Here is a 57,671-nt window from a genome sequence, read left to right on the forward strand (position 1 = left end):
CCCGTCATACTTCAAGCTGCATATGCGTTGGCTGCTTTCGTTCACCCCAGTCACTTACTTGTGTAAGCTCTTGGGAATTCACTCAGTTGCCGCCTTCCTGTAACTCGAATTATTTAGGGTATTCGATTACAGATATTTAAATAAGTCATTATGAGATAATTTATTTAAATATCCTGGGGAAAGCACTACTCGATAATAATAAGTAAATTCCGTGAGTTAGTCATTAAGAATCATCTGAATAAAATTGGTTTAATATATATTTATAATAAAAGTGATTTCACATTGTTATTAATAACGACTTTATTTAATCACTAATACGAACGGTTGTTTCGAATATAATTTTGGATATTAAAAAGTATATTATTTATTTCCAATAGCGGATATTGCTGGATAATAGGGGTTACGCAGCATAACCCCTATTATATTTCAAAGCTCTTCTAAATGTTTGGCGACTTCGGTAATGCTCTCTTCGGGTTCCGGTGCTTCATTGACCCAAGCGGAGGTCAATCGATAGGAGATAGCCAGCACCACTGGGCCGATAAACAAACCAATCATACCGAATGACAGCAAGCCACCAATAACGCCGGACAGAATTAATATCATCGGCATATCCGCTTCCATACGGATCAGGTAAGGCCGCAGCACGTTATCCATTGTCCCGACGATACAACTCCACACCAGCAATATCGTGCCCCAGGTTGAATCCCCCGTCCAGTACAGCCAGATGACCGCGGGTATCAGTATGAGCAACGGCCCGAGTTGCGCGACACAACAAATAAACATTAAGACGGTAAACAATGTCGCGTATTGAATTCCGGCAATAGCGAGGCCAATTCCGCCTAACACAGCTTGCACCAGTGCGGTAACGACTACCCCCAACGCCACTGCTCGAATGGCTTTTGCTGCCAGTACCACCACCGCATCCCCGCGTTTATCGGCAGCACGCACCGCAAAATGGCGAATACCCAAACCCACTTGCTCGCCATGGAAATAGAGCAAAATACTAAACAACACCATTAGCGCCAAATGAATCAAGAAGTAGCCGATATGCGCTGCTTGTGCGACTAACCAGGTAGCAGCGGCACCGACATAGGGCTGAATTTTGGCGATCAGTACATTACCGCCACCGGCAATCAGCGAATGCCAGCCGCTGTAGAGTTTGTTACCCACCATGGGGATTGATTTTAGCCAGGTGACATCCGGCATTTTTAAATTAGATGGGCTGGATGCCCACTGGATAAGCGGGCCGCTATTTTCAACCAGACTACTGACTAACAATGCAATCGGGATAACGAACAGTAAAACCAGCAGGATGGTCATAATAATCGCGGCCAACCAGCGTTTGCCCCAAAGGATATTTTGTAGCCTAATCAGTAACGGCCAGGTAGCAATCACCACCATGCCAGCCCAGGCAAATCCCATGATAAAGGGTTGTACCACCCAAAAACTGGCGACAATCATTATCATAATGAATATCACCCCAAACATCAGTTTGGGTAAATCGAAACGACGTAGCTGCGGGTAATTCATCAGTGGGTTCTCACTTCACAAAGCATGGCAAGGTGGCCATCGCACTGTTTTATTTGTGCTCATTAGATAGTGTACTAATGAGGTATTTACACCAATCTCATTCAGTCTCAGGTGTAATCATGGTGTATTTCAGCGGTTTTTAACAGATAGACTTGAGTTTTACTGCTGCATTTTTGTCAAAAAAGAGTGAGGTACTTGGTTTAATATAATTCTGATTGTAATAAAAGTGATGCAACAGCACTTTTAAATCGTGTTTTGATTGTTATTTGAGCAATATAAAATTTTGATACTTAATAGTTTATTACTGTATTTAACCTTAGTCGCCAGTCATCTCTTTCCCATCGTTCTGAATTGGTATAAATCGTTCGACAAAGGTGATTGGTAACGGATAGTCTTTCAGTGGAATAGTCCTTAAAACAAACCCACATATAGATAGGGTCACACTAATGATCCCACAGATTTCTCAAGCGCCAGGTGTTATTCAGTTGGTGCTGGATTTTTTGGATGCTTTGAAGCAAAACGGATTCACCGGCGATACCGCCACCAATTATGCTGATCGCCTGACCATGGCGACGGACAACAGTATTTATCAACTGCTGCCTGATGCGGTTATCTTTCCGCGCTCGACGGCGGATGTCGCACTGATTGGTCGTCTGGCCGGGCAGGAAAATTTTAAATCGTTGGTCTTCACGCCACGTGGTGGCGGAACCGGAACCAATGGTCAGGCATTGAATACCGGTATTGTGGTGGATATGTCGCGCCATATGAACCGCATTCTGGATATCAATGTAGAGCAAGGCTGGGTGCGGGTTGAAGCGGGAGTGATTAAAGATCAACTTAATCAATATCTGCGTCCATTTGGCTATTTCTTCTCGCCGGAATTATCCACCAGTAATCGCGCCACATTGGGCGGTATGATTAATACTGATGCCTCCGGTCAGGGCTCATTGGTTTATGGCAAGACCTCTGACCATGTTCTGGGGTTGCGCGCTATTTTGCTGGGTGGCGAGATGCTGGATACTCGCGCTATGCCGACGTCACTGGCGGAAACGATTGCGCAGGAAGATTCCGTCACCGGGCGTATTTACCATACCGTGCTTAACCGCTGTCGGGATCAACGGGCGCTGATTCTGGAAAAATTCCCTAAATTAAACCGCTTCCTGACTGGCTATGATTTGCGCCATGTGTTCAGTGACGACCTACAAACTTTTGATCTGACACGTATTTTAACCGGTGCAGAAGGGACGTTGGCCTTTATTACCGAAGCCACACTGGACATTACGCCACTGCCAAAAGTTCGCCGTTTGGTGAATGTGAAGTATGACTCTTTCGATTCGGCACTGCGCAACGCGCCTTTTATGGTGGAAGCCAAAGCGCTGTCAGTGGAAACTGTGGACTCAAAAGTCCTCAATCTGGCGAAAGAGGATATTGTCTGGCACTCGGTCAAAGAACTCATTACTGATGTTCCGGATAAAGAGATGCTGGGGCTGAATATTGTCGAGTTCGCCGGTGATGATAAAGCGCTGATTGACAGCCAAATGGAATCACTTTGCCAACGTTTGGATGATTTGATGGCGGCCCACGAAGGCGGGGTGATTGGTTATCAGATTTGCAGTGATTTAGCCGGAATTGAGCGTATCTATGGTATGCGCAAAAAAGCGGTTGGTTTGCTGGGTAACAGTAAAGGGCAGGCCAAACCTATCCCCTTTGCGGAAGATACTTGTGTGCCGCCGCACCATTTAGCTGATTATATTGTGGAATTCCGCCAGTTGCTGGATAGCCATAATCTGACCTATGGCATGTTTGGCCATGTGGATGCGGGTGTATTGCATGTTCGTCCGGCACTGGATATGTGCGATCCGCAACAAGAAATGCTGATGAAGCAGATCTCCGATCAAGTGGTTCAACTGACGGCGCGCTATGGCGGCTTATTGTGGGGGGAGCACGGTAAAGGCTTTCGCGCGGAATATAGCCCCGAGTTCTTCGGTGAGGTGCTTTATCATGAGTTACGCCAGATAAAATCCGCATTTGACCCCGATAATCGACTGAATCCCGGTAAAATTTGCTCCCCATTGGGGAGCGATGCCCCGATGATGAAAGTTGATACATCTGACAAACGCGGTACCTTGGACAGACGCATTCCGCTCTCCGTCAGGACATCATTCCGTGGCGCGATGGAGTGCAATGGCAACGGATTATGTTTTAACTTTGATGCTCGCAGCCCCATGTGCCCGTCGATGAAAATAACCGGTGACCGAATCCATTCGCCAAAAGGGCGGGCCACCTTGGTGCGGGAATGGCTACGGCTGTTATCCGAACAAGGCGTTGACCCCGTATCACTGGAAAAGGGGCTGGCAACCCGGCGATCCAGCTTGCGTGGGCTGATTGAAAAGACGCGCAACACCTGGCATGCCAGTCAGGGAGATTATGATTTCTCGCATGAAGTAAAAGAAGCGATGTCGGGTTGTCTGGCGTGTAAAGCCTGCTCGACACAATGCCCGATAAAGATTGATGTGCCGGGTTTCCGCTCACGTTTCCTGCAGTTGTATCACACCCGCTATCATCGGCCACTGCGTGATTATGTGGTCGCTGGTGTAGAAGACTATGCACCGCTGATGGCGAAAGCGCCTAAAGTGTTTAACTTCTTCCTCAAGCAACCTTGGGTTGGTGCGTTAAGCCGCAAAAGCATCGGTATGGTGGATTTACCACAGCTTTCCAGCCCAACCTTGAAGCAGTCATTGTCCGGTCACTATGCCAGCACCATGACACTGGAACAGTTGGAGAAGTTGCCGGCCGCAGAGCGCTGTCAGCATGTTTTGATAGTGCAAGACCCTTTCACCAGTTACTACGATGCACAGGTTGTCGCCGATTTTGTCCGGCTGGTGGAGAAGCTCGGTTTCAATCCGGTGTTGCTGCCATTCTCGCCGAATGGTAAAGCACAGCATATCAAAGGGTTCCTGCAACGTTTTGCTAAAACGGCAAGGAAAACCGCTGATTTTCTTAATCGCATTGCCTTATTGGGGATGCCAATGGTCGGGGTTGATCCGGCTCTGGTGCTCTGTTATCGCGATGAATATAAAGAAATTTTGGGTGATTCTCGTGGTGACTTCAATGTACAACTGGTACATGAGTGGTTGCACGAGGCTTTGGCTGAACAACAAGAGCAACAAATGACCGGTGAATCCTGGTATCTGTTTGGCCATTGCACTGAAACCACCGCACTGCCCGCCAGTAGTCAGCATTGGGCTGCGATATTCTCCCGTTATGGAGCCAGGCTGGAAAACGTCAGTGTCGGGTGTTGTGGCATGGCTGGAACTTACGGTCATGAAGCGAAAAACCTCGATAACTCGTTAGGTATTTATGCATTATCCTGGCAACAGGCATTGCAAAAACTACCTGCTAAACGTTGTTTAGCGACCGGCTATTCTTGCCGCAGTCAGGTTAAGCGTATTGAAGGCAACGGCATACGACATCCATTGCAAGCGCTACTTGAATTGGTTTAAGATTTGCCAGCTATTAACATTTCTGCAACCTGGAGTGGGAAGGGACCCCAATCTACTTGAGGTTGCAGGTAGGCAGCAAAAGAGCTAATCCCGATGAGCTGACACCAGTCAGTGATTCGGGTTAGTGAGAGCAGCTAACACTGCTGCAACCTCAAGTAGGAAGGGGAAAAAAGGATGCTTTGGAAACGCACGGCAACACTGGAACAGCTAAACAAACAGAGCCAGGACTGCATGGTCGGGCATCTGGGCATTGAATTTACTCGCCTGGACGATGACGAGCTGGAAGCTACGATGCCGGTAGACCACCGGACAACTCAACCCTTTGGTCTGCTACATGGCGGGGCGTCAGTGGTGTTGGCGGAGTCACTGGGCTCAATGGCTGGCTATTTATGTACCATTGAGGGGCAGAATATCGTGGGGTTGGAAATCAATGCCAACCATCTAAAAGCGGTAAAGTCCGGCAAAGTACGCGGCTGTTGTCGTGCTATTCATGTTGGTCGCAGCCATCAGGTTTGGCAAATTGAGATTTTTGATGAACAAAACCGTCTGTGCTGCACCTCTCGTTTGACCACTGCGGTATTATCCCCAGCAAAATAACCAACCTAAATATAAGTATATCTATTGCTCAGGGCCAATTGTCGGCCTTGAGCAATATCATTTATTACCGCATCTTCCTTGTACCGATCTCCTGACAACTTTGTTTATCCGATAAATGCGGCGAATCTCTCTGATAGGTTCCCCCTAAGGGGGTTTTCAGCTAAAGTTAATAGAGAAATAGGTATTTTTTATGAATGTTTAAAAATACCGAGGTTAACCGCAATTAGCCTCTGATATAGCAAGGGATTCGAGCATCGCTGTCGTAATTATTGTTTTATTTCATGGCGATAAAAGTGTGTTTGTTTACCCAGACTTCTCCGGCCATCGCAGCATGCTTCTTTCGTTGCCGCCTCATTTGAGGTCTAAACGGCACTTTTCTTAATATCCCTGCAAAACAAACGGTTGAAGTGATAATTATTATCACTACCATTGTGAACAATCTGTGTTGATTTACTCATAATCAGCCAGCTAATTATTAAGTAATAGAGATAGAAGGTGGGGCATATGCAACAGGAATCCGTCGGGACATTTTCACTCGATGATAATGTTTGGCAGGGCGTTACGATCACCGACAGCGCCGCGGCGCAAATTACACGGCTCATGCAGCAAGATCCTGAAATAAAAGGATTGCAGCTGGGGGTTAAACAATCAGGCTGTGCCGGTTTTGCTTACGTGATGGACATGGCAAAGGAACCTGCCAGCGACGCTCTGGTTTTCGAGCATGGCAGTGCCAAACTTTACGTGCCACTGAAAGCGATGCCGTTTATTGATGGCACCGTGGTGGATTATGTCCGTGAAGGGCTAAATCAGATTTTTAAATTTAATAATCCTAAAGCTCAGCACTCCTGCGGGTGTGGCGAGAGCTTTGGCGTTTGAGCGATGTAAACGAAATGACACGAAGCAATGTAGAAGTTCCAGATGATGTGCAGGCTTGGGTCAGCGATGGTCGCTATAAAGAAGGTTTCTTTACACAGCTTGCAACTGATGAGTTAGCGAAGGGCATCAACGAGGATGTTATTCGTGCTATTTCTGCCAAGCGTAACGAACCGGAATGGATGTTAGAGTTTCGCCTCGGGGCTTATCGCAGTTGGTTAGAAATGGAAGAACCGCATTGGCTGAAAGCGCATTATAAAAGTCTGGATTATCAGGATTACAGCTATTACTCAGCGCCATCTTGCGGTAGCTGTGATGATAACTGCGGTTCGCAATCCGGCGCACTGCAACAGTCATCCGCTGAAGATTCAGCCGCGCACACCATGAATGAGTACCTCACCGCTGAGGTTGAATCTGCCTTTGCTCAGCTTGGGGTGCCAGTGCGGGAAGGGGCTGAAGTGGCAGTTGATGCCATTTTTGACTCGGTTTCTGTGGCGACCACCTATCGCGGTAAATTGGCCGAGCAAGGTATTATTTTCTGCTCATTCGGTGAAGCCATTCAGGAATACCCCGATTTAGTGCGTAAGTATTTGGGATCAGTGGTTCCTGCCAAAGATAACTTTTTTGCCGCGTTGAATGCGGCGGTCGCCTCTGACGGTACTTTTGTCTATGTACCTAAAGGGGTGCGCTGCCCAATGGAGCTATCCACTTACTTTCGTATCAATGCCGCCAAAACCGGTCAGTTTGAGCGCACTATCCTGATTGCCGATGAAGACAGTTATGTGAGTTATATCGAAGGGTGCTCTGCACCGGTTCGTGATAGCTATCAGCTACATGCTGCAGTGGTCGAGGTCATTTTGCACAAAAATGCAGAAGTGAAATACTCGACAGTTCAGAACTGGTTTGCCGGGGCTGACAGTACCGGCGGTATTCTCAACTTTGTGACCAAACGGGCGCTGTGTGAAGGTGATGGCTCCAAAATGTCATGGACCCAATCTGAGACCGGCTCGGCCATTACCTGGAAATACCCAAGTGTCATTTTGCAGGGCGATAACTCTATCGGCGAGTTCTTCTCGGTCGCATTAACCAACGGCCATCAGCAAGCTGATACCGGCACCAAGATGATCCATATTGGCAAAAACACCAAATCAACCATTATCGCCAAAGGGATCTCTGCGGGGCATAGCCAAAATACCTATCGTGGCCTGGTTAAAATTTTGCCCGGTGCGGATAACGCCCGTAACTTCACGCAATGCGACTCGATGCTGATTGGCCCGGATTCCGGTGCACATACCTTCCCTTATGTGGAAGTGCGTAATAACACCGCACAGCTAGAGCATGAGGCGACAACCTCAAAAATTGGCGATGACCAACTGTTTTATTGCCTGCAACGTGGCATCAGCGAAGATGATGCCATCTCAATGATTGTTAACGGCTTCTGTAAGGATGTGTTCTCCGAGTTGCCACTGGAGTTCGCCGTGGAAGCGCAGAAATTGTTAGCCATCAGCCTGGAACACAGTGTTGGTTGAGTCTCAGTTGAATAAGCATTCGCAGAGTTTTGCGCGCCTGCGCACCAAGGAAACTTATGTTAAGCATTAAGAATTTAAAAGTCAGTGTGGAAGGTAACGAAATCCTCAAAGGTTTGGATTTGGAGATCAAACCCGGCGAAGTGCATGCCATTATGGGGCCAAACGGATCAGGGAAAAGTACCTTGTCTGCGGCGCTGGCCGGACGGGAAGAATATGAAGTCACTGAGGGCAGTGTGACCTTCAAAGGTAAAGACTTGCTGGAACTCGACCCAGAAGATCGGGCTGGCGAGGGCGTGTTTTTGGCTTTCCAATATCCGGTAGAAATTCCAGGTGTCAGCAACCATTTCTTCCTACAAACTGCCGTCAATGCGGTACGTAAATATCGTCAACAGGAACCGCTGGATCGTTTTGATTTCGCAGATTTTATCGAAGAGAAAATTGAGTTACTCAAAATGCCGGCAGATTTACTGACACGTTCAGTGAATGTGGGCTTCTCGGGCGGTGAGAAGAAGCGCAACGATATCTTGCAGATGGCAGCACTGGAGCCTTCTTTATGCATTCTGGATGAAACCGATTCTGGTTTGGATATTGATGCACTGAAAATTGTCGCCAACGGGGTAAACTCACTGCGCAATCAAGATCGCGCCTTTATTATCGTGACTCACTATCAGCGCATCCTCGATTACGTCAAACCTGACTTTGTGCATGTGTTGTATCAGGGGCGAATCATTAAATCTGGTGATTTCACGCTGGTGAAACAGTTGGAGGAGCAAGGCTATGGCTGGCTTACCGACCAACAGTAACATGCTGGAACAGCAACGTATTCTTGAAAAACAGCGCGCTGATGCGTTGCTACATTTTGGTCAATTGTTTAAACAGAATCAAACGTTTAAACAGCATCAAGGTGGCCAGAAAGCCGAGGTGACGGCACACTGGCAACAAGTGCTGCAATTGGGTTTTCCCGGCATCAAACATGAAGACTGGAAGTACACGCCACTGGAGCGTTTACTGGCGCACAATTTCAGTTTTGCGCCCGCAGCGGAAGTTACGGCGACTCAGCGTGATGATCTCTTATTGATCAAAGATGCGCACCGTGTGGTTTTCATTGATGGCAGATATTCCCCTGAGTTGAGCGACCGCGATTGTGGCCCGTATCAACTGACACACACGACAGAAAACACCTCATTCCCTGCGGCTATCCAGTCGGAAATATTTTTGCATCTGACAGAGAGTCTGGCTCAGGAAAGTCTGCATATTCGCCTGCCTGTCGGAAAACACAGCGACAAACCGCTTTATCTGCTGCATATCAGCTCAGGTAAGGGTTCTGAGGTGGTGAATACCAGCCATTATCGCCATCATCTGGCGATTGAGGCGAGTGCACAGGCTGAGGTCATTGAGCATTTTGTTAGCCTCAATGAACAGCCGCATTTTACTGGCGCGCGGCTGACTATTTCAGTGGGTGATAATGCTGAGTTGAGTCATTGCAAACTGGCATTTGAAACACCGCAAAGCTATCACTTTGCCCATAACGATTTAGTGTTAAGCCGCGATGCACGGGCCAAGAGTTACAGTTTCTTGCTCGGGGCGGGGCTGACTCGCCACAATACCAGCGCCCAGTTAAATGGCGAGGGTGCCACTTTATCCATCAATAGTCTGCTGCTGCCAATTGGGCGCGAAATCTGTGATACCCGCACCTATCTGGAGCATAACAAGGGCTATTGTGAAAGCCGCCAGTTGCACAAAACTATTGTGAGGGAGCGGGGTAAAGCAGTCTTTAATGGCATGATAAAAGTCGCTCAGCATGCACTGAAAACTGACGGGCAGATGACCAACAATAACTTGTTGCTCAGCAAGTTAGCCGAAGTTGATACCAAACCACAGTTGGAAATTTATGCCGATGACGTGAAGTGCAGCCACGGGGCTACCGTTGGGCGTATTGATGCAGAACAGCTGTTTTATCTGCAATCACGCGGTATCAATCAGGCAGATGCGCAGCAAATGATTATTTTTGCTTTTGCCGCCGAATTGACCGAAGCCATTCATCACGAATCTATCCGCAAAGTAGTGTTGGCGCGTATTGCAGAGCGGCTGGCTGGGGAGTCGCTATGAGTATCTCTATCGGGCAGATCAGTATCGAACAGATCAGAGCTGATTTTCCACTGCTTAGCCGTGAGGTTAACGGTCAGCCGTTGGCGTATCTGGACAGTGCTGCCAGTGCGCAGAAACCACAAATAGTGATTGATAGAGAGCTTAACTTCTATCGTGAAGGTTATGCGGCGGTTCATCGCGGCATTCATACCTTGAGCGCAGAAGCGACTGGGCAGATGGAAGCGGTGCGCAGCCAGGTTGCTGGCTTTATTAACGCAGCCTCTGCCGAAGAGATTGTTTTTGTCAAAGGCACCACCGAAGCCATTAATCTGGTGGCTAACAGCTATGGCCGCCATGCTCTCAAAGCCGGTGATAGCATTATCATTACCGAAATGGAGCATCACGCCAATATTGTGCCGTGGCAGATGCTGGCAAAAGAGATTGGTATCGAAATTCGTGTTTGGCCACTGACGGCAACCGGAGAGTTGGAGCCTGGTGCGTTGGCAGGGCTGATGGATAACACCACCAAACTGCTGGCGATAGCTCAGGTGTCCAATGTACTGGGGACGGTAAACCCGATTAAAGAGATCGTGGCGCAAGCCAAAGCTGCGGGCTTAGTGGTGCTGGTGGATGGCGCTCAGGCTGTCATGCATCAAACCGTCGATATACAGGATCTGGGCTGTGATTTCTATGTTTTCTCCGGTCACAAACTGTATGGGCCATCGGGCATTGGTATCTTGTATGGCAAGAGTGAATTGCTACAGCAAATGCCGCCTTGGGAAGGGGGCGGTGCGATGATTAAAACCGTCAGCTTGACACAAGGCACGACCTTTGCTGATGCGCCGTGGCGTTTTGAAGCAGGTTCGCCCAATACAGCCGGGATTATGGGGCTGGGTGCAGCAATCAGTTATGTGAATGGCCTGGGCCTGGATAATATCCACGCATATGAACAATCGCTGATGCAGTATGCATTGGAGCAACTGAGCCAGATAAAAAGTCTGACACTTTATGGCCCAGCAGAGCGGGCAGGGGTGATAGCGTTTAATCTGGGGCAACACCATGCCTATGATGTGGGCAGCTTCCTGGATCAATATGGCATTGCTATTCGTACCGGACATCACTGCGCCATGCCGCTGATGGCGTTCTATCAAGTCCCGAGTATGTGTCGTGCGTCACTGGCACTGTATAATACCCGCGAGGAAGTGGATCGCCTGGTGGCCGGATTACTGCGCATCGAAAAACTACTGGGTTAGCGCGGACAGTTCGCGACAATGCACCCTAAAGCCGACTATCATTTTAAACAGTCGGCTTTTATTTTTACTTTAGGACGAGTGTTATGGCTGGTTTGCCAGATAAAGATAAATTGATTCGTAACTTTTCCCGTTGTTTGAATTGGGAAGAAAAGTATCTGTATGTCATTGAGTTGGGTGCACAGCTACCACCGTTAACTGAGCAGCAGCGCCAGCCTGAGAACCTTATTTCGGGCTGCCAAAGTCAGGTGTGGATTGCTATGAGCACCTCAACGGAAGGTAAGGTGGTTTTTGCCGGTGATAGTGATGCCGCCATCGTCAAAGGCCTGGTTGCAGTCGTGTTTATTCTGTATCAGGGTTTGACTCCGCAACAGATAATTGATCTTGATGTTCGACCATTCTTTGCCGATTTAGCCCTTAGTCAGCATCTAACCCCTTCGCGTTCCCAAGGCCTTGAAGCTATGATCCGTGCCATTCGTGCCAAAGCAGCGGTACTACAAGCGGGCTGATTCGCGTCAACATTTTGTGCTTTATTCTCCCGTGACTGAGCATTTTTGCGTCATGGGTCACAGTCTTAAAATGGTGAAATTTCAGCAGCTTAAATCGCCCTCCAGGTTGGAAAAAGCATAATAAATTACATTGTAACACCTTGATTTCTAGAGATATAAATTGCCTTTATAATAATGACTGTTACTATATGGTGGCCTTATTATTGGCTGCTAAAATTAACGTAGATAGCCGAATCGAATTTTAAGAAGTGATGTAGGAACTAAGCATGAAACGTGCATTAACTTTGATTGGTATGTTATTCGCAACTTGTCTGGCGGGAAGTATCACCGCTGCCAATGCGACCGAGTATCCTCTGCCGCCAGCCAATAGTCGTCTGATTGGTGAAAATACTACCTATACTGTTCCAAATGATGGCCGTCCGCTGGAGGCTATTGCTGCCGACTATAAAATCGGTTTGTTGGGGATGCTGGAAGCAAACCCAGGCGCTGACCCGTATTTGCCGTTACCCGGTTCAGTGTTAACTATCCCGACTCAGATGTTGCTGCCTGATACCCCGCGTGAAGGTATCGTCATCAACCTGGCTGAACTGCGTCTTTATTATTACCCTAAAGGCCAGAATAAAGTCATCGTATACCCAATCGGTATCGGCCAGTTGGGGCGTAATACTCCAACGATGACGACCTCTGTCAGTCAGAAGATCCCGAACCCAACCTGGACACCAACGGCCAACATCCGTAAGCACTATGCGGCTGAAGGTGTGACTTTGCCAGCAGTGGTGCCAGCCGGTCCAGAAAACCCAATGGGTCTGTTTGCCATGCGTTTGGCTGCCGGTGGCGGTGAGTATCTGATTCACGGAACCAATGCTAACTTTGGCATTGGTATGCGAGTCAGCTCCGGCTGCATTCGTCTACGTCCAGATGATATTGAAGCGCTGTTCAAAGCCGTACCGAAAGGCACCCGCGTTCAGATCATCAACGAGCCGGTTAAATATTCCGTTGAGCCAGATGGCAAGCGTTATGTAGAAGTTCATCAACCGTTGTCTCGTGTAGACAGTGATGATCCGCAAACAATGCCAATTGCTATCAGTAGTGGCTTGCAGAAATTCATCAACGACAGCCAGACTGATGCACAAGTGGTTCAGGAAGCGATTGTACGCCGTGCTGGCATGCCGGTTATTGTGACTGTAGGTGAGACTGCCCCTGCACAAGCTCCGGCTGCTGTAGCCCCTCAGAGCGAGCAAGAAGCACAACCACAGAGCGAAGGTCAGCAACCCACTGAACAAGAAATTCCTAAGTTGGTTCAGCCAGGTCCGGTTTACTCAGCCGCGAACTAAGGCTTAACACATCTAAGACTTAACGTATCTTAGCCACGGCAGTTACCATTTTGCCGTGGCTAATTTTTTGCGTATCGGCGTGGCGAATGAATAAGTTGATGATGGGATAGATGGTCAGGGAAGGGTATAGCAGGGAAAGTGACCGTCAGAGACGGGTTTCTGTGAGGTAAAAAAAATGGCGCACAATGTGCGCCATTTTTCATTCAGGAAGTAATATTACTTCTTGTAAGCGTGAGCTTGGTTGTCAAGACGTTGGTTAGCACGTGCTGCATCGTCTTTAGCTGCTTGAACGTCAGAACGGATTGCGTTCACGTCGTTGCTCAGTTGGTCAACTTTAGCGTTCAGAGTTTGAACGTCAGAAGACAGTTGATCGATTTTAGCATTGCTTGAACAACCAGCCAGCATAGTAGAAGCCAGAATTACCGCGCCCAGTACAAGTTTAGTACGATTCATTATTAACACCCTCTAGATTAAGTTAATCTCCATGTAGCGTTACAAGTATTACACAAAGTTTTTTCGAAAGAGAATAAATTTTTAGTATTAGAGGGGTTTATTTTGATCGTTCGCTCAAAGAAGCATCTTGTTTTAAAAAAAAGTTAAAAAAACGAGGTAAAACAGCCGGATTCTTTCGGATAAGTCCTACTCAGAAAAACGGGTTTGGGGGGCATAAGATAAAATGGTTTTTTCGGAAAGTTTATTTGGCCGTGTTCAAAAAGAAAAACGCCGCTATTGAAAGCGGCGTTTTTAATTAGCGTTTAATCGTGCGTCGAGATTATAAGACGTGCACGGAAGAAGTGTTGGTGGTGCCACTTGGCACTAATGCACCAGAAACCATCACGACAACGTCACCTTTCTGTGCCAGACCGCTAGCCAGAGCCGCTTCTTTACCGATACGGTAGAAGTCATCTGTTGAAGCAATCTCGTTGACCAGTTGAGTTATCACGCCTTTGGTCAGGATTAACTGACGCGCAGTAGTCTCATTGGTGGTCAGTGCCAGGATAGTGGCCGTCGGGAAGTATTTGCGCACTGACTTGGCAGATTTACCGCCGCCAGTTGCTACCACGATCACTTTTGCTTCCAGTTTTTCTGCGGTTTCTACCGCACCACGGCAAACTGCTTCAGTGATACGCATTTTGCGGTTGTCGTTCAGCGTTTCGATGCGGCTAGGCATGATACGGTCTGTACGTTCACAGATGGTCGCCATGATGGTAACAGACTCTAATGGGTACTTACCCTTAGCACTTTCACCAGACAGCATCACGGCATCTGTACCGTCCAGAATGGCGTTAGCAACGTCGCCAGCTTCTGCACGGGTAGGGCGTGGGTTTTTGATCATGGAATCGAGCATCTGAGTTGCAGTAATAACAACTTTACGTGCGCGGTTACATTTCTCAATCATCATCTTCTGCGCGAAGATAACTTCTTCAACCGGGATTTCAACACCCAGGTCACCACGAGCAACCATGATACCGTCGGATGCTTCCAGGATTTCGTCGAAGTTATTCAGACCTTCCTGGTTTTCAATTTTGGAGATGATCTGAATGTGCTCGCCACCGTGGGCTTTCAGGTGTTCGCGGATTTCCAGCACGTCTGAACGTTTACGGATAAAGGATGCCGCAACGAAGTCCACACCTTGCTCACAACCAAAGATCAGGTCAGCTTTATCTTTTTCAGCCAGTGCTGGCAGTTGGATAGAAACACCTGGCAGGTTAACGCCTTTATTTTCACCCAAATCACCATTGTTCAGCACTTTACATACCACGGTGCTTTCAGTGACTTCGGTGACTTCCATGCCGATCAGACCATCGTCAACCAGCACAGTGTTGCCAATTTTCAGGTCTGCTGCGAAGCCCGGGTAGGTCACAGCAACGATATTGTTGTTACCAATAACGCTTTGATCAGTGGTGAAAGTGAAAGTCTGACCTGCAACCAGAGCAGCATCTTTGCCGCCTTCCAGTTTCATGGTGCGAATTTCTGGGCCTTTGGTGTCCAACAAGATACCGGCTTTCAAGCCAGTTTTTGCCATGACAGCACGGATATTCTTGATACGTTGACCATGTTCTTCATAGTCACCGTGGGAGAAGTTTAAGCGCATAACGTTCATACCGGCATTCAGCAAGTTCGTCAGCATTTCTTCGGATTCGGTTTTTGGACCGATGGTACAAACAATTTTAGTCTTTTTCATGACGGATTTTTTCTACAAGTTGTGATGGATAAAAAGCGAATATTCCGTTAAATACAGCAACGGAGTGGAATTTGATAAGTGTCTGGTGTAGCGAAACGTGAACAAGGAGCAAAACATTACTAAGAATAGATGACAGTTGCGGAAATTGAACGGAAAACTTTAGCACGAGGCTAAGCGCATGATCGGTATACGATGGCGTAAATGTGAGTTGTATTTTTTTAGCGTATCGGCAGATCAAGATGCTGAAACCATTCAACTGAAACGACGGTTCGTATTATAAGCGGTAAGTTGCGGGAAATGAAATAGAAAACAGAAACTCATTGCCGTTTTTTATAAAAACGGACCATTAGTCGCGCAAACACGGGAAATAATGCTTATTTTGTTGCGCAACAATAAATTTTTTTAACACTTTTAACAAAGTAGAAGCTGAATAATTGTTGAAAACAACATCACAAGATAGAGGGAACTTGAGTTGGGTTGATTAAGGTCAGGAAGTTATCGGAAACAACAGAGTGGTGCGTTCTAATGGACTCGAACCATCGACCCCCACCATGTCAAGGTGGTGCTCTAACCAACTGAGCTACGGACGCACATCATACTCTTGGCATTCTAATAACCTGGCATTCTAATAATAAGAGTGGTGCGTCCGAATGGACTCGAACCATCGACCCCCACCATGTCAAGGTGGTGCTCTAACCAACTGAGCTACGGACGCAATACCTAACTCTTATTATTCGCCATCAATGCTGACAACGGGGACGAATATTAACGAGCCGCCCGTCCTCTGGCAAGGAGAAAAACATAATATTCACCGCAAACTCACGTAATTGCTGCGCTTTTACTCATTGCGCTGTTTTTTTCTCCAGCTTTTCTTCTTTGGCAGGGCATTAATCACTGAGATAACTGTCAGCAATTAATGCCCACGATGACAAACGGTTAGTGTGCCGCTTTTTGCAGAATAAAAGCCGCTGGCTGTTTTTGTAACCAGCGTATGCGCAGCGCCATTAATATAGCCGCCGAGGTCAGGCCGATAACGAAGCCTATCCAGAAACCACTTGGCCCCATCGCGGGTACAATATAATCGGTCAAACCGAGTAAATAACCACTTGGCAGCCCCAACAACCAATAGGCGGTGAAAGTAATAAAGAAGATCGAGCGAGTATCTTTATAACCGCGTAATACGCCGCTGCCGATCACCTGAATTGCATCAGATAATTGGTAAAGTGCTGCCAATAACATCAAGTGGGAGGCCATGACCACGACTTCAGGTGTCTTGTTATAGAGCAGCGCAATATGTTCGCGGAACACCACAGTAAATATCGCGGTGACACATGCTAGCATCAGGCCCACCGCAATACTGGTATACGCAGCCACTCTGGCGTTTTCTACTGACCCTTGCCCCAGGCGGAAGCCGACACGAATAGTCGCAGCGACACTTAATGACATCGGTAACATAAACATCAATGAACTAAAGTTGAGGGCGATCTGGTGCCCGGCCACGGCGACAATACCGAGCGGAGAAACCAGTAGTGCGACAACCGCAAACAAGGTCACTTCGAAAAACAGCGCCAACGCAACCGGCAGCCCAAGCCCCCCGAGGCGTTTCATGACTTGCCAGTCCGGTGCAGCAAATCCTTTTTCCAGTTTGATATCTTGCTGTGAGCGGGCGCGAGTCACATACCAACGCATCATCAGGAACATCACCCAGTAAACTGTGCCGGTAGCCACCCCACAACCGACGCCGCCTAAGGCCGGAGCACCGAATTTACCGTAGATGAAGATATAGTTAATGGGGATATTGACCAACAAGCCAATAAAACCAATCACCATCCCCGGTTTGGTTTTAGATAATCCTTCACACTGATTACGCAGCACCTGGAAAAAGAGATAGCCGGGCGCCCCCCACATAATGGCATGCAGGAAACCAACGGCCTTATCTGCCAGCACCGGATCAATGTCGTGCATCTGCTTAATCACGTGGTCGCTATTATAAATGACCACCATAATTAACACTGAAACACAGGATGCCAGCCAAAAGCCCTGTCTGACCTGATGAGCAATTTGGTTGCGCCGTCCGGAGCCATTAAGTTGGGCAACCGTCGGCGTTAATGCCAGCAATAATCCATGACCGAATAATATGGCGGGTAACCAGATTGAGGTCCCCACCGCCACCGCAGCCATATCGGTTGCACTGACAGAACCGGCCATAATAGTGTCAACCACACCCATGGCGGTTTGGGACAATTGCGCGATAACAACAGGAATAGCGAGAGCCAACAAGCTACGCGCTTCGACGATATACTTCTGCACGTATGCACCTTTATCTACCCATCGTCCTTGAAGATGTATGGGTATAACCTAGTTATAATTTCAGTAGTGATAATTTATCGTTTTATAGCCGATAAATAAAATAGCGGGAAACATAATACTCTTGGAACACGAAGAGTATAAAAGATTGTACCTCCTCGCAGTGCTTAAGCAATCCTTGTCATTCAGTTTCAATGAAATAACGCGAATACAGATTTTTAGTCTAAGTGGTTTGGTTTTCCTTATCTTCTGAGGCAAAATCAGGGCAGTGAAATTTTTTCTACAGACTTTTTTTACAGATAAGAGGCATGGCGTATGTTTACCGGTATTGTTCAAGGCACCGCGCCAGTGGTTGCCATTGACGAAAAATCCAACTTCCGCACCCATGTGGTTGAAATGCCAAATGAATTGTTGCCTGAATTAGCATTAGGTGCTTCGGTGGCTCACAATGGCTGCTGTTTGACAGTGACTGAAGTTAACGGGAATCGAGTCAGTTTTGATTTAATGAAGGAAACCCTGCGTATTACCAATCTGGGTGATATTAAAGTGGGTGATATTGTTAATCTGGAGCGAGCCGCGAAATTTAGTGATGAAATTGGCGGACATCTCATGTCCGGTCATATTATTTGTACCGCTGAAATAGCCAAAATATATACCTCAGAAAATAACCGTCAGATCTGGTTTCGACTGCCCAGTGACGATTTAATGAAATATGTATTACATAAAGGCTTTATCGGTATTGATGGCATCAGTCTGACCATCGGCGAGGTGGTGGGCAACCGTTTTTGCGTCCATTTGATTCCGGAAACACTGGCACGAACCACACTCGGTAAAAAGCGCTTGGGACATCGGGTGAATATTGAAATAGATCCACAAACTCAGGCTGTAGTGGATACCGTTGAGCGGGTGTTGGCACAACGCGAAATTGCGCAGATAGCAGCAGCTGAAAAAGTCCCTCGCGTATAAAATAAAAAAGGCAGGGCTGATGTGCTCCTGCCTTTTTGAAAAAGAATCACATTAGATATTAACGAGCAACTCGAATACCGCCTTCTACGCCGTTGGGGCTGAATAAGACCTGCCACAATTGAATATCTCTGGCGCGGAATGCACCGGCACAGGCATTCAGATAATAGCTGAACATTCGCTCAAACCGAGGCGAGTAATTCTCAGCTAATTTTGGCCATGCGGCTTGGAAACGTTCATACCATGCCATCAGTGTTCGGTCGTAATCGGCCCCAAAATTATGCCAGTCTTCCATGATGAAATAAGGCTCACTAGCCTTGGCAATATGTTGTACCGATGGCAGACACCCATTGGGGAAGATATATTTATCAATCCATGGGTCAACACTCAGGTCAGTACGATTAGCACCAATGGTATGCAGCAGGAATAAACCGTCAGGTTTTAAATTACGCTTAACCACTTCAAAATAGGTGTTGTAATTTTTAGGGCCGACATGTTCGAACATTCCCACCGAGACAATGCGATCGAATTGTTCATCCAGGTCGCGATAATCTTGCAGCAAAATAGTGACATCCAACCCTTCGCAGCGTTTTTGTGCCAGTTTTTGCTGTTCAGCTGAAATAGTTACCCCTGAAACCGACACCCCGAAATGGCGCGCGGCGTAAGCGGCAAGCCCGCCCCAGCCACAACCAATATCAAGCAGTTTCATGCCCGGCGCTAATTGCAGTTTCTCACAGATCATCTGCAATTTATTTTCCTGCGCTTGCTCAAGGGTGGTTGCATCTTTCCAATAGGCGCAGGAATATTGCATATTGGGGTCGAGCATTAGGCTAAATAGATCATTACCAAGATCGTAATGCTCCTTACCGACAATCCAGGCTCGTTTCTTAGATTGCAAATTAATAATGCGCGCGGCGGCAATGCGTAAAGTATCTTTGAGATGGTGTGGAAGTTGATGCTCCAGGCCAGCCCTGAGAACGCGTTGGAAGAAAATATCCAGCCGATCGCATTCCCACCAGCCATCCATATAACTCTCACCTAATGCCAAAGATCCTTCTTGTAATACCCGCTTAAAGAAGTCTGGGTTATTAACTCTAATGTCGAAGGGGCGTGAGCCATTGATTTCAATATCCGCCCGATTCAGCATTTCTTGTACAATGCGAAACCACGGATTTTCTTGAATACTCTGGTCTTCTATACAGGATGAACTCATAGCTTCTCCATCACTTTCTTCTGACTTATGACCCGCGATAAAATCTATATGCGCAGATACATACCAATAAAGTTGGTGTCTGGTATCCATTACGGACAGAGGAAGATTAAGAAGAAACCCTAATGATAGGGCGACTCATCCATAAGAGTAAATGTGACGCAATCCACGCGTCCAGCAAGTGTTTAGGATAATGCTTTTTTTAAATGATATTCTAATTGGTTAAATCGAGTATAGGCCTGCCGGGATGCTTTCTCAATAATAAATCGCTCCCGGCCGACATTTCGCTTAGTGACTATTTCTATTGAGAATTATGACTCTCCGCAAATATAGTCAGTTTTGTTAGTCTGGGTTTTATTACTTCTCAATGCATAGCAATGAATACCATATCCCAATGCAGCTAAAACGACTGTTGACAGCATTACTGTGACGGTTGCCAGCAAAGGTTGGCTGATATAAGCCGACACCAGCATACTGGCAATAAAACACAAACCCAATTGTAGTGTGTTTTGCAACGCAGCTGCTTTACCCGTATTGGCAGGAAAGGGCGTTAATGCATTTGCTACGATAATAGGGTAGCAGGCACCATTCACAAGCGCCATTAAGCAGAACGGAATAAGTAAGGTCACCAGTGTGGGCGTTGTCAGCGTTGCTATCAGATAGAGCGCAATCATACTGATAGCATAACCGGCTAATAGCCACGGCAGCAGGGTGTTACCCTTGATTCGACTCAATGCACTACGACAACCAAATCCCCCCAGCAGAAAGGCTAATGTTTGAGGAACATAACTCAAACCAATGATATTCGGGCTATACCCCATATCACCTAAAATAAACGGTGAACCCGTTAGCCAGGCAAAAAAACCGGCACTGCATGCAGCAAACATCATCACGTTGCCGCTGAATACCGGAGATTTCAGCAACTGCCAGAAACTAATGGTGTTTTTGTTTTTTTCTACGTTATCCGGCGTTGTTTTTTTCCGTTCTTTAAGCAAGGCGGTCGGAATCAGTAGCAGCAGGGTAATCGCCAATAGCACGACAAAAATTGAGCGCCAGCTGAAATGATTTAATAACCAGGCACCCAGTAATGGCGCGAGCGCAGGGGATAACGCTACCAAGGGCATAATGGTCGCAAATACTCGGTTGGCTTTGCCGTCGCGATAGCGATCGACCACTAAGGCTTGCCAGCTCACAGCCGCGGAGCAGACCCCCACCGCCTGAATAAAGCGCAAAACCAATAACTGCGCCGCAGTTTCAACCCATAAAACCCCCAGGCAGCCGATGGCAAATAACCCCAATCCTGCTAATAGAACGGGTTTGCGACCTATTTTATCCGAAACCGGCCCCCAGATAAGTTGGGCGATAGCGAAACCGGCGAGAAAGATACTGAGGCTGGCGCTGATGGATCCAGCGGAGGCTTGGAGTTCTTGTTGCATGGCACCAAATGCGGGCAAATACATATCAGTGGCCAGATACCCCAACATGCTCAAACCGGCCAGATAGAACATGAAACTTGATGTCGTTTTCATTATTTATTTCTCATTATATGCTTCGTCCTTGAAACCACAGGGGTGTTTGCTCTTACTTTCCCGAATCACTTATTGCTATAAGCATCATCTGGATGTGTTCATTTGCTGCCTATCTGTGGCTCCAATGACTTTGGCTAGATTATATTTTTGCAGGCAAAACTTTTGTTATCGAAAATTAATTGCGGGGGGCATTCTAGCGGCGAGATATTCTGTTGTGAAATGGTAATATTTGCGCCATGCTATCAAAAAAATTGATACCAAATATTCCGTCTAAAGGAAGCGCCAAACCATGTGGTCAGAATACTCATTGGATGTGGTGGATGCTGTTGCGCGCACTGGGAGTTTCAGCGCTGCTGCGCAAGAATTGCACCGCGTGCCCTCTGCGATAAGTTATACCGTGCGTCAATTAGAGGAGTGGTTGGCTGTACCGCTATTTGCGCGACGCCATCGGGATGTGGAATTGACCGAAGCAGGCAAAGTTTTTATTAAAGAATCGCGTGATGTTATCAAAAAAATGAATGACACACGTCGTCAATGTCAACAAGTGGCGAATGGCTGGCGCGGGCAATTAAATATCGTGGTTGATAAAATCGTCAAACCTCAGCGAAGTCGCCGTTTAGTGCTGGATTTTTATCGCCATTTTCCCGATATCGAATTGCGGGTGCGCTATGAAGTCTTTAACGGCGTGTGGGATGCGCTGGTGGATGGGCAAGCGGATATGGCCATTGGTGCGACTCGTGCCATCCCTGTTGGCGGGCGTTTTGTCTTCCGTGACATGGGCTTTCTGACCTGGCATTGCGTAGTGAGCATTAATCATCCTTTAGCGCAGTTAACCGGGCCGCTTAGCGATGATCAGTTACGCCCTTATCCCTCACTTTGTCTGGAGGACACAGCGAGAAATTTGCCGAAACGAGATACCTGGACGTTGGATAACCAACAGCGATTAGTGGCACCGGACTGGGTGACGGGCATAGATTGCCTGTGTGAGGGGTTATGCATTGGCATGGTGCCCGCTCATATGGTATCGCCCCTGATTGCACAAGGGAAACTGGCAGCCTTAACACTCGACGAACCCTTACCTGATAGCCCATGCTGCTTGACGTGGGAGCAGAACAACCATTCCCCGGCCTTAGCCTGGATGCTGGAATATTTGGGTGACAGTGTCACGTTAAATGAAGAGTGGCTAAGAGATGATAATGGCACTGATAATGAGATACGGCAGAATTAGCCGCCGGTAACAGGGCGCTACCGGCAGACTAAATGTTTAGCAGCGATAACTGTGCTTAGCGGCGATAATCGCGGAATGGGCCATCAGCAACAGAACGGCGTTCGACCAGCTTAGGATGTACCTCAATGGTTTGAGGATCTTCGCGTTTGCTAACAATACGGTCGAGCAACATAGCAAAAGCCGTTTCACCCAATCGCTCTTTCGGCTGATGAATGGTGGTCAACGCCGGTGAAAAATAGCGAGCATTACGCACATTGTCATACCCGATCACCGAAATATCTTGTGGTACACGCAAACCTAATTCATCTGCGGCGCATATCGCGCCCATTGCCATAATATCGCCACCACAGAAGACAGCAGTCGGGCGATGCTTTTGTGTCAGAATTTGATGCATGGCTTTATAGCCGGATTCTGGCTCAAAATCGCCCTGAACCACCCATTCTTCTCGTAGGGGAATATTGGCCTCCTCTAACGCTTTCAGGAAGCCCTGATGGCGACCGCCACCGGTATTACGCGATAACTGGCCGGGGATAGCGCCGATATCGCGGTGGCCACGCTCAATAAGATAACGGCCAGCTAAATAACCGCCTTCGAATGCATTATCAATAATCGAGTCGGTAAAATCGCCACGGGCGGTTCCCCAATCCATCACCACCATCGGAATATTGCGATAATCCTCTAACATTCCCAGTAGCTGTTCCGGATATTCAGAGCACATCACCAATAAGCCATCAACACGCTTTTGTGCCAGCATCGCCAAATAGGCTTTTTGTTTATCCAGATTATTATGAGAGTTACATAAAATCAGGGTGTAACCTTTGCTATAACAGCTATTTTCAACCGCTTCGATCACTTCAGCAAAATAGGGGGCTTCGCTGGATGTCGCCAACAAGCCAATTGATTTAGTGTGATTAACTTTCAAACTGCGGGCCACCGCACTCGGTGAATAATGCAGCTCTTTAATGGCTGCCCACACAGCGGCCTTGGTGTTTTCGGCGACGAAACGAGTTTTGTTGATAACGTGCGAAACGGTGGTAGTAGACACACCCGCGTGTTTGGCCACATCTTTAATCGTTGCCATAAAAAGAATGACTCCTAAGCTCACCTGTTACAGCAGGTAAGTATTATGTTAATCGTTTGCCTGTATGACTCGAATACCGCTCAGACAGAAACAATATAGTAGGCTGGAGAGCTAAGTCAGATGGTCGTCTGGGCGTATTTATTAGACGTTATTAGTCGGCATACAGTTATGAACTGCGAATTTTGGCTGATCTGGAGGAAAAGTGAAAGAGGTAATCAATGTTATAAAGTGCGTAATGAGCACAAGATTTTTTTTCTTAACTGTGGGAAAATAATTTAACGCACTAATTATGTGCCTTTACCCTACTATACTTTAAATAGTTCGAGCGAGTGAACCTGGCCAACGCACATGCTATTTGAAGTATAACGAGTATAAAAATTAACCGACTGAGGAGTTCTTATGGATACCAATCTGAAAATGTCGCTGATTACGACTGTTGGTGCGCTGGCGATGATTATTGTCTTTAGCTTCGTGGCGGTAATGAATTAATTAAACCGCGAGCCGGTGTGAAGTGGTAAGTAGGGCGGTTAAACCGCCCTTAATTATTTTGACTGGTAATACGATTACGCAGTGTTTTTTGCTCTCGTCGTATCAGGCTAAGTTTTTCTCAACAAAAGACCAATTCACCAGCGCCCAGAAATTCTCCAGATATTTTGGCCGCGCGTTACGATAATCAATATAGTAAGCGTGCTCCCACACATCCACAGTTAACAATGGCTTATCAGCGGTCGTCAGCGGTGTTGCCGCATTCGATGTGCTGACAATCGCTAAACTGCCATCCGCTTTTTTGACCAGCCAGGTCCAGCCTGCACCAAAGTTTTTCACTGCCGCATCGGTAAATTGCGCTTTAAATTCAGCGAAAGAGCCGAAGGATTGATTAATGGCTGCGGCGACTTTACCCGTTGGTTCACCGCCACCATTAGGTGAGAGGCAGTGCCAGTAGAATGTGTGGTTCCAGACTTGAGCCGCATTGTTAAAAATACCACCACTGGATGTTTTGACAATATCTTCCAAGGATTTACCTGCAAACTCAGTATCCTTAATCAGGTTATTGAGGTTTACCACATAGGTATTGTGGTGCTTGCCGTAATGGTATTCCAGTGTTTCAGCCGAAATGTGCGGTTCCAGTGCATTTTGTGCATAAGGTAATGCCGGTAATTCAAAAGACATAGCTCTCTCCTTTCGGGTTTGCTCAGGGTGTTTGCTCCTCAAATCCAATCATGAACTTTGGCTAAAATGAGGCGAGGAGCGCTTAAAATCGTAATTGTTGTATTTTTGTTGTGGGTATTAATCTTAACAATTTTCGACAGAAATGACAGAGATAACCACAGTGTTAGATGGGATATTAAGTGAAAGTTATACGTTATGTCATGGATGAGGAAGGCATGCTGAGTGATAAGCACCCGGTAAACCGGGTGCTGGTGATGGGATTAGCGGATAGTTTTTGGTGTTACAACGCGGCGAGCACCCACATAATGGTCTTGCCAGTAGTCATTATCTAGCATGCTGATACGAATTTCTTCGCCGGTGCGTGGTGACTGAATAAATTTGCCGTTGCCTAAATAAACGCCGACATGATCCGCAACACCGCGATTGGCAATATTGAAGAATACTAAATCACCGCTTTCTAATTCAGCGCGTTTAACCGGTGCCGCATCACGCAAATGATACATTTCATTAGCAGTGCGCGGCATTTTTATTCTGATGACATCTTTATAGGCGTAGTAAATAAGTCCGCTGCAATCAAAACCGGTATTAGGGGAGGTGCCACCCCAGCGATAAGGTTTCCCCACTTGCTTCATCAGTTTGCTCATTGCGGTCTGCTTAGCATGCTGATAGCGTTTTTTATGCGCAGGGCTGAGTTTTATTTTACTGTTTGCTGCTAATTCGGTTGCGGCTTTACCTTGGACTTTATTGCGATGGCGGCCGTAAGCTACTTTTTCGGTTTTGTTAACTGCCGCTTTTTTATTGCTAGCAGTTTTAATATTCGTTTTTTTGTTACTGTTTACTTTTTTGCTGGCAGGTTTACTGACTTCTTGTGCTTTCTTCTTAATGGTTTTGCTGGCGGTGGCTGCTGTTTTCTTTTTATCGCTGTTGCCCGCTGTTTTATTTGTAATGCTTTTACTGCTGGTTTTATTGCTATCAACTTTGGCTTTTTTAATGTTTTTATCAGCTTTACGTTTTTTACGGTCATCAGGGCTGGCCTGACTAACCTGGCCTTTCTTTTGCTCAGCCGAGACGTGAGCCTGCGGCGACGCATGTGCGAGGTTTAGAAATAGCTGGGTAAACAGCAGCACAAACAGCGTAAGTATTAAACGCATAATAACGCTACCAACCTTGGCCCTGAAATGAATACGAAGAGTCACAGTATTGCCGAAACTCCGGATATAAAAAAGCGGAGAGCTACAGGATTTTAGTCGATATTGTGAGAAAACGTTAATGGCGTCGCAATTGCCGTTTTTTCACACGGCTAATGAACTTAAATCAACCATACGTCAACGAGTTAGTCGACCCGCATTTCTGGCATCCCTCAGTGAAGATAATAATGAAGATAAGGGATCAAAAATGTTATTCTAAATGCACATATTTGTAGCTGATAATATAACCGACAACGAACCGAATAAAACCCCTGCAAAAGATGGCGTTTTATTCCAGTGGTGACAGTCGCTACAATAGGCTGGACGCAATAATAAAATAGCCCTAATGGATAGGTTCTAAGTATTGTAGCCACTAGATGGCTTGAGGAAGCAAGAAATGACAACGATTGATAAAATTCAGCGCCAGATAGCAGAAAACCCAATCCTGCTTTACATGAAGGGCTCACCAAAGCTGCCAAACTGCGGTTTTTCTGCTCAGGCTGTGCAGGCGCTATCTGCTTGCGGCGAACGTTTTGCTTACGTTGATATTCTGCAAAACCCGGATATCCGTGCTGAGTTGCCAAAATACGCTAACTGGCCAACCTTCCCACAACTGTGGGTTGATGGCGAATTGGTGGGCGGTTGCGATATCCTGATGGAAATGTATCAGCGTGGCGAACTGCAGCAACTGTTGAAAGAAACTGCAGATAAATACCGTTCTGCTGAAGAAAAACCTGCAGCAGAGTAATGTTCTGGCAGGTTAGGCAATAAACCAAAAAGTGGCTCTCAGGCCACCTCAGGTTAATGACAAAGTGCCTGTAGTGGTGAAAACAGGCATATTGTAAAGACGCCGTAAACCCATCCCTGAGGGCTCGAGCCGCGCCTTCCCTGGCGCGGACGCTTTACTCTTCTACCTGCCTTCACCTTGCAAGATCGAGTCCTTAGAGTTTGTCAGCAGTCTGAGGTGGCTCCCCGGCCACCTTTTTTAATGGTTAATTTGCTATTTTTTCTTGAGTTAGGCTACTCAGATTCACCCGCTGGCACTGGCCAGCCACCCAGTTTCTTCCAACGATTCACCAACTCACAGAATAATTTCGCCGTTTGCATTGTATCGTACAAAGCAGAGTGAGCCTGGCTGCTATCAAACGGAATCCCTGCCGTCAGGCATGCTTTAGCCAATACGGTTTGCCCCAGAACCAGGCCGCTCAGCGCTGCGGTGTCAAAAGTGGCAAATGGGTGGAACGGGTTGCGTTTTAAACTGGCGCGTTCAGCCGCAGCCATCACAAAGCTGTGATCGAAATGTGCATTATGCGCAACAATAATGGCGCGGTTACAACCTTGTTCTTTTAGCCCTTTGCGCACGGCTTTGAAAATAGCATGTAACGCATCATGTTCACTCACTGCGCCACGTAATGGGTTAGTGGGATCTATCCCATTAAATGCCAGTGCTTCTGGTTGCAGGTTGGCACCTTCGAACGGATCTACATGAAAATGCAGCGTTTCATCAGGCAACAGCCAGCCATCCTTGTTCATTTGCAAGGTGACGGCGGCAATCTCTAATAATGCGTCGGTTTGCGCATTAAAACCGGCGGTTTCTACATCAATTACTACTGGGTAATACCCACGAAAACGGCCACTTAGGGCGTTAAGGTCACTTTTATCTGCCATCAGTTTCTTATCTTCATCGAATTCAGCACGCATTATGTCAAATTTTAGCGCGGGATGCAGGGGGATATCGCGATGTGAAAAAAGGCACCGCGCAGGTGCCTTTGTGTCAATCAGTTTCCGAGGCCGTGCCCGGCGCTCTTATTCTCGATTAGTTCGATTTTGTAACCGTCTGGATCTTCGACAAAAGCAATAATCGTATTGCCACCTTTGACCGGGCCTGCTTCACGGGTCACTTTGCCCCCAGCATGACGAATCTGGTTGCAGGTGGCCGCAACATCATCCACCCCCAGAGCCAGGTGACCAAACGCAGTTCCCATCTCGTAGCTGTCTACGCCCCAGTTATAGGTCAACTCGATCACTGAGCCTTCGCTCTCATCGCTGTAGCCGACGAATGCCAGCGAGTATTTATACTCGGTATTTTCGCTGGTACGCAGCAAACGCATCCCTAATACCTTGGTGTAGAAATCGATGGAACGTTGCAGATCACCGACGCGGATCATGGTATGGAGTAGGCGCATAATACCCTCTGTTGCTATGTTGCCTGAATGGTGGGCAAGAGTGAGTGAAAACAGGTTTAAGTATAGCCTTGGTAATTAAATCAGTTCAATGGGTTACAGAAAATGAATAGACTGCAAATGATAACGGCCAGGCATATTGCCTGACCGCGAGTATCAATTGATCCATAACTAAGCAGGATTACAGCGTTGGATAGTCGGTATAACCCTTAGCGCCACCGCCGTAGAAGGTTTCACCGTCAGGCTCATTCAGTGGTGCATTTTGCTGCAAACGTTCAACCAGATCTGGGTTGGAAATATAGCTGCGGCCAAAGGCAACAGCATCAATAAATCCTTTTTCAATCAGGCTTTCGGCTTTTTCTGCGGTATACGCACCCGCGCCGATAATCACCCCTTTGAAACGGGCACGTACGGCATCGCGGAATGCATCTGAATAAGGTTTACCGCCGGCCCAGTCTGGCTCGGAGATGTGCAGGTATGCGATATGGCGTTTGTTTAACTCTTCAATCAGATACAGCGCCGCTTCTTCCTGATCTTCACCATTATCCAAACCATTGAACGGCCCTAAAGGTGAAATACGGATACCAATACGCTCAGCGCCCCATTCAGCCGCAGTAGCATCAACCACTTCTAAGGTCAGGCGAGTTCGGTTTTCAATGCTGCCACCGTATTGGTCAGTACGCTGGTTTGATGCCGGAGACATAAATTGATGTAATAAATAGCCGTGGGCCGCATGCAATTCAATATAATCAAACCCAGCCTCACGGGCATTGGCGGTTGCCTGGCGAAAATCATTAACGATGCCAGGGATCTCTTCTGTTTCCAGAGCGCGCGGTGTAGAGCAGGGAACACGCACCCAGGCACCTGTTTCATCACGAACGGTGGTACGGGTATCAGCGGCAATCGCTGAAGGTGCGACGGGGGCTTGTTGGCCCGGCTGCAAGCTGTTGTGTGAAATGCGGCCAACATGCCATAGCTGCACGGCAATATGTCCACCTTCGTCATGGACGGCTTGAGTGATTTTTTTCCAGGCGTTTAACTGCTCTTGAGTGTGTAACCCCGGAGCGCCAGCGTAGCCTTTCGCCTGGAAAGAAATCTGAGTTGCTTCAGTGATAATCAAACCAGCACTGGCTCGTTGACGATAATATTCAGCCATCAAAGGTGTTGGAATGTCACCTGGCTCAATACTACGCAAGCGCGTCAGTGGAGCCATAAATACACGGTTCGGCAATGTGAGCGCGCCAACTTTCAAAGGGGAGAACAGTTTAGCAGTCTTCATGGTGCGTCCTATATTAATAGACCAGTCAACTAGTGTCTGGGTAAATCCTGAAAAATAACAAACATGAAATTCAGGATCATTGGATTATTGAGCGGGTTGTAAAATCAGTTCGATACTTTCTAGCGCACAGGTCAGTGGCGCAACTGATCGTTTTACTTTCGCCCGCAACGACGCGCCTAGCCACAAGGCATAGAGCGTTTCTGCGGTTGCCGCAGGGGAAAGCGTAATGCGTAAAGAGCCTTCTTCAATGCCGGCTTCGATGGCATCTTGCAAACGACCAATGACGCGAGCAGTGCCGATATCTAGCGCATGACGCATAGGTTCGGATAAATCACTCACTTCGGCTGATAGTTTAACCGCCAGACAAGCATTGTGGCATTCACTGCCACAATAGTTAGCAATGGCTTGAGCAAAATAGTGCAGCAGATGGTGACGCTTATCACCTGGCGAACCGGTTAACAGGTTTGCCATCTGTGCATCATAGCGATCAAAATAGCGCTGTAGCATCGCCTCACCAAACACTTCCTTTGAGCGGAAATAGTGATAAAACGACCCTTTCGGAATACCCGCAGTTGTGAGTAACAGGCTAAGGCCCATGCCATTAAAACCAAGGCGTAGGCTGAGGCTCTCACCGGTAGCAAGCAGGTGTTCACGGGTATCTACATGTGTATGTTGTATTTTGTTCATGCTCAAAAGCCTAATAGACCAATCGGTCTAGGTCAAGAAAAAAATGCCAGCGGAGGGTGCGCTGGCATCAATATAGATATCTATCGGCTATTTGTGACTACTTTTTATTAGTTAACCTTAACTTCGACATTTTTGTAGCAAATCCATTCCAGATTGATATTCCGTTGTTTGAACATTCATCATCCCTAAAATGGTGTGGAAGAGATTATCTTGTGAAGTCTCATCATGTTGCGCGCTATCGGACAAACACTGGCGATCAATGCCATAGTTTTTTGTGTATTCAGGCGACAACCACATCAAAAAAGGAATATGTGTCTGCTGGCTGGGAGCAAACATATAGGGCGTGCCATGTAAATACATGCCATTTTCACCTAACGATTCTCCGTGGTCAGAGAGATACACCAGTGCGGTATTAAATCTATCATTATGCTGTTGCAGTAATTTGATGGTGTTATCGAGCATCGCATCAGTATAAAGAATGGAATTATCATAGGTATTGACCAGTTCCTGCGGCGTGCAATCCTGAATTTGGTTGCTATCACAAGTCGGCGCAAACTGACGTATCTCTGGCGTGGATCGGCGGTAGTAGGCCGGGCCATGGCTGCCCATCTGATGTAGCACAATGACGCCATCACCTTTTAACCCATTGATATAATTATCTAACTTATAGAGCAATGCATTATCCATGCAAACACCATTCTCACAATCAGTGGTTAACTGCAGCTGTGTGACGTCCTGATGAGGAATGCGATCGCAGGCACCTTTGCAGCCACCATCATTTTCGCGCCACAACACATTCAATCCGGCATGGGCAAGAATATCCATCAAGCCTTCCTGATGGCTGGCAAGTGTTGCATCATAATTTTTACGCGGCATATTTGAGAACATGCAAGGTACGGAAACTGCCGTTTCAGTCCCACAGGATGAGGCATTCTTGAAATAGGTCACATCCTGTTTTTTCAGCCGAGGATTGGTTTCCCGCTCATAACCACCCAATGAGAAATTCTCTGCCCGAGCAGTTTCGCCCACCACTAATATCACCAGTGTTTTCTTTGGTTGTCCGCTGATTAAGGAGCCTTTATGGGCATCTTCCCCGATTGTCACTAATGCCATATTACTGGCGAAATATTTATGTTTGGCGAATTGAAAACTACCGCTGACAAAATTGGACGGTGTGAGCATTTTAACAATGCTTTTATTATTCCGAATAAGCGAAGCGTAATCTTTATAAAATAATGCCGCGATCAGCAGAATAATGACGACTGACGCCAGAATATTGGCGGCTCTTAACCCCAGCATATACCACCAGGGGCGCGTCACTCGGATACGCACGAAACAGATAATAATGGCGGGGAAAATACCTAATATCAGCAACCATAAAGCCATGCGCGGCGTGAAAAGGGCGGTGGCTTCCTGTGCATTGGTCTCAAACGCATTTTGCATCATATTGGCGTCGATAACGGCACCATAGCTGAACATAAAATAGTTGGCCGCCGCACTCCCCAGTAGAAACAAAATAATGATTGGCTTACGCAGTACAGGTACGGCTAAAAGACTAAAAATAATATTAAGGGCGCAGAAAATCACCAGCGGAATAGTTGCTGCAAAGAAATAACTATCACTGCTGTCAAAGTGAATTAACGACCAGGCTTTATAAATAAACAGCGCATTTTGGAAGAGAGTAAAAAACAGTGCGGTGACTAAAATAAACACCAATCCGTTACACTGTAACTTATGTCGAACATTCATTGTTAAAATCAAACCCTAGTATTAACCAATTAACGAAATGCTACTGAATAAAACTTAAGATAACCTTAGCGGTCAGGGCATAGTGTGTAGCGTGATTAGCAATAGGAACTTGCCAGACGCACTGAAGCAGGCTTCAATTAAAGTCTACCTCTTGTACTTGGAGCCGCAGGGGGGTTAGCTGTATTCACTTACCCGAATCAATTACTTGAGTAAGCTCATCGGGGTTCATTCATTTGCTGCCTACCTGCAACCTCAAGTTTTTCAGGTATGTCAGCAGCAGGAGAGGCGATTTGGCTCAGCAACTTGAGTTTTTTGACATTCCCAGCCCATGCCGTGGTATCTGCCAAACAGATGACCGTGGTTTTTGCCGTGGGTGTATGCGTAGCCGGGATGAGCGCTTTAATTGGATGAAAATGAGTGACCCGCAAAAACGGGATGTCCTGCGGCTGTGTCGTCAGCGCTTGTTACGTTTGCAGCGCGCCAACAAACAGCTGGATGACCCGCTACCAGAACAACCTTCATTATTCTGATTCGCCATTGTTTTACCTTAGTGTTTAGCGATTATGGCGATTTCACTGCTCAGCCCCAATTCATTACTCAGGGAGGATTTAACCTTCCTGCCGGTTGTGTATGCTTAGGGCAGATAAACAAATGAGGTAGTTAATAATGGATACACGTAGCCAACTGGCCCCGCTTGGGCCTGAGTTTTCTCGCATGATTTGCGGTTATTGGCGGTTGATGGAATGGGATATGACGCCGCAACAGTTGTTGGCTTTTATTGAGCAACATATTGAATTGGGCATCACGACAGCTGATCACGCTGATATTTATGGCGGTTATCAATGCGAACAGGTATTTGGCCAGGCATTGCGCCTTAAGCCTTCCTTACGCAGCCAACTGGAATTAGTCAGTAAATGTGGTATTGCTACCACGGCCAAGCCAGAGCATGCATTGGGGCATTATATTACTGATCGTTCCCATATCATTGAAAGTGCAGAACAATCCTTAACTCATCTGCATACAGATTATCTTGATTTATTGCTAATCCATCGCCCAGACCCATTGATGGATGCAGATGAAGTTGCTGAAGCATTCACTCAATTACATAAAAGCGGCAAAGTGAAACATTTTGGTGTTTCAAACTTTTCGCCTGCGCAATTCAGTTTATTGCAGTCACGCTTGCCATTCTCATTGGTCACTAACCAGGTTGAGATTTCACCGTTGCACCAACCCGCCATTGTCGATGGGACACTGGATGCTTGCCAACAGTTGCGTATTAAGCCAATGGCATGGTCTTGTTTAGGGGGCGGGCGTTTGTTTAGCGACCCTGAATTCCAGACATTACGTAATGAGTTACAGACCATCGCTGATGAGATTGGCGCTGAAAGTATCGAGCAAGTGGTGTATGCCTGGGTGCTGCGCTTACCATCGGCACCTTTACCGATTATTGGTTCCGGCAAGATAGAGCGCGTTAAAACTGCCTGGGCATCACTCTCCTTAACCCTGACTCGCCAGCAGTGGTTCCGTATCCGTCGTGCTGCACTGGGCTATGACGTGCCTTAATTTTATCCTTTGCGCCAGCGAGCCTCAGGCTGGCGCAACCTGGCTTTTTTCGCCCGGCACCGCCATTTGCAATTGTGTTAGCGAACAATACAGCCGCCAGATAAGCCCGGCCAGTTCTCGGCCAGTTGCATCCGGATATTGCCCTAAAATAGCACTCATACGCTGCAACTCCTGCAACGTAGCTTGTAGTGAACTCGGCTGAACACCTTTCTCGGTCATGCAGCCTTTCAGACAATGAATAGACACATCTCGCACGGCAGATAAAGGCGCAGAAGTGGTTTGCCAATCACGTAACTGCCAGACCACATGGCTGCAATTGAGTAGCACCATTCCCCAGCGGAGCAGCCACAGGCGTGCTGATTGATCTTTACTGAGATTAAGCTGATTGATGCGGTGATATATCAGTGATTCGAATTGATTTTGGCTTTGCTGCGGATGAGCACTAAGTTGATCGATAAAATCACGGCGTAACAGGCGAATGATACGCCGGCTTTTACGTTTATCTGAGCTGGGCCGCAGTATCTGAAAGGCAACACCTGCCAACATCACGCCAACTAATTTACCAATATTATCATTGAGAAACTCTTGGTAATCATAGCTAGGGGGGTTGGTCACACTGAGAAATGAACCCATAAAAACAATCAATTGCCCCCACAAGGAAGCATAAGCCGGATGCTGGAGCTTCATCATTTGCATGGTGATTAAAATGGGGAACAACACCACGGCAAATTGCCAAAAATCATCAATTTGTACCATCACGCCAAATTTCAGAATAAAACAGCCAATCGAAAGCAAAACAATGGCTTTCACTAGCGTGGCAATGCTGTCCGTTGGCGAAGGGGTAGCAGAGTAGAGCACGCAACTGACCGCCGCCAATGACAAAGCAGCAGCGCCAGAACTCCACTGCGTATTTATCCAGAAGGCACAACCGATCACAATGCATACAAAGGTTCTCAGGCCGTTATAGGCGGCCTCATAGGTATCGGTGTGGCGCGCCAGCGCAGTCACGGCAGGGGGCAATAGCATGCCGCTTTCCGGTTCTTTATCCAGTTGAGCCAGCCAGCGATTAACCTGCAAATATAACCAGCAAAAATGCCGCAAGCGCAACCAGAAGGCCCGATGACGATAATCAAACTCATCATGGGGGGCTATTTGTTGCAGGATCCTGGCTATCTGATATTTATCACAGTCAGGTTGTTGTAAAGCGGTTAGCAATTGAGCGAGAACCGCGGGCATGTTCGCCGGTGGCGATGGCCAGTTAACCAACATACGGCGCAAACTGGTAATCACGCTGGTGATACGTAACTGGCGATGCAAAATGAAATTCAATACATTATTGTGTCGCCGTAAACGGTAATGGCTCCAAAATGCCTGAATACGCAGGAGATTCATCGTAAGAATCTGGCCAATTAGCCCCTCATGGGAGGTGCGAATTTGCGGTGTTTGCTCGGTTTGCCACAGTAGCTCGGCGTGTTCCAACAAGCGAGATTGCATACGGCGCAAAGAGGTCAGCAGTGCTTCACCGTCTGACGTGCTGGGGAGCAGCATCATCATCAGACCGCCACACAGAATGCCGGTAATCACCTCACAAACTCGGGCTTGGGCAATATCAAATATTTGTTGTGTATCAGTGGTATTGACAGTAGAAAAGGCGATGATCGCGGTTGTATAGCCGGCTAAAGCAAAGGCATAAGAAACGTTATTCTGATAGTGATTAGAGACAAAAGTACACAGGCCAATCCAGGCGGCAATAGCAAAAGTGAATAACCAGGGATCATTTAAGCAATGACCGGCAATTATCAGTGATGCGGCGGCACCAATCAGGCTGCCAACAACCCGGCCAATACTTTTGCTGATGACGCCACCGACTGTCGGGAAACTGACTACTGCCGCAGAAGTCATCGCCCAATAGGGTTCATCTAAATTCAGCGCAAACGCAATCCACAGCGATAGACACATTGCCAGCGAGTTACGCAGTGCATAACGCCACTGACCTGCATTCGCCTTGCCCCAGGGGGTTTGCTGCCACGAGGGAAAAGAGAGGCGCATGGTTTAATTTACCAGTGAAATGGTACAGGTGGTGCCAGCAATCAGAGTGATATCGGGCGGAACATCCAGCAATTTAATCCTGACTGGGACACGTTGTGCCAGGCGCACCCATGGGACATTAGGTTTCACATCAACCAATAAATTTTCGCTGCTATCGACACTCTGGTCGTAAATGGCGCGACCAATACTTTCCACCACCCCCCGTAAAGGAATGTTGCCATTATACAAAACAATTTTGGCTTCATTACCTTCTCTAATGTGTCTTAGCTTGGTCTCTTCGAAATATCCCATGACGTAAAATGAATCGGTATCTATTAGCGCAACTAATGGAGTACCTGTGGTGGCGTAGTTGCCGACCCGAGTCTGTAAATTGGTAATATAACCGTTGGCTGGGGCATAAATACGCGTTTTACTGAGATTCCATTTCGCTTGTTCGAGGTTTGCCAATGCACCTTGATACGCAGCTTTCATGCTATTTGCACTTAAATTGGCAATATCCAGATCCTCACCCGAAATAGTATTTTTAGGTAAGTTTCGCCGACGTTCAGCTTCATGATTGGCTTTAGCCAGTTCAGCTTGCGCGCGCTCGAGAGCTGCTTGAGCATTATCCAGAGCCAACTGATAGGGTTGTGGGTCAATCACAAATAATAGGCTACCCGAGCTTACCAACTGGTTATCATGAACTAATATTTTAACCAACTGACCAGAGACTTCTGGCGTGATACTGACCAATTCTGCCCGAACTTTGCCATCGCGAGTCCAGGGGGATTGCATATAATAATTCCACATCCACCAACCAGCACAGAGTGCGAGGGCGAATACGATGACAGAAGAGAAATATTTAAGAGACTGATGATTCATATCAATTTACCAACTGGCTAATATCCACAAAGAAACACTGACTGCAATGACAAAAATGGACAGATCCATTAATATTGGATGCCAGATGTCACCAGAGTAGATCCAATTCCGCAGCATATGATGGATCAATAGCCATAACACCAAACCTAGCATAACCGCCTTAAACATCGGTGGGAAATAGATAGAGGCGCCTAAAACTAAGTCTGACAAGGGTGCATTTGTGGATAATATAGATACATACATAAGGTTAATCCTTAAGAGGTAATTTTAGTAAATACATAATTTTTGCTAAAGGATTCCCCGTATTTATTGCTATTGTCCTAGCATCGACGGTATATATACATTTGTGTTTTTAATGTTAATTACCCAAAATAGACTGGACTCTGGTAGTTATGCTAGCACGCTAAATAAAAGGAGGGGCAATTGGAATCGACATTAGGATCTGATTTAGCACGATTAGTTCGCGTTTGGCGCGCGCTAATCGACCACCGGTTGAAGCCGTTGGAGCTGACCCAAACGCATTGGGTTACCTTGCATAACATTAATCGTTTACCACCTGAGCAATCCCAGATTCAACTGGCAAAAGCGATTGGTATCGAACAACCATCATTGGTTAGAACCTTAGATCAACTGGAGGAGAAAGGTCTAATCACACGCCATACCTGTGCAAATGATCGGCGTGCAAAGAGGATAAAACTGACGGAACAGTCTTCACCGATAATAGAGCAGGTTGATGGAGTCATATGTTCCACTCGTAAAGAAATTCTTGGGGGAATTTCACCAGATGAAATTGAATTGTTATCTGGTTTGATTGATAAACTTGAGAGAAACATTATTCAATTACAAAGTAAGTAAAATAAAGTTAGACGACTCTATTCACAGCAGAAAGAAAATTTTCGGTAGTAAGAAAATAAGCCAGAGATCGCAATGATCTCTGGCTTTACACGTTATATTATAAAGTATATTGCAGAGAGACGATTAGCGCGGGCTAACAGTCACAGTACTGCCGCTGCTGGCGAGCATCACGCGTTGCCCGACGCTAAAGCGGGTTGGGCCTTGTTTCTGAACAACCAAAATAGTGGTGCCATCATCTTTACGCACTTCAAGCTGTACGCCGTCAGTACGGTTCATTGCACCTTGAACACCTTGTCCCGCCATACCACCAGCAACCGCACCTGCAGCTGTTGCCAGACTACGACCTGTGCCGCCACCGACAGTATTCCCGAGGAAACCACCCAGTACAGCACCACCGATTGCGCCCATAACGTTGTTCTCATCGCCACCTTGAATAGTTACCGGACGAACTGAAATCAATGTGCCGTAAGTCACTGTCTGTACTTGCTTGGCTTGTGAAGCGCTAAAAACGTCACCAGACAAAGTGTTGTTGTTGGCACAACCGGTTAGAGTAACCGCAGCAATAGCAACGGCGATTAATGGCTTGATCATAAAAACTCCTATTAAAATGCATAACCGTATTACGGTTCAGTATGCCTGGTATATCCAAACCCAGTCCATTGGCGGCCTAGTATTTGCATAAAGTATGGCTTACCCGAATATTTATTTCACTACTTAACTTATTTTTGGCGGTGTACTTAATCTTTTGACCACACAATAGATCCGCAGCTTAGCGGTTTACACTTCAACCAATATTAAACGGCGGTTTAACTTTATCAAAGCAAGAAATATTACCGCCATAACCCATACTGTAAGAATTAATGACTTTTATGTGACCCTTCTTGCAAATAAAAATCATTCTTTAAGAGATACCCTATGGCGGTATACACTTAAAAAAGTATATCTTTTCATGATGTTAATTTTATTATTCTGACGTGATTTGGGTAAAGTCTCGTTGCTCTCTTGTCCCACAATGGGAAATAAGGTCATTGCTATGAAATCAGGCCGTTTTATTGGGGTGATGTCGGGAACCAGTCTGGATGGCATCGATGTTGTTCTGGCCGCCATTGATGAGCGCATGGTGGCTCAGCAGGCCAGTTATTGTCACCCGCTGCCGCTCCAGCTAAAAAAAGACATTCTCGGTATGTGCCAAGGGCAATCAACCACGTTATCTGCCGTGGGTAAGCTCGATGCACAATTAGGAATACTATTTGCCGAAGCGGTGCTGACACTACTGGCCAAAGAGGGGCTGACGGCACAGGATATTACGGCAATTGGCTGTCACGGGCAGACGGTATGGCATGAGCCACTGGGTGAACCGGCTTTTACCATGCAATTAGGTGACAATAATCGTATTGCTGCCATGACAAAAATTGCCACTGTCGGGGATTTTCGCCGCCGGGATATGGCTTATGGTGGGCAAGGCGCACCGCTGGTTCCGGCCTTCCACCATGCTTTATTAGCCCATTCTACGGAACGGCGCATGGTGTTGAATATTGGCGGTATCGCGAACTTATCGATGCTACTACCTGATTTACCGGTACGCGGTTTTGATACCGGGCCGGGGAATATGCTGATGGATGCCTGGATTTGGCGTAATCGTTCGCTACCTTATGATAAGGATGCTGCTTGGGCACTATCGGGCCAGGTTAATCAGCCACTGTTGGAACTGATGTACAGTGACCCCTATTTTGCGAAACCGGCACCGAAAAGCACCGGCCGCGAGCATTTCAATGCCGGGTGGCTGGATAAACAATTGAATAAAATTCCGGGTATCAAACCGGAAGATGTCCAGGCCACATTAGCAGAGCTAACTGCACTCTCCATTGCTGAGCAAGTTCAGTTGGCCGGAGGCTGTGAGCGGCTGCTGGTGTGCGGTGGCGGGGCGCGGAATCCATTAGTGATGTCACGGATGTCAACTTTACTGCCAGGTACTGAAGTGTGTGTCACTGATGATTTTGGCGTCAGTGGCGATGATATGGAAGCGCTGGCATTCGCCTGGCTGGCTTTTCGAACCTTGTCCGGTAAATCGGGTAATTTGCCCTCGGTGACCGGAGCCAGTTGCGAGACCATTTTAGGAGCAGTCTATCCTGTATCGTCACGATGACGGTGCTAAGCTGCCATAGGTTATGGTGGCTTATACACGCAATAAGGATGGCAAAATGAAACAGCTATTTGGCTCGACGGCAATATTGGGTACAGCGGCAGTATTGATGCTGACGGGATGCAGTTTGGTACAGTCCAAAAACGAAACTTTGCATTACCAATGTGGCACGACCAGGCTGACGGTCATGCAGGATAATAAACAGGATAAAGTCAGTTTAGTGCTGGATGGCAAACAACTGACCTTGCCGCAAGTACGTGCCGCATCTGGTGCTAAATACAGTGACGGCCATTATACTTTCTGGTCGAAGGGCAATGCGGCTTTTGTTGAGCGTGACGAAAAAGTGATTATCAATGACTGTATGTTGATAAAATAAATACTTTGATCAAGTAATCAGGCAGTTGTCGGTTCAGGGTGATTGTGATTCTGCCGTTGCAAGGGCAGAATGATGAGCACTGCTTTTCTGTGCATGACCGAGCTTATATGACTGACAATAATGAATTTGACGTTGCTGACTTGCGCCGTGAATATATTCGTGGCGGTCTACGCCGCAGCGACTTAACCGAAAACCCACTGGAATTGTTTGAGCGCTGGTTAAAACAGGCCTGTGATGCGCGTTTAGCTGACCCGACAGCCATGTGTGTGGCAACAGTCGATGCCAACGGCCAACCTTATCAGCGGATTGTGCTGCTCAAACATTATGACGATCAGGGGTTGGTGTTCTATACCAACTTAGGCAGCCGCAAAGCGCAGCAATTGGCTGAAAATCCGCATATCAGCTTATTATTCCCTTGGCATATGCTAGATAGGCAAGTCATATTCCTTGGCAAAGCTGAGCGCCTTTCCACCCTCGAAGTGCTGAAATATTTCAGTTCTCGCCCCAAAGATAGCCAGATTGGTGCTTGGGTATCCCAGCAATCTTCACGGATTTCCGCCCGTGGTGTGCTGGAAAGCAAATTCCTGGAGCTTAAGCAAAAATTCCAACAAGGTGATGTGCCGCTACCCAGTTTTTGGGGTGGATTCCGGGTTAAATTCGACTCTGTCGAGTTCTGGCAAGGAGGCGAACACCGCCTGCATGACCGATTTATCTATCAACGGGATGCAGATACCTGGAAAATTGACCGTTTAGCGCCGTGAGAATGATGAAATAATTGTGGTTAAGCCTAGCGCTCATCGGGCGGGCGCTTTATTCTATACCCGTCATACTTCAAGCTGCATGCGCGTTGACTGCTTTCGTTTACCCCAGACACTTACTTGAGTAAGTTCCTGGGGATTTGCTCAATTGTCGCCTTCCTGCAACTCGAATTATTTAGGGTATAAATCCGCGTTACCTCGTAAAAGACAAATTTTTTGTAAAAATAATTTTGTAAAACAATGGAGTCGTTGATGACCAGCAGCAACCTGATTAAACAATTGCAAGAGCGGGGCCTCGTTGCCCAGGTTACGGATGAAGACGCGTTAGCAGAGAGACTGGCGCAAGGGCCAATTTCACTGTATTGCGGTTTCGATCCTACCGCAGACAGCTTGCATTTGGGTCATCTGGTTCCGTTGTTGTGCCTAAAGCGCTTCCAACTGGCAGGGCATCGCCCAGTTGCTTTAGTGGGTGGTGCGACCGGCATGATAGGTGACCCAAGTTTCAAAGCCAGTGAACGTAAACTAAATACCGCAGATACGGTGAACGAGTGGGTGGAGAAAATCCGTCGGCAAGTTTCGCCATTCCTTGATTTTGATTGCGGTGACAATAGCGCTATTGCGGCCAACAACTACGATTGGTTTGGTGGTATGAATGTGCTGACGTTTCTGCGTGATATCGGCAAGCACTTCTCAGTTAATCAGATGATCAATAAAGAAGCGGTCAAACAGCGTTTAAATCGCGATGATAGCGGCATCTCATTTACTGAGTTCTCCTACAATTTGTTGCAGGCTTATGATTTTGCTTGCCTGAATAAAGCGCACGGCGTTGCATTACAAATTGGGGGTTCTGACCAATGGGGTAATATTACCTCCGGTATCGATTTGACTCGCCGTCTCCACCAGCAACAAGTATTTGGCCTGACAGTACCATTAATTACCAAAGCAGATGGCACCAAATTCGGTAAAACCGAAGGTGGCGCAGTATGGCTTGATCCGAAGAAAACCAGCCCTTACAAATTTTATCAATTCTGGATCAATACCGCAGATGCTGACGTGTATCGCTTCCTGAAATTCTTTACTTTCATGAGTCTGGAAGAAATTAACGCACTGGAAGAAGAAGATAAAAACAGTGGTAAAGCGCCACGTGCCCAGTACGTGCTGGCCGAAAATGTTACTGGCATGGTGCATGGCGAAGAAGGTCTGGCTGCGGCCAAACGTATCACTGCCAGCTTGTTCTCCGGTGATTTAAATGACATGACCGAAGCTGACTTTGCTCAACTGGCGCAAGATGGCATGCCGACCATTGAACTGACTCGCGACGCCGATTTGCAGCAAGCACTGGTTAACGCTGAATTAGTCCCTTCCCGTGGTCAGGCGCGCACCATGATTAGCTCAAATGCGGTGGCGATTAATGGTGAGAAGCAATCCGATCCGGAATACACGTTCACTGATGCTGATCGTTTATTCGGCCGCTATACCTTGTTGCGCCGCGGTAAAAAACATTATTGCCTGATTAGCTGGCTGTAAGAGTAAAAGAAAAATAAGGGGCAATTATGTCCCTTATTTTTTTGCTGATGGTTTGTTCACTTTAGGCCGTACCAATGAAAAATATACTTTCGATTCAGTCACACGTTGTTTTTGGCCATGCAGGTAATAGCGCGGCTGAATTTCCTATGCGCCGGATGGGGGTTAATGTCTGGCCATTAAATACCGTTCAGTTTTCGAACCATACGCAATATGGTCATTGGACGGGATGTGTTATGCCAGCCAGCCATCTGACTGAAATTGTACAAGGTATTGCCGATATTAACCGGCTGAAAGATTGTGATGCTGTATTGAGTGGCTATATTGGCTCACCAGAGCAAGGTGGTCATATTTTAGCAGCAGTTGCGCGGGTGAAACAGGCCAATCCTAACGCCTGGTATTTTTGTGATCCGGTCATGGGGCATCCCGAGAAAGGTTGTATCGTGGCTCCAGGTGTGGCCGAGTTCTTCTGTCAGGAAGCGTTACCCGCCAGTGATATTATTGCGCCAAATCTACTCGAACTGGAGCAACTCAGTGGTACACGGGTCGAAAATGTCGAGCAAGCGGTTAAGGTTGCCCGCGATCTTTGCGCTAAAGGACCGAAAGTCGTTCTGGTTAAGCACTTGAGCCGTGCCGGTTATAGCCTCGACTGTTTTGAAATGTTATTAGTGACCATGGATGATGCCTGGCATATCAGCCGTCCACTGGTGGATTTTGGCGCACGCCAACCGGTGGGTGTGGGTGATTTGACCAGTGGATTATTGCTGGTAAATCTACTTAAAGGCGAACCCTTGGATAAAGCACTGGAGCATGTGACGGCTGCAGTATATGAAGTGATGCTGAAAACTCAGCAGATGGGGGAATATGAACTTCAGGTGGTGGCCGCACAGGACGCTATTGTTAATCCTTCCTGTCATTTTACTGCGACAAAATTATAATCCTGGTATGCAGTGCCCCTTATTCAGGGGCACTTCAAATCAGTGACTTTCTTATTTCTTCACGTCTTCTGCTGCGAGCGCCGCTTTAACTGCCTGACGTTCTGCTACCCGCGCCATATATTTATCTAAATGGCTGCGCTGTTTAATTTCAAGTTTCAGTGCAGTTGCCCAGCGAGTTACGGTAAATAGATAGGCATCGGCCACGCTGAATTTTGAGCCTAGCAGATAATCATGTTTTGCTAATACGCCATCGACATAGCTGAATTGCTTATCCAACCGTTCACGGGCGATAGCTTTATATTCGTCTGGTGTTTTCGGGTTAAACAGCGGACTGAAACCTTTATGTAATTCAGTCGCAACGAAGTTTAACCATTCAATGGCGTGGTAGCGGGAAAGGGTGCCTGATGGTGCAATCAGGTGGCGGTCAGGCACTTTATCTGCCAGATATTGTACGATGGCCACACCCTCAGTGAGCAGACTTCCGTCATCCAGCAACAGAGCTGGCACTTGTCCTTTAGGGTTGATGCTTAAATAGTCTTCACCCGTTTCAGTTTTTTTAGTCGCCAAATCGACACTTTCAATACTGAAATCTAGCCCCGCTTCACGTAACACAATATGGGGCGATAGAGAGCAGGCACCGGGTTTATAGAACAATTTCATCACAAACTCCTTAATCGAGGACTGAAAGAAAAACGCTTCTTAATCCTAAGGCAGATACGTAAAAAAAGCAGCTAGTACAATGTAATATATTGATGCGGGGAGTAAAATGTCACCCTACAGCGGAATAGATTATCCGCTGTAGGATTACCATGACAGTGATTGTCAGGTAGTGAAAATAATTACCGTGGTGGACGTGCTGGGCGAGTACTGATCGAGGCAGACCAGCTAAAAGTGGTGGTACTTGGTGCTGTTTTTTTGGTTTTTCTTTCTACGCGGGTTAATTTTGCGATTTGTTCGCGGGCGTTCATGATTTTTTCTATGGCTTCATCTTTCACTTTATTTTGTTCTGAGTTGGTTAATGCCCTTCCTAAATTTATCCTGGCTTTATCGAGTTGCGTTTTGACGTCGCGTTGCTCACTTTCAGTCATTTCTTTTAATGTCAGCTTTTTCATTTTTTTTGCCTTGTTTGCCTCAGTCCTACTTAGTGTACAACTTTATCCTAAGTGGAGATGTAAGAGATTGCGATCTGGGCGACATTAATCACGATAAAAGCCTGTTAGTGACTTCAAATAGGGAATTAGTACCCGCTCTCAGCAAAATAACGCCAGGAGCGGAGCACCGCAGTTATTTTAGGTAATTACAGCAATCGCGAACCGTAACCCCACAGTAAAACGGTCAGACCAAGAAGTAACTCTAAAACCAGCACCCCGATGGCAAAGGTAGAGCCTGAGAAGATAAAACCTTCTTGTCGGTCAATATTGAGAAAGGTAGGGATGCCCAGATACATCAAGTAGCCGGCATAGCAAAGTGCAATCACCCCGACCAATAAGCACAACCAGATAATTGGGTAGAGGGCGACCACTCCGGCCAGCAACATCGGTGTGGCAGCATAACCGGCAAACAAGGTGCAGCGTTGCCAACTTGGGCGGCTTTCATAGCGGCGTGCCATCCAGTAAATCACCCGACCCATCAGTGCGACTGCAGCCAGAATCAAAACGTAAAAAATGATAGCGAAATAGAGCGCGGTTAGGGGGACCAGTTTTATGCTCTGCCCATCACCAAAATTCCAACCCACTTGTGTGGTGCCGATAAATGCGCAAATCACGGGGATAGCAGCCATCAGGAGAATGTGATGAGCGTACATGTGACGTACACTTTCGCCCTCACGTTTGATTTGCTGAAACTCCTGACCGGGATGGGTCATAAGCCCCCAAACATGGTTGATCATACATCACCTCCTGATCGGTTATCGACCGCAGATAACAGACGTGTATCAGCCTGCGATATAAAGTGAGTATAGTTTATTTTTTGTACACCAAGAGTGTGACGTTATTCACATTAGTGTTGGGCGGCGGTGCAGACATAATTAGAGGGAATGAATAAGATAAATCAACAATACTATTTGATGAGTTAATCACCGGAGTAGGTCATGGGTATGCAGGGAAATGATAGTCGTATCGACAATATAGAGTTTGCTGTCAGTGATATTGCTCGTTCAAAAGATTTTTACGGGACGGTTTTTAATTGGCGCTTTACTGATTATGGGCCGAGCTATTGTGAGTTTACCGATGGTCGATTGACGGGGGGATTCACCTTAGGGGAAGTTCAACCTAATGGTGGGCCACTTGTCATTCTGTATGCTGATAATTTAGAACAGACACAAAAACGTTTGGAACAGGCGGGCGCCAAGATTGTCATTGCGATATTTGCTTTCCCGGGTGGGCGGCGTTTCCACTTCACCGATCCAGATGGATATCAGTTGGCCGTATGGTCAAATAACTGACAGCCCACAGATGCCAAAAAAAGAAAGCGCTCCAGAAGGAGCGCTCGAGGTTAATGAGAAAGCTATTGAAAACTTAGTGAGTGAAGGGTTTACCGCACCTCGGGGCGCTCCGGTCGCTTACGCGACTACGACCCCAACGGCGCGATTCCCCTTCATTTGACTTTGTCAGCAATCTGAAGCGCTCCCGAAGGAGCGCTCTTAGCCAGCCAGCAGATTAAACGGCGGCGGCAGGAGAGGGTTTGTTGCTGTCACTCGGTGCCAATGTCATGCGATACAGTTTTGGTGCAGTCAGCATCATCAGAACGGCGATGATAGCGGTCACAATACCAATCTGCATAAACACATGGCTATAGATAGCAAGTGATGCATGGGCGTCGGTGATATCACTCGGCACTGCGGTCAATGCGGCAACTTTACCGGCGATCAGAGCAGCCGCAGCAGTGGTCAGGAACCATGACCCCATGATGAAGCCCATTAAACGCTGAGGCACCAACTGTGCAACCATCGCCAGACCCAGACCAGAAATCATCAGTTCGCCGATGCTTTGCAGCGCATAGCTGAGGATCAACCAGTTGACGGAAACAATGCCGTGTTCGTTGGCGAAACTTGCGCCCCATGGCAGCACCAGGAAGGCTGCGGAACAGAGCACCATGCCGAAAGCAAACTTGTGCGGCATTGGCAGACGGTCGCCCATTTTGTTATAGACGGCAGCCAGTATTGGGCTGGCAACCATAATCCAGAATGGGTTCAATGCCTGGTATTGTTCCGGCTCAAATGTAATACCAAAGATAGAATGCTCAACATTATGAATCGCGAAGAAGTTCAACGATGTTGGCATTTGGCTATACAACACAAAGAACACCACCGCTTCCAGCATCAGCAGGAATGCGACGATCATTCTGCGACGCGCCGTACCGTGCAGTGAGAATGTCTCTTTGGCAAAGATAAAAATAATACCGACAGAAACCAGTGCTAATGCCCAGCGAGCCACTATTTGGTTGTGCAACAGCCAGCTTGACAATGCAACCAGAGCGACGACACCCACCAAGACCATCAGCAGCTTTTTAAATTGTAATGGAGCAAAGTCAGGTTTAGAACCTTGATTTTTCACCCATTTGCGGCAGAACCAGAAGTTCACCAGCGTGATCAACATCCCGACAACACTCAGTGAGAACGCCACGCTCCAGCCATATTTTGCCGCTAACCATGGGGTCGCCAACATAGAGAAGAACGAACCGATATTGACGGACATATAGTACATAGTAAATGCACCGTCCAAGCGCGGATCGTCTTTGTTATAGCAGGTTGACAGCAGGGAGGATGGGTTAGCTTTGAACAAGCCATTACCAACTGCAATAGTTGCCATGCCCAGATAGACCCAGAAAATGTCATGACCAGAGTAGGCTATCATGGCATAACCCACTGCCAGCGTCAGTGCGCCCAGCACAATAACGCGTTTCGCGCCGAGGACTTTATCTCCTAACCAGCCACCAATGGCAACAAAGCCATAGACCAGGGCGCTGAAGGAAGAGAACAGGGTGATAGAATCGGCCTCGCTCATCCCGAGCATTTTTACCAGATAAACGGCCATGATCCCTTGCAGGCCGTAATAACCAAAACGCTCCCAAAGCTCGATAGAGAAGATCAGGTAAAACGCTTTCGGTTGCTTGAAAGCATTCATACTGATTTCGGGTTGACTGTTTGGTGGTTGTTGATTGTTGTTTGCTGTTGACACGGAAACCTCTGTTTTCACTACCCGCCATGAATGACAGGAAAGACAAAAGTGAATGCGCGAGATGGCATCCTTTTGCGTTGTTATAAGATGTTTAGCGGCGGTTAATGTTCACTATCTTTGTCAACGAGACAAGTCTTTTGCAATATTCTGTTACATATATATCTATCAATGCGATAAAACCATGTTACAAATGTTATGCAGTATTAACGTTTATGTTTTCGCTGTTTGGCGAATTTTTGTTTTGATTAAATGCTGAACTGATTTTAATCAGGCATATATTCTGCTATTTTGTCTTTTTATGGTTCATATCGTTATCTGTATGTGAATAACCAAACCAATATTGTGTTTATGGGGAAAAATCTGAAATTATCCAAAAAAAGGCTAAATGTTAACCAGGGAAAGACTGGAGCTGACGGCCAAATTGAGACATTAATCAGAAAATTGTGTAAATTTTTGGTCTTAAAAAGACTGATGCAGTAAGGCATATAGAGAAAGGGCAATGATATACTGCACCTAATCATAAAAGTCTGGGTATCAGTATGGATATTAAGCAGCTTATCTATCTGTGTAATTTAGAACGCGAGCGGCACTTTGGCCGAGCTGCTGAAGCCAGCTTTGTCAGCCAGCCTACCTTATCGATGCGGTTGAAAAATCTGGAGCGGGAGCTGGGTGTTGCACTCATAAACCGTGGCAATAATTTTGAAGGATTTACCGCAGAAGGTGAACGTGTATTATCATGGGCGAGAGAAATTGTCTCTGTTTATCAGGGGCTAAAACTGGAAGTCGAGTCTCTCAAAAATGGATTAAATGGCACGTTACGTATTGGTGTGGTGCCGCAATGCAGCATCTCATTGGCAAGATTGCTGAAAAGCGTCAGTGAGCGCTACCCTCATCTGGATTACCGGGTATCAGTATTAAGTGCTGATCAGCTACTTGAAGCGCTGACCGGCCACTCCGTTGATGTGGGTATTGGATTTTTTGAATTAACTACACTTAACGAGCTGCATTTTCAAGCTCAACCGCTGGTCGATAGCGGGGTTGATGTGGTATTTCATCCCGAGTATTTCCCCGAGTTGACAGGCACCGAGCCGCTGACACTGTCTCAGGTTGCGGCATTGCCCCTGTGCCTGGCAGAACCTAGCCGTTACTTCCGTCGTTATCTGGATAATAGCTTCCGCGATGCTGGGTTATCACTGCATGCACGGCTGGAAAGTGCATCTATCTTTCAGTTGTTACAAGGGATTTTTGTCGGGCTTGGGTGTGGTTTATTCCCTCAAGGAAGTTTGTTGGCAGAGATGTCTCCGGCATTACTGCGCAGACCGGTGGATATCCCTAAAATGGGCCGACATGCTGCGGTGGTGGTGGCCGAACCAGGACGTGTGACGCCGCTGGCCCAGCACTTCTTTGACGTCGCCCAAGAGTGGCTGACTTCCCACGAGGCGTAATAACTGAGGTGATCGTCTAATTTAAACCGTTTGCCCCAGAGCATGGCGTAACCGGTTAGTCCATCCGGCCGAGGCGGCGCTGAAGATTATACCCAGTAACTGTTTATCACTGAGGCCCATAGCCCGCAACGGGCTAATATGTTGGTGGCTAAAGCGCTCCGGTGCGCGGGTCAGTTCGGCCGTCACAGCGATAAGTTGGTGAGATATTTGCTCAGTAGATTGTGCTGCCAGAGCTTGATCGACTCCGGTCTGTAACGCGGCAAGTAATGCGCTATCTTCAGTCAATTGTTGCAAATTATGCTGATGATGAGCCTGGCAGTAGCGGCTGCCATTAATTCGGGCACTGACCAATGATACCCATTCCTGCCAGTCCGCGGGAACTCGTTCAGGGTTATCCAATTGCGCGGTAACAGCGCTATAAGCGCGCAAGCTCTCTTGATGGTGCGAGAGCAACTCGTTGAGTGTCACCTCAGTGGCCACTGAGTCGTTTTGCGTCAATGAGGGCAGCCAACCTTGCCACTGTGCCTCACTATCTAATAACGGGGCTGACGGAGCATCTTCCATGCGTGGGAAGCCGGGTAACATGACGGTCGGATAGCCCGCCTGAGCAGAAAAACCGGCGACCACTCTGGCCTGAAATCCAACAAAGCCAATTATCTGCGATAAAACAATAATATCTGCATCTGTTAACCCTACCTCAGCCAGTTGTTGTAGTGCATACCTGTCAATCAATGTCGGCTGGCTGGCAAGTTGCCGCGCAAATTGGGTGATTTGTGTCAACCGCATATTACTTTCCCGTGAGGCATCTGGGCTGGACAGTGGTGTGAGACGGGCAGCATAGTGACTACATAAACGCTGAATGCCGGTAACCTGCGCGACAGTCAAGGCGCTACTTAATCGATCATAGAGGGAAAATGTATTCTCGTGATTTAGCGCGACAACCGCAGGGAAAAGAGCCAGATACATGGCATCTGAGGCAGATAAAATAGCCGAGTAGTGCTGCAAGGTATGAGTTAATGCCAGCGGAATATCGTTGGCTAAACCGAGCAGGAAAATGCCTTGCTCAAAGGGAGAACTACTCTGATATGGATTGCCGATGTTGCCACTATTAGCCGTGTCACTTTCGTCGGCAATTTGTGTTGCAAGAGCGCCACCACTGCGCTGAGTTTCATGATACCAATGCGCATTATCTTGTCGTCTAAATTGCACCATAATGACCTCCGTTAGGGGCAGCAACGCGCCAAAGTTAAAGGTAAATGAAGCACCTCTTCAGGCGACAGGTACAGATGAATATTGAACAAGGTGGGTATTGCGGTATCTGGCTGGGCGTTATGCAAAGTGCGAGGGTTCAACATTGGCAAGATATCCTGTTGTTTTATGGAATGAACACAGTGGATATCATTGCTGATTGGGTTGGCGAGATAAAATAATGTTAAACCATAATCCATAACTAAAAGTAATAACATATTATTATATATAACAAAAATGTTGTTACGTTAGTTAATAACTGGCTAACGGGGGTATCAGACTCAGTGAGTGAAGAGTTTACCGCACCTAGGGGCGCTCCGGCGACTCCGTCGCTACGGCCCCAACGGCACGATTCCCCTTCATTTGACTTTGTTAGCAGTCACCAATAGCTTTGCCATTAACCTCATATAGGATCATAAAATTTCCGCGATCAGATGATCGCGGAGGCAGGTTTGTTAGCGGAGAGGTGACAATGTCACATTAATTCTGCCGTGGTTAGAAGTTTGCGTTATCCCGCCGCCAGGCATCTGCGGTCAGCGCTTCACCAAAATGACTGGAAATCAATCGCTTAGTTAGGTCATGCAAGGGTGCTGCGAGCACTTCTGCGGTACTGCCGCGCTCCACAACTTCCCCTTCATGCATCACAATCACCTGGTCACTGATATGCTTCATCATGCCTAAGTGTTGGGTCACATAAATATACGATATGCCGTGCTTTTCCTGTAACTCCAGCATCAGATTAATAATCTGTGAACGCATAGACATATCCAGAGATGCCAAGGCTTCATCAGCAACAATCACTTTTGGTTGCAGAATCAATGCACGTGCCAGCGCGATACGCTGTTTCTGCCCGGAGGCCAGCATATGAGGGTAGTAATTAGCGTGATCAGGCAGTAACCCCACCTGGCGTAAAGTTTGGTTGATGCGCTGTTCGCGCGCGGCGGCATCTAGATCGGTATTCAGCTTTAACGGTGCATCCAGTAGTTGGCCAATACGTTGACGCGGGTTAAGTGAGGTACTGGGATCCTGGAAAATCATCCTAATCCGCTGGCTGCGATAAGCATAATCACCATACACCAGGCGGTGGTCGTCGATAAGCAATTCACCGTCGGTCGGTTCAATCATGCCCGACAGCATTTTTGCCAAGGTAGATTTACCCGAACCATTTTCACCAATAACCGCCAGTGTTTGTCCTTCGCGTAAGGTGAAACTGACCGCTTTGACCGCCTCTACATGCTGGCGACGAAACAGGCCAGTGCGATAGCGAAAGGTTTTGCTCAGGTTACGGACTTCGAGCAGTGTCTCGGCCATTATTGCTCCTCCAGATTTAAGGGGAAGTGGCAGGCAAAGGCGTGGTTTTTCACCAATCGCAAGCGCGGTGTTTCGATACAGGTTTTCTGGGCGTAAGGGCAGCGAGGCCCCAGACGACAGCCGATCGGCAGGTGTTCCAATGACGGAATCGCTCCCGGCAAAGTATTCAGCCGACTTTTGTGTGGCAGAGAACGGCCAAAGTCAGGCATGGCGCGAATAAGCGCTTGAGTGTAAGGATGGTGTGGGGATGCCAGCAGGTCTTCACAGACCGCACTTTCCACCGTCTGACCGCAATACAGCACATTAATTCGCGTGGCCCACTTACTCATCATCTGCAAATCATGGCTGATCAGCAAAATCGTGGTGTTATTGTTTTGATTCAGCCGCGCCAGCAAACGGAAAATCTGTGCCTGAGTGGTGGGTTCCATCGCATTGGTGGGCTCATCGGCAATCAGTAAACGGGGCTGATTGGCCAGCGCAATAGCAATCATCACCTTCTGGCATTCGCCTTCGGTCAGTTCGTAGGGGTAGCTGCCCATAATATCTTTATGGTCTTTAATCCCCACCCGATGCAGCAGCTCGATTGCCCGCCGTTTACGCCAATGAAACCGCTGCCACCAGCGGCCTTTATAAGTCCAGCCTGGGATAGCTTGTACCAGTTGCCGACCAATACTTTCTGATGGATCCAAACAGGATTGCGGTTCCTGAAAGATCATCGAAATATTATGGCCGATCACCTTACGTCGCTCACGGGGAGTCAGTTGCAACAGGTCAATATCATTAAAGCGAAAACGGTCGGCGGTAATACGCCAGTTATCTTTGCTTACGCCACAGATAGCCTTGGCAATCAAGCTCTTGCCCGAGCCTGATTCACCAACTATTCCACGGACTTCGCCTTCCGTAAGAGTGATACTGATGCGGTCAACCGCCTTCACCATTCCTTCTGCGGTCATAAACTCAATAGTGAGGTTGCGAATATCAAGTAATGGCATTATTCCACCCCCGCATTAATAGCTCGGCGCATACCATCACCTAACAGATTAACCAGCAGTACACTGACCAAAATTGCCGCACCGGGTAACATTACGGTCCACGGCGCGACATAGACTAAATCCAGTGAATCTCCGAGCATCGCCCCCCATTCTGGCGAGGGTAATTGCGCGCCTAAATCGAGAAAACCCAAGGCCGCAATATCCAAAATCGCCATTGAGAGCGCACGAGTAAATTCAGTGACTAACACTGCCGCGATATTCGGCAAAATGGCATAGGCCAAAATATGGGGAGTAGATGCACCATCCAGACGGGCGGCAATCACATATTCTTTATCCAATTCATCATGCACGGCACTGTAAATAGTGCGTACCATGCGGGGAAGTAATGCCAGCCAGACGGCGAACATGGCGTGTTCTAAACTCGGGCCAACAAAGGCCACCACAATAATGGCTAGCAGCAGCGACGGGATAGAGAGCAATGTATCGAGCACATGATTAAGAATTGCTGAACGAAAACCGTGGGTAATACCGGCAAACACCCCGAGGATCACGCCACACAGTGCTGCTGCCACTGTCACCAATAGCGCCGACCCATAAGTAGATGCAGTGCCCGCTAATAAACGGCTTAAAATATCGCGCCCTAAGTCATCAGTGCCCAGGAAGAAAGAGACATTGCCGTAACGTGACCATGAGGGGGGCAGTAATTGGTAGCCCAAAAACTGTTGATCGAGCGCGTAAGGAGCCAGTGTGCTGCCCAACACACAGAGTAATAATAAACCCAGCACGCCATAAAACCCCACCATTGCCAGGCCATCGGCATAGAAAAGCCGCCAGGTATAGAGCAGCGGGCTGGGCATTTTCTTCTCGCGGTAGACATTATCGAAGGGCATACCATTCCTTATGCTTTAACGGCGTCATCATCGCGCCCAGAATATCCGACAGGACGTTAATGACGATAACCAACGAACCAACCACCATCACACCGGCTGAAATTGCGGCGTAATCTTGTTGCCGAATCGCATTGATTAGCCAACGACCTAACCCCGGCCAGTTAAACACCACTTCGGTTATCATCGCCAATGTCAGCATGGTTGAAAACTGTAACCCCAATTTCGGAATGATGGGGGGTAAAGCATTGTGCAATACATGGCGGCGAATAATGGTAAATCGAGACAAACCGCGAGTTGCCGCCGCTTTAATATAGTTTTGCCCGATAACATCATCGGTACTGGTGCGCATCAGACGAATGACTTCCGTGGTGGGGGCTACGGCCAGAGCTGTGATGGGTAAAATCATATGTTGTAGCGCGCTGAGCATCATCTCTTTACGATACGGCGAGGGTGACAGCCATGCATCGACTAAAGCCAGTCCGGTGACGGGTTTGACTTGATACAATAGATCAAAACGTCCAGAGACTGGCAGCCAACCTAAATGCAGTGAAAAGAACAACATTAATAGCAGAGCCAGCCAAAATACTGGGATTGAGAAACCGATAAGTGCAATTGAACTGATCGCCAGATCGGCAAATTTGCCGCGCATCACTCCGGCAATAATCCCCAGCGGGATACCGACAAATAGCGCCAGGGCAAAGGCCAGAACACACAACTCCATAGTGGCAGGAAAAGCCTCGCGCAATTGCTCGCTGATGGGCTGACCATTAATGCTGGAAACGCCAAAATCCCACTGAAGCAGGCTGCTGAAATAGAAACGATAAGCATCCAACAGTGATGCGCCGTTTAAGGGGGCATGAGGGGTAAAATAGCTCAGGCTAAAACTGACCAATGACAACATAAATAACGTTATCACCAGCAGTAATAAGCGCCGTAATGTGAAGATTATCATGGCTTTTTGCCCTCAGCGCGATTACTTTCGCGAGACTGGTTTTCTCGAGGCTGATTTTCGCGAAACACTCCTGCAAAAGAAGAGTTACCAAACGGGCTTAAAACTAAACCTTTAATATCATAACGATATGCTTGTAACCGCAAGGATGACGCCAGAGGTAACAGCGGCAGTTGCTGTTCCAAAATGCGTTGGGCTTGCTGATAATATTCAATACGCGCCGATAATTGCTGAGAACGTAAGGCTTTTTGCAATAGCTCATCAAACTCAGGGTCACACCAATGAGCATAGTTTGTTTGCGAACGAATTGCCGCACAACTTAATAGAGGGCGGAAGAAACTGTCGGGGTCATTACTGTCTGTTGACCAGCCGGAGAGCGTCAGGTCGTGGCTCATCTCCATCAGGCGAGCTTCCTGGAAGCGGCCTTCGACTGGCACGATATTCACGGTTATCCCGACCTGCGCTAAGTCTGCTTGTATCAACTCCGCCGTTTTTAATGGGCTGGGGTTATAGGACTGCGATGCTGTCGGCACCCATAGATTGAGTTGCAGCTTGGTGATACCCAACTCTTTGAGGATCGCTTTGGCTTTTTCCGGATTATATTCGGTGACCTGGGCCTGATTATCATAAGCCCATGATGCACGAGGCAAAATGGATGCTGCAGTTTCCGCAGTGCCATAATAGATTGATTGCATCAATCGTTGGTTGTTAATAGATAAAGCAATTGCCTGGCGGACACGTTGATCATTCAGCGGCGGCTTGCGGGTATTAAAGGCCAGATAAGCCACGTTCATCCCCGGGCGCAGGGTTAATCGTAGGCGCGGGTCATCACGTAAAATAGATAATTGGCTCGCAGCGGGATAGGCCAACACATCACATTCGCCGGTGAGTAACTTGGATAGACGGCCTGTTCCGCCCGCGCCCAGATCAATGACGACCTGTGGCATGCGCGGCAAACCTTTCCAATAGTCACTGTTACGGAACAAACGGATATATTGCCCAGAGCGATACTCGTTTAACAAGAAGGGGCCAGTGCCCACGGGTTCGCGGTCGATTTGCTCTTGTCGGCCCTCTTGGGTTAATACATCGGCATATTCGGCTGAAAGGATAGGCGCATAGTGGGTTGCTAAATGCCAAAGGAATGATGCATCGGGGGCTTTCAGTTTAAATTCAACGGTATAGTCATCAATTTTTTTGACACTTTGCACGGCATCAGCAAATTGCAGGCTATCAAAGTAAGGGTATTCACCGCCATTGACACCATGATAAGGATGCTGCGAATCAAACACTCGTTGGAAACTGAACACCACATCATCAGCATTCATCTTTCGCGTGGGAGTAAACCAATCGGTAGTCTGGAAAGGGACATCTTTACGCAAATGAAAACGGTAGGTGGCGCCGTTATCCAACACCTGCCAGCTTTCTGCCAATTCAGGGCTTAGCCGGTAGGTATAGGGGTCAACATCCAATAAGCGGTCATAAAGCTGCGCCGCAAGGGTATCGATGGTTAATCCACTACTGGCCATCTGCGGGTTAAAAGTATTCAGTATTCCACTGACACAATAGACAAAACCACGCTGACGGATATCCGGCAGGGGCTGAGTAGGTTCGGCAGCTGGGGCAGGTTGCGCCAGTGCTGGGGTCGCAAGGCAAGCCAGCGACAGCATCCAAATGAGTAGAACACGCATAAACGCTTTCGCAGTTAGTAAGCAATACTCTTAGTGTACCGTAATCTGCCACTCCTCCCAATCCATTGAGCAAAACAACTGCGCTGTCTGCTGTTTGTTGCAGCAATTGTGAGTAATAGATAGCAACTTACTGTTTACTCATTGAGAAATAGTGGCGATATCGTTAGTGGTAAAGGTTTTTATATTCTGAGGTTGTACGTAATTCCAGCAGAATCAGTGTGGGAATGAGAAAAATTCTCAACAAAGTGTTTGCAAGTGCTATTGATAACCATTATCATCACTTTGCTCTTCGGAACAAAGCCTAAGGTTTCAGGCTTTTGACAGAAAAGCACGACATTGCTCACATTGCTTCCAGTGTTTTTTAAGCCAGCTCGGGTGCTGGCTTTTTTTTTTACCTGTTCACCTGCTGTCATTTCCCTGTCAAATATTATGCGTACAGACGTCCATTCACGATTTAATTTTAAATGATAATGATATTTATCATGTATGTTCCCAGATATTTTGGATTATGACATCAATATACCCGTTGCTATATTCATGCATGAAATATATGAGTAACCAAATTACATTTATATGCTATTGGGGGCATCATGGATCGATATCAGTTAATGATTTCATTGCTTATCTTCTGCCTGGTAAATTTTAATAGTAGAGCTAAACCCCCGGATATCGTTTGGCGGGTTGATACTCGCGATCATAATGAAATATTCAGTACGGGTTTCTCTTCTTCTGGAGACAATGATTTAGTCCTTGATCACCTTAGTGGTAGAAGTTGCCGTAGTATCGACAACCAATCGGCAGATAGCGCATTTATTTCTACTACATCTGATCGGGGTTTTGCATATAGTTATTTAGAGCGAGTATTGAAAAATATAGAAACAACCATAACCAGTAGTGCAAAAGCCTATATTTATCAAATACGCGCTGATACTAATATGTATAGTGCAGATTATACCTTGGATTTTTTATTACGATTGGGGGCGAGTGAGGTCCAGCAGGAAATTCATCGCATTTTTCGCTATGCACCTTACTTATCCGAATGGATGGCTCATCGCAGTGTCTTAGCGGAACAGATCATGTCAGCAACGTCATATCTACTTGAAGAGGGCAGAGTTATACTTAACGGATATATCCCCAACCCGTTATATCGGCAAACACGTTCGAGTGCCAGCATGAATCCTTACCATAATGTTTTTATTATACCGTCAACTATGAATATGATGCGAGTCTGGATGTTAAGAATGGGAATAAGACCTATGATTAGGGCCTGTTTTGGCAGTATGGATTCAATAAGTTTCAAACGAAGTCTGGATTCAATCTATAGCGGTCATGGGAAAATGTTTAAGCTAGTGGCTATTTTATAAAGCTAACTTTCATATATCACTAAATGGGGTGGTTATATTATGAAATTAATTACTTGCGGGGCTATTATATTTATATGCATCCCTGCATTCGCGACGAAACCGGGTGATTTAAAATCACAATGCGATATTGATGAAGGTATTATGATTTATAAACGGATAATTAAAAATTATAATGCGAGCATTATGTGGCGGCCGGATGATATATCTCTCGATGCGATTAATATCAAGATAGATGATAAGTGGTATGGCGCCATAGCGGATGACAGAACAAATGGGAATGCAGCAAAAGGGATGTCCAGTTTTGCACAAGCGGCGTATTTAATCAGTCTCCCTGTTAATGTTTGCGTTAAAAATAAATATCTACGTGGAATTGAAGGTGCCGACTGATATTCCAGTCAGCGCCCTCCGTTTATCACCGTAGGCTGATTTATTGTTCACCTGCCAATATTTGATGTTTCTTCAGCATGCCGCGTAATTGATGGTAAGTCAGCCCCAACAAGCTGGCTGCCTTGCGTTGATTAAATCGCGCCTGTTCCAATGCCTGCTTGAGTATCTGTTTTTCACTATT

The 57,671-nt window shown here is 47.1% G+C and carries 55 protein-coding genes, 2 tRNA genes and 1 other RNA gene (2 of these 58 running past the window's edge); 26 read left to right on the forward strand and 32 right to left on the reverse strand.

Features of this window, described 5'->3' with window-relative positions:
• Both rprA and ydiK read right to left on the reverse strand, forming a co-directional pair.
• Positions 1–46: antisense sRNA RprA (gene rprA / locus FTB31_RS17305), an RNA gene on the reverse strand (it extends 58 nt beyond the left edge of the window).
• A 380-nt stretch (positions 47–426) separates the two neighbouring features.
• Positions 427–1,530: an AI-2E family transporter YdiK gene (gene ydiK, locus FTB31_RS17310; protein ID WP_050077606.1), complete on the reverse strand. Its 1,104-nt coding sequence runs from the start codon at positions 1,528–1,530 to the stop codon at positions 427–429.
• 446 nt (positions 1,531–1,976) lie between these two features.
• Between ydiK and ydiJ the strand changes: the two genes are divergently transcribed.
• The 9 genes from ydiJ (at position 1,977) to FTB31_RS17355 (ending at position 13,213) form a co-directional block, all read left to right on the forward strand.
• Complete coding sequence (ydiJ, locus tag FTB31_RS17315) at positions 1,977–5,033, forward strand: D-2-hydroxyglutarate dehydrogenase YdiJ (protein ID WP_227731651.1); 3,057 nt, start codon at positions 1,977–1,979, stop codon at positions 5,031–5,033.
• A 174-nt stretch (positions 5,034–5,207) separates the two neighbouring features.
• On the forward strand, positions 5,208–5,630 hold the full coding sequence (locus tag FTB31_RS17320; protein WP_077174656.1) for a hotdog fold thioesterase: 423 nt from the start codon (positions 5,208–5,210) through the stop codon (positions 5,628–5,630).
• A gap of 504 nt (positions 5,631–6,134) precedes the next feature.
• Positions 6,135–6,506: a Fe-S cluster assembly scaffold SufA gene (gene sufA, locus FTB31_RS17325; RefSeq protein WP_050078493.1), complete on the forward strand. Its 372-nt coding sequence runs from the start codon at positions 6,135–6,137 to the stop codon at positions 6,504–6,506.
• 14 nt (positions 6,507–6,520) lie between these two features.
• The gene (gene sufB / locus FTB31_RS17330; RefSeq protein WP_050078494.1) at positions 6,521–8,032 is read left to right on the forward strand and encodes a Fe-S cluster assembly protein SufB; all 1,512 of its coding nucleotides are present in this window, start codon (positions 6,521–6,523) and stop codon (positions 8,030–8,032) included.
• A gap of 56 nt (positions 8,033–8,088) precedes the next feature.
• The gene (sufC, locus tag FTB31_RS17335) at positions 8,089–8,835 is read left to right on the forward strand and encodes a Fe-S cluster assembly ATPase SufC (protein WP_050078497.1); all 747 of its coding nucleotides are present in this window, start codon (positions 8,089–8,091) and stop codon (positions 8,833–8,835) included.
• On the forward strand, positions 8,810–10,141 hold the full coding sequence (gene sufD / locus FTB31_RS17340) for a Fe-S cluster assembly protein SufD (RefSeq protein ID WP_227731652.1): 1,332 nt from the start codon (positions 8,810–8,812) through the stop codon (positions 10,139–10,141). Before sufC ends, sufD begins: the two co-directional genes overlap by 26 nt.
• The gene (gene sufS / locus FTB31_RS17345; protein WP_227731653.1) at positions 10,138–11,373 is read left to right on the forward strand and encodes a cysteine desulfurase SufS; all 1,236 of its coding nucleotides are present in this window, start codon (positions 10,138–10,140) and stop codon (positions 11,371–11,373) included. Before sufD ends, sufS begins: the two co-directional genes overlap by 4 nt.
• A gap of 83 nt (positions 11,374–11,456) precedes the next feature.
• Positions 11,457–11,879, forward strand: coding sequence for a cysteine desulfuration protein SufE (sufE, locus tag FTB31_RS17350; protein WP_227719836.1), 423 nt, complete (start codon positions 11,457–11,459; stop codon positions 11,877–11,879).
• Positions 11,880–12,145: 266 nt separating this feature from the next.
• Entirely contained in the window at positions 12,146–13,213 is a 1,068-nt protein-coding gene (locus FTB31_RS17355; RefSeq protein ID WP_077174660.1) for a L,D-transpeptidase family protein, read from the forward strand.
• A gap of 216 nt (positions 13,214–13,429) precedes the next feature.
• Here FTB31_RS17355 and FTB31_RS17360 read toward each other — a convergent pair whose 3' ends face one another.
• The 5 genes from FTB31_RS17360 to FTB31_RS17380 all read right to left on the reverse strand — a co-directional run bounded on the left by FTB31_RS17360 (position 13,430) and on the right by FTB31_RS17380 (position 17,708).
• Positions 13,430–13,666 carry a major outer membrane lipoprotein gene (locus FTB31_RS17360; protein WP_005165631.1) on the reverse strand — a complete coding sequence of 79 codons (237 nt, stop codon included), beginning with the start codon at positions 13,664–13,666 and terminating at the stop codon, positions 13,430–13,432.
• Positions 13,667–13,985: 319 nt separating this feature from the next.
• Positions 13,986–15,398 carry a pyruvate kinase PykF gene (pykF, locus tag FTB31_RS17365; protein WP_050078503.1) on the reverse strand — a complete coding sequence of 471 codons (1,413 nt, stop codon included), beginning with the start codon at positions 15,396–15,398 and terminating at the stop codon, positions 13,986–13,988.
• Positions 15,399–15,911: 513 nt separating this feature from the next.
• Positions 15,912–15,988 (reverse strand) — tRNA-Val (locus FTB31_RS17370).
• Positions 15,989–16,036: 48 nt separating this feature from the next.
• A tRNA-Val gene (locus FTB31_RS17375) sits at positions 16,037–16,113 on the reverse strand.
• 221 nt (positions 16,114–16,334) lie between these two features.
• Positions 16,335–17,708, reverse strand: a complete 1,374-nt coding sequence (locus FTB31_RS17380) for an MATE family efflux transporter (RefSeq protein WP_077174661.1) — start codon at positions 17,706–17,708, stop codon at positions 16,335–16,337.
• 312 nt (positions 17,709–18,020) lie between these two features.
• Between FTB31_RS17380 and FTB31_RS17385 the strand changes: the two genes are divergently transcribed.
• Positions 18,021–18,671, forward strand: coding sequence for a riboflavin synthase (locus FTB31_RS17385; protein ID WP_050078505.1), 651 nt, complete (start codon positions 18,021–18,023; stop codon positions 18,669–18,671).
• 58 nt (positions 18,672–18,729) lie between these two features.
• Here the strand turns inward: FTB31_RS17385 and cfa are convergent, their stop codons facing one another.
• Complete coding sequence (gene cfa, locus FTB31_RS17390; protein WP_077174663.1) at positions 18,730–19,881, reverse strand: cyclopropane fatty acyl phospholipid synthase; 1,152 nt, start codon at positions 19,879–19,881, stop codon at positions 18,730–18,732.
• A 308-nt stretch (positions 19,882–20,189) separates the two neighbouring features.
• Complete coding sequence (gene punC, locus FTB31_RS17395) at positions 20,190–21,407, reverse strand: purine nucleoside transporter PunC (RefSeq protein WP_050078507.1); 1,218 nt, start codon at positions 21,405–21,407, stop codon at positions 20,190–20,192.
• A 289-nt stretch (positions 21,408–21,696) separates the two neighbouring features.
• Between punC and punR the strand changes: the two genes are divergently transcribed.
• Positions 21,697–22,635, forward strand: coding sequence for a DNA-binding transcriptional activator PunR (punR, locus tag FTB31_RS17400; RefSeq protein WP_050078508.1), 939 nt, complete (start codon positions 21,697–21,699; stop codon positions 22,633–22,635).
• A gap of 55 nt (positions 22,636–22,690) precedes the next feature.
• On the opposite strand, the gene purR is transcribed toward punR, so the two are convergent.
• The gene (gene purR, locus FTB31_RS17405) at positions 22,691–23,716 is read right to left on the reverse strand and encodes an HTH-type transcriptional repressor PurR (RefSeq protein WP_050078509.1); all 1,026 of its coding nucleotides are present in this window, start codon (positions 23,714–23,716) and stop codon (positions 22,691–22,693) included.
• Between the two features lie 399 nt (positions 23,717–24,115).
• On the opposite strand from purR, the gene cydH reads away from it, so the two are divergent.
• Positions 24,116–24,205 carry a cytochrome bd-I oxidase subunit CydH gene (cydH, locus tag FTB31_RS17410; protein ID WP_019079325.1) on the forward strand — a complete coding sequence of 30 codons (90 nt, stop codon included), beginning with the start codon at positions 24,116–24,118 and terminating at the stop codon, positions 24,203–24,205.
• 102 nt (positions 24,206–24,307) lie between these two features.
• Here cydH and sodB read toward each other — a convergent pair whose 3' ends face one another.
• On the reverse strand, positions 24,308–24,886 hold the full coding sequence (gene sodB, locus FTB31_RS17415) for a superoxide dismutase [Fe] (protein WP_227731654.1): 579 nt from the start codon (positions 24,884–24,886) through the stop codon (positions 24,308–24,310).
• A gap of 260 nt (positions 24,887–25,146) precedes the next feature.
• On the reverse strand, positions 25,147–26,037 hold the full coding sequence (locus FTB31_RS17420) for a C40 family peptidase (protein ID WP_050078513.1): 891 nt from the start codon (positions 26,035–26,037) through the stop codon (positions 25,147–25,149).
• Positions 26,038–26,470: 433 nt separating this feature from the next.
• On the opposite strand from FTB31_RS17420, the gene FTB31_RS17425 reads away from it, so the two are divergent.
• Positions 26,471–26,821 carry a Grx4 family monothiol glutaredoxin gene (locus FTB31_RS17425; protein ID WP_050078514.1) on the forward strand — a complete coding sequence of 117 codons (351 nt, stop codon included), beginning with the start codon at positions 26,471–26,473 and terminating at the stop codon, positions 26,819–26,821.
• Positions 26,822–27,093: 272 nt separating this feature from the next.
• Here the strand turns inward: FTB31_RS17425 and rnt are convergent, their stop codons facing one another.
• The 5 genes from rnt to eptA form a co-directional block, all read right to left on the reverse strand.
• Positions 27,094–27,741, reverse strand: coding sequence for a ribonuclease T (rnt, locus tag FTB31_RS17430; protein ID WP_072081947.1), 648 nt, complete (start codon positions 27,739–27,741; stop codon positions 27,094–27,096).
• A 110-nt stretch (positions 27,742–27,851) separates the two neighbouring features.
• The gene (gene gloA / locus FTB31_RS17435) at positions 27,852–28,259 is read right to left on the reverse strand and encodes a lactoylglutathione lyase (protein WP_050078516.1); all 408 of its coding nucleotides are present in this window, start codon (positions 28,257–28,259) and stop codon (positions 27,852–27,854) included.
• A 178-nt stretch (positions 28,260–28,437) separates the two neighbouring features.
• Positions 28,438–29,535 carry an alkene reductase gene (gene nemA, locus FTB31_RS17440; RefSeq protein ID WP_077174667.1) on the reverse strand — a complete coding sequence of 366 codons (1,098 nt, stop codon included), beginning with the start codon at positions 29,533–29,535 and terminating at the stop codon, positions 28,438–28,440.
• Positions 29,536–29,619: 84 nt separating this feature from the next.
• Positions 29,620–30,222, reverse strand: a complete 603-nt coding sequence (locus FTB31_RS17445) for a TetR/AcrR family transcriptional regulator (protein ID WP_050078519.1) — start codon at positions 30,220–30,222, stop codon at positions 29,620–29,622.
• A 117-nt stretch (positions 30,223–30,339) separates the two neighbouring features.
• On the reverse strand, positions 30,340–31,971 hold the full coding sequence (gene eptA, locus FTB31_RS17450; protein ID WP_227731655.1) for a phosphoethanolamine transferase EptA: 1,632 nt from the start codon (positions 31,969–31,971) through the stop codon (positions 30,340–30,342).
• 290 nt (positions 31,972–32,261) lie between these two features.
• On the opposite strand from eptA, the gene FTB31_RS17455 reads away from it, so the two are divergent.
• Together FTB31_RS17455 and FTB31_RS17460 are read left to right on the forward strand one after the other, a co-directional pair.
• Positions 32,262–32,501 carry a DUF1289 domain-containing protein gene (locus FTB31_RS17455; protein ID WP_005165934.1) on the forward strand — a complete coding sequence of 80 codons (240 nt, stop codon included), beginning with the start codon at positions 32,262–32,264 and terminating at the stop codon, positions 32,499–32,501.
• Between the two features lie 136 nt (positions 32,502–32,637).
• Positions 32,638–33,534 (forward strand): aldo/keto reductase, encoded by an 897-nt coding sequence (locus FTB31_RS17460; RefSeq protein ID WP_227731656.1) that lies wholly within the window; start codon positions 32,638–32,640, stop codon positions 33,532–33,534.
• A gap of 24 nt (positions 33,535–33,558) precedes the next feature.
• Here the strand turns inward: FTB31_RS17460 and FTB31_RS17465 are convergent, their stop codons facing one another.
• The 3 genes from FTB31_RS17465 to FTB31_RS17475 are packed head-to-tail and all read right to left on the reverse strand — an operon-like array spanning position 33,559 to position 36,687.
• Complete coding sequence (locus tag FTB31_RS17465; RefSeq protein WP_227719840.1) at positions 33,559–35,583, reverse strand: FUSC family protein; 2,025 nt, start codon at positions 35,581–35,583, stop codon at positions 33,559–33,561.
• 3 nt (positions 35,584–35,586) lie between these two features.
• Positions 35,587–36,444: an efflux RND transporter periplasmic adaptor subunit gene (locus FTB31_RS17470; protein WP_077174670.1), complete on the reverse strand. Its 858-nt coding sequence runs from the start codon at positions 36,442–36,444 to the stop codon at positions 35,587–35,589.
• A 6-nt stretch (positions 36,445–36,450) separates the two neighbouring features.
• Positions 36,451–36,687, reverse strand: a complete 237-nt coding sequence (locus tag FTB31_RS17475; RefSeq protein ID WP_050078524.1) for a DUF1656 domain-containing protein — start codon at positions 36,685–36,687, stop codon at positions 36,451–36,453.
• Between the two features lie 180 nt (positions 36,688–36,867).
• Here FTB31_RS17475 and rovA point away from each other — a divergent pair, with 180 nt between their 5' ends.
• A complete protein-coding gene (gene rovA / locus FTB31_RS17480; protein ID WP_004706617.1) occupies positions 36,868–37,299 on the forward strand; it encodes a virulence master transcriptional regulator RovA in 432 nt (143 codons plus the stop codon).
• Between the two features lie 123 nt (positions 37,300–37,422).
• On the opposite strand, the gene FTB31_RS17485 is transcribed toward rovA, so the two are convergent.
• A complete protein-coding gene (locus FTB31_RS17485; RefSeq protein WP_050078525.1) occupies positions 37,423–37,890 on the reverse strand; it encodes an outer membrane lipoprotein in 468 nt (155 codons plus the stop codon).
• A gap of 442 nt (positions 37,891–38,332) precedes the next feature.
• Here FTB31_RS17485 and anmK point away from each other — a divergent pair, with 442 nt between their 5' ends.
• The 5 genes from anmK to pdxY all read left to right on the forward strand — a co-directional run bounded on the left by anmK (position 38,333) and on the right by pdxY (position 43,038).
• Positions 38,333–39,445, forward strand: a complete 1,113-nt coding sequence (anmK, locus tag FTB31_RS17490) for an anhydro-N-acetylmuramic acid kinase (RefSeq protein WP_050078526.1) — start codon at positions 38,333–38,335, stop codon at positions 39,443–39,445.
• A 55-nt stretch (positions 39,446–39,500) separates the two neighbouring features.
• Positions 39,501–39,818, forward strand: a complete 318-nt coding sequence (locus FTB31_RS17495) for an MliC family protein (RefSeq protein WP_050078527.1) — start codon at positions 39,501–39,503, stop codon at positions 39,816–39,818.
• 107 nt (positions 39,819–39,925) lie between these two features.
• Entirely contained in the window at positions 39,926–40,579 is a 654-nt protein-coding gene (gene pdxH, locus FTB31_RS17500) for a pyridoxamine 5'-phosphate oxidase (RefSeq protein ID WP_050078593.1), read from the forward strand.
• Positions 40,580–40,828: 249 nt separating this feature from the next.
• Positions 40,829–42,103, forward strand: coding sequence for a tyrosine--tRNA ligase (gene tyrS / locus FTB31_RS17505; RefSeq protein ID WP_050078528.1), 1,275 nt, complete (start codon positions 40,829–40,831; stop codon positions 42,101–42,103).
• A 74-nt stretch (positions 42,104–42,177) separates the two neighbouring features.
• The gene (gene pdxY, locus FTB31_RS17510; RefSeq protein ID WP_050078529.1) at positions 42,178–43,038 is read left to right on the forward strand and encodes a pyridoxal kinase PdxY; all 861 of its coding nucleotides are present in this window, start codon (positions 42,178–42,180) and stop codon (positions 43,036–43,038) included.
• A gap of 51 nt (positions 43,039–43,089) precedes the next feature.
• On the opposite strand, the gene gstA is transcribed toward pdxY, so the two are convergent.
• From gstA to FTB31_RS17525, 3 genes are all read right to left on the reverse strand, one after another.
• Positions 43,090–43,698 carry a glutathione transferase GstA gene (gene gstA, locus FTB31_RS17515; protein WP_050078530.1) on the reverse strand — a complete coding sequence of 203 codons (609 nt, stop codon included), beginning with the start codon at positions 43,696–43,698 and terminating at the stop codon, positions 43,090–43,092.
• Positions 43,699–43,877: 179 nt separating this feature from the next.
• Positions 43,878–44,150 (reverse strand): DUF3811 domain-containing protein, encoded by a 273-nt coding sequence (locus FTB31_RS17520; protein ID WP_050078533.1) that lies wholly within the window; start codon positions 44,148–44,150, stop codon positions 43,878–43,880.
• 185 nt (positions 44,151–44,335) lie between these two features.
• Positions 44,336–44,926: a Yip1 family protein gene (locus FTB31_RS17525; RefSeq protein WP_072081941.1), complete on the reverse strand. Its 591-nt coding sequence runs from the start codon at positions 44,924–44,926 to the stop codon at positions 44,336–44,338.
• A 201-nt stretch (positions 44,927–45,127) separates the two neighbouring features.
• On the opposite strand from FTB31_RS17525, the gene FTB31_RS17530 reads away from it, so the two are divergent.
• On the forward strand, positions 45,128–45,481 hold the full coding sequence (locus FTB31_RS17530) for a VOC family protein (protein ID WP_050078534.1): 354 nt from the start codon (positions 45,128–45,130) through the stop codon (positions 45,479–45,481).
• A gap of 214 nt (positions 45,482–45,695) precedes the next feature.
• Here the strand turns inward: FTB31_RS17530 and dtpA are convergent, their stop codons facing one another.
• A complete protein-coding gene (gene dtpA, locus FTB31_RS17535) occupies positions 45,696–47,216 on the reverse strand; it encodes a dipeptide/tripeptide permease DtpA (RefSeq protein WP_050078536.1) in 1,521 nt (506 codons plus the stop codon).
• Between the two features lie 539 nt (positions 47,217–47,755).
• Between dtpA and FTB31_RS17540 the strand changes: the two genes are divergently transcribed.
• On the forward strand, positions 47,756–48,661 hold the full coding sequence (locus FTB31_RS17540; protein ID WP_227731657.1) for a LysR family transcriptional regulator: 906 nt from the start codon (positions 47,756–47,758) through the stop codon (positions 48,659–48,661).
• Between the two features lie 21 nt (positions 48,662–48,682).
• Here FTB31_RS17540 and FTB31_RS17545 read toward each other — a convergent pair whose 3' ends face one another.
• A complete protein-coding gene (locus FTB31_RS17545) occupies positions 48,683–49,873 on the reverse strand; it encodes a CMD domain-containing protein (protein ID WP_227731658.1) in 1,191 nt (396 codons plus the stop codon).
• 74 nt (positions 49,874–49,947) lie between these two features.
• Here FTB31_RS17545 and FTB31_RS17550 point away from each other — a divergent pair, with 74 nt between their 5' ends.
• Positions 49,948–50,091 (forward strand): hypothetical protein, encoded by a 144-nt coding sequence (locus FTB31_RS17550; RefSeq protein WP_155410461.1) that lies wholly within the window; start codon positions 49,948–49,950, stop codon positions 50,089–50,091.
• A gap of 313 nt (positions 50,092–50,404) precedes the next feature.
• On the opposite strand, the gene sapF is transcribed toward FTB31_RS17550, so the two are convergent.
• Genes sapF through sapA form a run of 5 tightly spaced genes read right to left on the reverse strand, consistent with a single transcriptional unit; the run spans position 50,405 to position 55,739 of the window.
• The gene (gene sapF / locus FTB31_RS17555; RefSeq protein WP_077174678.1) at positions 50,405–51,220 is read right to left on the reverse strand and encodes a putrescine export ABC transporter ATP-binding protein SapF; all 816 of its coding nucleotides are present in this window, start codon (positions 51,218–51,220) and stop codon (positions 50,405–50,407) included.
• Positions 51,220–52,212, reverse strand: coding sequence for a putrescine export ABC transporter ATP-binding protein SapD (sapD, locus tag FTB31_RS17560; protein ID WP_005169513.1), 993 nt, complete (start codon positions 52,210–52,212; stop codon positions 51,220–51,222). Before sapD ends, sapF begins: the two co-directional genes overlap by 1 nt.
• Complete coding sequence (gene sapC, locus FTB31_RS17565; protein ID WP_050078542.1) at positions 52,212–53,102, reverse strand: putrescine export ABC transporter permease SapC; 891 nt, start codon at positions 53,100–53,102, stop codon at positions 52,212–52,214. Before sapC ends, sapD begins: the two co-directional genes overlap by 1 nt.
• Positions 53,089–54,054 carry a putrescine export ABC transporter permease SapB gene (gene sapB, locus FTB31_RS17570; protein ID WP_050078544.1) on the reverse strand — a complete coding sequence of 322 codons (966 nt, stop codon included), beginning with the start codon at positions 54,052–54,054 and terminating at the stop codon, positions 53,089–53,091. The genes sapC and sapB overlap by 14 nt, the downstream gene beginning before the upstream one ends.
• The gene (sapA, locus tag FTB31_RS17575; RefSeq protein WP_077174679.1) at positions 54,051–55,739 is read right to left on the reverse strand and encodes an ABC transporter substrate-binding protein SapA; all 1,689 of its coding nucleotides are present in this window, start codon (positions 55,737–55,739) and stop codon (positions 54,051–54,053) included. Before sapA ends, sapB begins: the two co-directional genes overlap by 4 nt.
• Before the next feature lie 590 nt (positions 55,740–56,329).
• Between sapA and ytxA the strand changes: the two genes are divergently transcribed.
• Together ytxA and ytxB are read left to right on the forward strand one after the other, a co-directional pair.
• Positions 56,330–57,103: a putative AB5 enterotoxin ADP-ribosylating subunit YtxA gene (gene ytxA / locus FTB31_RS17580; protein WP_077174680.1), complete on the forward strand. Its 774-nt coding sequence runs from the start codon at positions 56,330–56,332 to the stop codon at positions 57,101–57,103.
• Positions 57,104–57,142: 39 nt separating this feature from the next.
• The gene (gene ytxB, locus FTB31_RS17585) at positions 57,143–57,490 is read left to right on the forward strand and encodes a putative AB5 enterotoxin binding subunit YtxB (RefSeq protein WP_077174681.1); all 348 of its coding nucleotides are present in this window, start codon (positions 57,143–57,145) and stop codon (positions 57,488–57,490) included.
• A gap of 40 nt (positions 57,491–57,530) precedes the next feature.
• Here the strand turns inward: ytxB and pspF are convergent, their stop codons facing one another.
• Positions 57,531–57,671, reverse strand: partial view of a phage shock protein operon transcriptional activator gene (gene pspF, locus FTB31_RS17590; protein WP_050078548.1) — the 3' end only. It continues 870 nt past the right edge of the window; only the last 141 of its 1,011 coding nucleotides appear in the window; the start codon falls outside the window, past its right edge; its stop codon occupies positions 57,531–57,533.

It is taken from the genome of Yersinia proxima (assembly GCF_902170785.1).
Classification (GTDB): Bacteria; Pseudomonadota; Gammaproteobacteria; order Enterobacterales; family Enterobacteriaceae; genus Yersinia; species Yersinia proxima.

Excerpts from the sequence above, each read along its gene's own strand:
- purR (WP_050078509.1), bottom strand. The coding sequence starts at position 23,716 with ATGGCAACGATTAAAGATGTGGCCAAACACGCGGGTGTGTCTACTACC.
- FTB31_RS17495 (WP_050078527.1), top strand. The coding sequence starts at position 39,501 with ATGAAACAGCTATTTGGCTCGACGGCAATATTGGGTACAGCGGCAGTA.
- FTB31_RS17420 (WP_050078513.1), bottom strand. The coding sequence starts at position 26,037 with ATGCGTTTAATACTTACGCTGTTTGTGCTGCTGTTTACCCAGCTATTT.
- ydiK (WP_050077606.1), bottom strand. The coding sequence starts at position 1,530 with ATGAATTACCCGCAGCTACGTCGTTTCGATTTACCCAAACTGATGTTT.
- pdxH (WP_050078593.1), top strand. The coding sequence starts at position 39,926 with ATGACTGACAATAATGAATTTGACGTTGCTGACTTGCGCCGTGAATAT.
- FTB31_RS17465 (WP_227719840.1), bottom strand. The coding sequence starts at position 35,583 with ATGCGCCTCTCTTTTCCCTCGTGGCAGCAAACCCCCTGGGGCAAGGCG.
- rnt (WP_072081947.1), bottom strand. The coding sequence starts at position 27,741 with ATGGCAGATAAAAGTGACCTTAACGCCCTAAGTGGCCGTTTTCGTGGG.
- FTB31_RS17385 (WP_050078505.1), top strand. The coding sequence starts at position 18,021 with ATGTTTACCGGTATTGTTCAAGGCACCGCGCCAGTGGTTGCCATTGAC.
- FTB31_RS17525 (WP_072081941.1), bottom strand. The coding sequence starts at position 44,926 with ATGATCAACCATGTTTGGGGGCTTATGACCCATCCCGGTCAGGAGTTT.
- sufC (WP_050078497.1), top strand. The coding sequence starts at position 8,089 with ATGTTAAGCATTAAGAATTTAAAAGTCAGTGTGGAAGGTAACGAAATC.
- tyrS (WP_050078528.1), top strand. The coding sequence starts at position 40,829 with ATGACCAGCAGCAACCTGATTAAACAATTGCAAGAGCGGGGCCTCGTT.
- FTB31_RS17485 (WP_050078525.1), bottom strand. The coding sequence starts at position 37,890 with ATGATCAAGCCATTAATCGCCGTTGCTATTGCTGCGGTTACTCTAACC.
- gstA (WP_050078530.1), bottom strand. The coding sequence starts at position 43,698 with ATGAAATTGTTCTATAAACCCGGTGCCTGCTCTCTATCGCCCCATATT.
- sapB (WP_050078544.1), bottom strand. The coding sequence starts at position 54,054 with ATGATAATCTTCACATTACGGCGCTTATTACTGCTGGTGATAACGTTA.
- FTB31_RS17540 (WP_227731657.1), top strand. The coding sequence starts at position 47,756 with ATGGATATTAAGCAGCTTATCTATCTGTGTAATTTAGAACGCGAGCGG.
- sapC (WP_050078542.1), bottom strand. The coding sequence starts at position 53,102 with ATGCCCTTCGATAATGTCTACCGCGAGAAGAAAATGCCCAGCCCGCTG.
- sufB (WP_050078494.1), top strand. The coding sequence starts at position 6,521 with ATGACACGAAGCAATGTAGAAGTTCCAGATGATGTGCAGGCTTGGGTC.
- ydiJ (WP_227731651.1), top strand. The coding sequence starts at position 1,977 with ATGATCCCACAGATTTCTCAAGCGCCAGGTGTTATTCAGTTGGTGCTG.
- FTB31_RS17445 (WP_050078519.1), bottom strand. The coding sequence starts at position 30,222 with ATGAACAAAATACAACATACACATGTAGATACCCGTGAACACCTGCTT.
- nemA (WP_077174667.1), bottom strand. The coding sequence starts at position 29,535 with ATGAAGACTGCTAAACTGTTCTCCCCTTTGAAAGTTGGCGCGCTCACA.
- punC (WP_050078507.1), bottom strand. The coding sequence starts at position 21,407 with ATGAAAACGACATCAAGTTTCATGTTCTATCTGGCCGGTTTGAGCATG.
- FTB31_RS17470 (WP_077174670.1), bottom strand. The coding sequence starts at position 36,444 with ATGAATCATCAGTCTCTTAAATATTTCTCTTCTGTCATCGTATTCGCC.
- FTB31_RS17355 (WP_077174660.1), top strand. The coding sequence starts at position 12,146 with ATGAAACGTGCATTAACTTTGATTGGTATGTTATTCGCAACTTGTCTG.
- ytxB (WP_077174681.1), top strand. The coding sequence starts at position 57,143 with ATGAAATTAATTACTTGCGGGGCTATTATATTTATATGCATCCCTGCA.
- pdxY (WP_050078529.1), top strand. The coding sequence starts at position 42,178 with ATGAAAAATATACTTTCGATTCAGTCACACGTTGTTTTTGGCCATGCA.
- sapD (WP_005169513.1), bottom strand. The coding sequence starts at position 52,212 with ATGCCATTACTTGATATTCGCAACCTCACTATTGAGTTTATGACCGCA.
- FTB31_RS17460 (WP_227731656.1), top strand. The coding sequence starts at position 32,638 with ATGGATACACGTAGCCAACTGGCCCCGCTTGGGCCTGAGTTTTCTCGC.
- FTB31_RS17550 (WP_155410461.1), top strand. The coding sequence starts at position 49,948 with ATGAATATTGAACAAGGTGGGTATTGCGGTATCTGGCTGGGCGTTATG.
- cydH (WP_019079325.1), top strand. The coding sequence starts at position 24,116 with ATGGATACCAATCTGAAAATGTCGCTGATTACGACTGTTGGTGCGCTG.
- pykF (WP_050078503.1), bottom strand. The coding sequence starts at position 15,398 with ATGAAAAAGACTAAAATTGTTTGTACCATCGGTCCAAAAACCGAATCC.
- FTB31_RS17530 (WP_050078534.1), top strand. The coding sequence starts at position 45,128 with ATGGGTATGCAGGGAAATGATAGTCGTATCGACAATATAGAGTTTGCT.
- punR (WP_050078508.1), top strand. The coding sequence starts at position 21,697 with ATGTGGTCAGAATACTCATTGGATGTGGTGGATGCTGTTGCGCGCACT.
- sapA (WP_077174679.1), bottom strand. The coding sequence starts at position 55,739 with ATGCGTGTTCTACTCATTTGGATGCTGTCGCTGGCTTGCCTTGCGACC.
- sufE (WP_227719836.1), top strand. The coding sequence starts at position 11,457 with ATGGCTGGTTTGCCAGATAAAGATAAATTGATTCGTAACTTTTCCCGT.
- sodB (WP_227731654.1), bottom strand. The coding sequence starts at position 24,886 with ATGTCTTTTGAATTACCGGCATTACCTTATGCACAAAATGCACTGGAA.
- FTB31_RS17425 (WP_050078514.1), top strand. The coding sequence starts at position 26,471 with ATGACAACGATTGATAAAATTCAGCGCCAGATAGCAGAAAACCCAATC.
- cfa (WP_077174663.1), bottom strand. The coding sequence starts at position 19,881 with ATGAGTTCATCCTGTATAGAAGACCAGAGTATTCAAGAAAATCCGTGG.
- FTB31_RS17545 (WP_227731658.1), bottom strand. The coding sequence starts at position 49,873 with ATGGTGCAATTTAGACGACAAGATAATGCGCATTGGTATCATGAAACT.
- anmK (WP_050078526.1), top strand. The coding sequence starts at position 38,333 with ATGAAATCAGGCCGTTTTATTGGGGTGATGTCGGGAACCAGTCTGGAT.
- ytxA (WP_077174680.1), top strand. The coding sequence starts at position 56,330 with ATGGATCGATATCAGTTAATGATTTCATTGCTTATCTTCTGCCTGGTA.
- FTB31_RS17475 (WP_050078524.1), bottom strand. The coding sequence starts at position 36,687 with ATGTATGTATCTATATTATCCACAAATGCACCCTTGTCAGACTTAGTT.
- FTB31_RS17360 (WP_005165631.1), bottom strand. The coding sequence starts at position 13,666 with ATGAATCGTACTAAACTTGTACTGGGCGCGGTAATTCTGGCTTCTACT.
- gloA (WP_050078516.1), bottom strand. The coding sequence starts at position 28,259 with ATGCGCCTACTCCATACCATGATCCGCGTCGGTGATCTGCAACGTTCC.
- FTB31_RS17320 (WP_077174656.1), top strand. The coding sequence starts at position 5,208 with ATGCTTTGGAAACGCACGGCAACACTGGAACAGCTAAACAAACAGAGC.
- sufD (WP_227731652.1), top strand. The coding sequence starts at position 8,810 with ATGGCTGGCTTACCGACCAACAGTAACATGCTGGAACAGCAACGTATT.
- FTB31_RS17520 (WP_050078533.1), bottom strand. The coding sequence starts at position 44,150 with ATGAAAAAGCTGACATTAAAAGAAATGACTGAAAGTGAGCAACGCGAC.
- eptA (WP_227731655.1), bottom strand. The coding sequence starts at position 31,971 with ATGAATGTTCGACATAAGTTACAGTGTAACGGATTGGTGTTTATTTTA.
- sufA (WP_050078493.1), top strand. The coding sequence starts at position 6,135 with ATGCAACAGGAATCCGTCGGGACATTTTCACTCGATGATAATGTTTGG.
- sapF (WP_077174678.1), bottom strand. The coding sequence starts at position 51,220 with ATGGCCGAGACACTGCTCGAAGTCCGTAACCTGAGCAAAACCTTTCGC.
- sufS (WP_227731653.1), top strand. The coding sequence starts at position 10,138 with ATGAGTATCTCTATCGGGCAGATCAGTATCGAACAGATCAGAGCTGAT.